We start from the raw sequence: 49,845 nt of genomic DNA on the forward strand, positions 1-49,845 counted from the left end.
AACCGCTAGGTGTAGGCGCAGCGAAAGCGAGTCTGAACAGGGCGTTCAGTTCGTCGCATTAGACCCGAAACCGAGTGATCTAGCCATGAGCAGGTTGAAGGTAAGGTAACACTTACTGGAGGACCGAACCCATAACTGTTGCAATAGTTCGGGATGACTTGTGGCTAGGGGTGAAAGGCCAATCAAACTCGGAAATAGCTGGTTCTCCGCGAAATCTATTTAGGTAGAGCGTCGACCGAATACCCCAGGGGGTAGAGCACTGGATGGGCTAGGGGTCCTCACCGGATTACCAAACCTAACCAAACTCCGAATACCTGGGAGTACTAGTCGGCAGACACACGGCGGGTGCTAACGTCCGTCGTGAAAAGGGAAACAACCCTGACCTACAGCTAAGGTCCCCAAGTTATGGCTAAGTGGGAAAGGATGTGAGGATCCCAAAACAACCAGGATGTTGGCTTAGAAGCAGCCATCATTTAAAGAAAGCGTAACAGCTCACTGGTCTAAATAAGGGTCTTTGCGCCGAAAATGTAACGGGGCTAAAGCCATACACCGAAGCTTAGGGTTTGGTCCGCAAGGGCCAAGCGGTAGCGGAGCGTTCTGTAAGCTGACGAAGCCATACCCGTGAGGGGTGGTGGAGGTATCAGAAGTGCGAATGCTGACATGAGTAACGTAAGGGGAGTGAGAGACTCCCCCGCCGAAAGACCAAGGGTTCCTGCTTAAAGCTAATCTGAGCAGGGTTAGCCGGCCCCTAAGACGAGGCGGAAACGCGTAGTCGATGGGAACCACGTTAATATTCGTGGGCTTGGAGGTAGTGACGGATCGCACAAGTTGTCCAATCTTATCGGATTGAACGGGCAGCGGAGCGGTTCCAGGAAATAGCTCCTCCTTATAAACCGTACCCGAAACCGACACTGGTGGTCAGGTAGAGTATACCAAGGCGCTTGAGAGAACTATGCTGAAGGAACTCGGCAAATTGCACGCGTAACTTCGGAAGAAGCGTGACCCTTTTCTACGCAAGTAGAGGAGGGTGGCACAGACCAGGGGGTAGCGACTGTTTATCAAAAACACAGGGCTCTGCGAAGTCGCAAGACGACGTATAGGGTCTGACGCCTGCCCGGTGCTGGAAGGTTAAGAGGAGGGGTGCAAGCTCTGAATCGAAGCCCCAGTAAACGGCGGCCGTAACTATAACGGTCCTAAGGTAGCGAAATTCCTTGTCGGGTAAGTTCCGACCTGCACGAATGGCGTAACGACTTCCCCGCTGTCTCCAGCATAGACTCAGTGAAATTGAATTCCCCGTGAAGATGCGGGGTTCCTGCGGTTAGACGGAAAGACCCCGTGCACCTTTACTATAGCTTTACATTGGCATTCGTAGTGGCATGTGTAGGATAGGTGGTAGGCTTTGAAACCTGGGCGCCAGCTCAGGTGGAGCCACCCTTGAAATACCACCCTTATTACTATGGATGTCTAACCGCGGCCCGTTATCCGGGTCCGGGACAATGTATGGTGGGTAGTTTGACTGGGGCGGTCGCCTCCTAAAGAGTAACGGAGGCGCGCGATGGTGGGCTCAGAACGGTCGGAAATCGTTCGCTGAGTGCAATGGCATAAGCCTGCCTGACTGCGAGACTGACAAGTCGAGCAGAGACGAAAGTCGGTCATAGTGATCCGGTGGTCCCGCGTGGAAGGGCCATCGCTCAACGGATAAAAGGTACGCCGGGGATAACAGGCTGATGACCCCCAAGAGTCCATATCGACGGGGTTGTTTGGCACCTCGATGTCGACTCATCGCATCCTGGGGCTGGAGCAGGTCCCAAGGGTATGGCTGTTCGCCATTTAAAGCGGTACGTGAGTTGGGTTCAGAACGTCGTGAGACAGTTCGGTCCCTATCTGCCGTGGGTGTAGGAATATTGAAAGGATCTGTCCCTAGTACGAGAGGACCGGGATGGACGGATCTCTGGTGGACCTGTTGTGGCGCCAGCCGCATAGCAGGGTAGCTATATCCGGACGGGATAACCGCTGAAGGCATCTAAGCGGGAAACCCACCTTAAAACGAGTATTCCCTGAGAACCGTGGAAGACGACCACGTTGATAGGCCGGGTGTGGAAGAGCGGCAACGCTTGAAGCTTACCGGTACTAATAGTTCGATCGGCTTGATCGTTCTCATTCCTTATGCTCATCGTGAAACACGATGATCTGACCAGCGCTCACGCATGAGCGGCCCTTACAGGGCCTATGCTCCGCGAGGGCGCCGGAAAACCGGCGACGCGCAGTCGCGCTTGCGGGCTTACGCCCGTAAGCAAAACACAAACGTCGCCTTGGCACGAAAAAACAGCTTCTCGATATAACGTGCGTTTTGCCGACCTGGTGGTTATGGCGGAGCGGCTGCACCCGATCCCATTCCGAACTCGGCCGTGAAACGCTCCAGCGCTGATGGTACTTCGTCTCAAGACGCGGGAGAGTAGGTCGCTGCCAGGTCTGCAAAACGCACGTTGAACTCTCATCCGCAAACCGGATGAAACTGAAATCTTCTCTCTACGAAAAGGCCCGCCAAGGGATCACGGGCCGCGCAAGCGGCCCTTTCATTTGGTCAGCCATATACCTATGTGTAAGCCATCCTGTTCATAGGCCCAGGCTTACGTCCAGATAAGCAAGCAAACGCTTGCTTCAGATCCGGAGCAGGCAAGAGCTTGCCCTGGAGAGTCCGGAGCAAGCAAGAGCTTGCCCTGGAGGTGACGCGGGGTGGAGCAGCCCGGTAGCTCGTCAGGCTCATAACCTGAAGGTCACAGGTTCAAATCCTGTCCCCGCAACCAACAAAAAAAGCCCGCTTCACGCGGGCTTTTTGCGTTCGGACCGTGATCGATGGCCGCGACCGGCTATTCAACGATCGAGGAGGGCAGCAAGGCTGGCGTGCTCGACTTTATTGACAGGTCCGCGAACCGGGGGGTGATGCCGCCTCGGCGCATTTCGGCGAGAGCTACACGTCGAGCATTGGGAGTTCGCCAGCCCGTCATGGCAAGCGATCTGCACGACAACAGCATGATTCGAGCGGCGGAGAGATCGTCGTACGAAGGCGCGAACCGTTGATTTAAACAACCCGCGCCTTGCCGAAGCTTTTCGTCGCGGGCCGCGTCAGCCAGCTCGCCGCAATGACGCCTGGAAGACCAGCGAGGTCCAGCTGTTGCTCGAGGCGAGATGGCAATAGAGCAGCGCAAGCGCGCCGGATTTCCTGAGATCGAGAAACGCCTCGTCGCTCAATTTGTTGAAGGCCGGCTCGTCGATCACCTGAAAGTCGGTGAGGTTGAGGGTCTCGCCGCCCTCCAGCGTCACCTTGCTCTGCCGCGGCGCGAACAGGCCGTGCGCGTCGATCTTGTCGATCATGGCGCGAGTCGCATTGAAGTCGGTCTGGAACTGGCTGCAGAAGGCGAGCGCCTGCTTCGAGGCCTCGGCCGGCTCGTTGCCGTCGAAGAAGGGCGTGATCTCGTCGCTGTCCTTGGACGAAGGCATCTGCTCGACGACGCGTTCGCTGGCACGGTCGATGCACAACGTCAGGCGGCCGGTCGTTTTCGATTCATCGGCGAGGATGAAGGGGTAACGGCGGACATAGGCGGGAATGTAATGCGGCTCCGCCCATTTGCCGTCGGCGCCTACGAACAGGTTCTGGTCCTGGCGCAGACCGGTGATGATGACAGGCGCCTTGGCGTCGCCAATGAAAACGATCGGATAGGAGCGCATCGCCGCCGGCATTTCCGATGCGACGACGGAGATGGCGTGCGCGGTGCGGGCAAAGGAGAAATCGGCCCGCGCCGTAAGGCCGAGTGAGCCGTGCCGCAGCGGATTGAGCGCCTCGGGTTTTTTGTAGAACAGCGGCAGCGCGTTGGTCGCGGTGCTTCCGGCCGGGGCCGTGTCTGTTTTCGCGTCAGTCATCCCTAGTGTTCTCCTCTTATACCATTCCGGTTTAGGCCAGTGGCTGCCGGTGCGCAACGCGTTGACGGCTGCTTCACCCTACGTGGCCAAGATAAATCTATCTGTTTGTTTGATCGTGCTCTTTTGTACTTCTGGAGATCGAGCTCTATAGACAGCACGCCATGAAGCGGCGAGATTGGCTGACGGGATAGACATCTCAAGAGAGCCGTCTGAAAGACAGACGAACCAGGGCAGGCGCATGGCATCGCTTTCGGATTTCGAGCAGGGGCAGAGCTTTTCCGTCGAAGCCGGCGGTCAGACGCTCACGATGGAACTGAGCGCGGTGCAGCCCATTGCCAACAGCCCGCGCGACGGCGGTGGCTTCACGCTGCTGTTCAGGGGGCCGCGCGACGCGGCGCTGCCGCAGGCTATCTATCGGTTCAACGGCAAAAGCGGCGCCCATGAGATCTTCATCGTGCCGATCGCTGCCGATGAGGCAGGGCGGCTTTACGAGGCGGTATTCAACTGATTTTTTTCGGCCGGATCGGACCACGGGGACGCTCCGGCCATCAGGGCGATTTGGCAGCGCGGCGGCTCGACATATGATCGACTATATCGAGATTGCGGACGTATTTGACGGAGCGGCGTGTAGCGCACTGTGCGCGGAAATTCGGGCGGCCCTGGGCCGTCCGGCCGGCCTGCTGGGGCGTGCCGACCAGAAGATGGCATGGCCGGAGATCCGAAAGACCGTGCGCGCCGATGTTTCGCAGGCCACTGAAGAACGAGTGAGTGCCCTGTTGGCGCAGCAGAAGGCGGCTCTGGAGCGGCATTTCGGGCTGCTGCTCGGCCAGGTCGAGAAACCTCAGTTCCTTCACTATCGGCAAGGCGATTTCTTTGTGCCGCACCAGGATGGCAACACGCCGCTCATTCACGACGAGTCGCGGTTCCGAAAGATCTCGGTGGTGATCTTTCTCAACCGTCCATCGGACAACCCTTCGCCAGAAAGCTATGCAGGCGGCTCGCTGGTCCTGCATGGGCCTTACAGCGGCCCGGACCTGCGCATTGCCATGCCGGCATTGCCGGGCTCTCTCGTCGCCTTTCGCTCGGAAACGACGCATGAAGTCACCCCGGTCACGTGCAACGAACGTTTCACCATCGTCTCCTGGTATCGCGGCACGTGACGACCGGCACGGCCCTTACGGCGAACGGATCATCAGGTCGTAGACGCCCTTGTCCTCGGCAACGGTGAAGCCGAGGCGTTTGTAGAGCCGCCGCGCTGGATTGTTCTTCTCGACATGGATCGAGACCGACTTGCCGACGGCGGCGGCCTCATCGATGAGATCGGCGAGCAACGCACCGCCAGACCCCTTGCCGCGATGCGCCGGCAGGAAGGCGATATCTATGATGCAATGCTCGCTCGCCGAGCGCTCGATATACAGGCGACCGATATCTTGCCTTGCCTGCTCGATCACCAGCCAGTCGGCGTTGGGATAGTATTTCTGGTAATGCGCGTGCTGCGCTTGAAACTGCATGTCGAGGAACGCCGTTTTCTGCGCGTCGCTCCACGGCGTGACGGCAAGTTCTTCGGCGCGGGTCGAGGCGTAGAGCGCCGACAGGAACGGCAGATCGGCGTCCGCCATCGGGCGGAACGTCAGATCAATCCGCGCCGCGCGCACCCAGCAAAATATAACAGGCCCGTTGTCCACAATCGGAAGCTGGATCATGGAGTGGCGCTTACGGACGCGCCGGATAAACGCCTTGCATGGCAATGATGAACGTCATCGCCAGATAGGGAGGCAGGTTGTTGTGAGGCAACGTACTGCCCGTTATGCTCAGTGCCTGGGGGTCCATCTGGACCAGATTTTGCGAAGTGTTGTTCTGATAAAGCGTTCCGCCCCCCGACTTCCCCAGAACAACCGCATCGGTAAGAGTTCCCTGGGCGCCACTCTCGGTGGATATCGCGACAAAATGATTATGTTGCGGCATTTCCGTTTGCAGAAGGGTGACGGACGTTTCGCCACCCGTCTCGCCGAGAAACCGCTCCGACAAGCCATTGCCCTGTCCTTGCCCCATGGGCGCGGAGCCAGCCATATTCGGCAACGCGAAGGTCGACTTGCCGTCGCCGCCGTAAACTGTGCCCAGCAGCGAAAACAGCGCCGTATTCTGCGAGATTGGCAGGAGCTGGCCATCGCAGGTCGCCCACCCCGTCGGGGCGAAATCTCCGGCAAAAATTCGAATTTCGGCGACGAACGGATTGGTCATGGCAAGTCTCTAGCTTTGCTGGGGGAAGATGCCAAATAGCGAGATGATGAAACTGACGGCGAGGAACGGCACCATATTGTCGTGAGGCTGGCTGCCGCCGGCCGGCGAAATGGCTCCGGCGGCCATGTTGCCATCAGGTGCGATACCCACATAGGGCGTCAGCAGGCTCGATGTCGCCAGGACACCGCCGGACGGACCCGGATTCTTGGCGATATTCGACGAACCGGTCCAGGTATGGGAATGGTTCGGCATTTGTTGGGTTGAAACAGTGACGGATTCGACCCCGCCCAGTTCTCCGATGATATAGGTCTGGCTGACCAGCGGGCCCTTGCCAGCATGGACGGGGATGCGGGATGCGAGGTTGGGCAGGGCGAATGTTTCCTCCCCGTCGCCGCCATAAGTCGTACCGATCAGATTGAACAAGGTTTCGTTCTCGGAGATCGGCATCAACTGGCCTTGGCAGAACGCCCAGCCATTCGGAGGGAAATTGCCACCGAACATCCTGATCTCGCCGACAAAAGGTTGGCTCATCGAAGCGTCCTCTTAATTTCGCGACGGGAATATGCCTTGCAGGGCAATGATGAAATTCAAGACGAGATAGGGCGATCTGTTCTCATGCGGCTGGCCGCCACCGACGAAAGTGATGTTTTCCTTCGCCATAGCCACCGCGCTGCCAGGCGGCTGATAGATCGGGCTGGCGTTCGCCCCCAACAGCGCGCCGGATGGATTGTTGACGTTGCCGGCAGTGTTCGATGCGTTGACGAAATGGTTGTGTGTCGGCATTTCGCCGAGCGTGAGCGTGTGAAACTCTTCGCCGCCCTGGCCGCCGACAATTGCACCGATAGGGCCGCCCGTATGAACCGGCGCACGTCCCCTCATATCCGGAAGGGCAAAATTTGTCTGGCCGTTGCCGCCGTACCTGGTGCCAAGAAGTGAGAACAATGGCTGGTTCTGGTTAAGCGGCAACAACTGGCCGTTACAAAATGCCCAGCCGCGCGGTGCATAGTTCCAGGAAATGATCTTGACTTCACCTAAATAAGGCTCACTCATCCCCGTCCCCTCCGTTGGCCGCTTACTGTCTGAATTCTTGTATTATGCCTAAGTAAGACAACAAGTCGATATCAGATTCATAAAATATATTTCCTAGGACGAATCCAAGGTTGCTGACTACGGTGTCGCGGCAGGCAGCAGTGGCAGCGGCTGGTTGAAGAACGTCCGGGTGTCCGTCAGCGCCGTTGCCCCGCCATTGATGGTTTCGATACCGGCCTCGCTCGCCTGCGGTACGTTGATCGTGCCGTCGGCGCCGCCGAGGCCGTCCGCGAGGAAGCGGATGGCATTGGCGTTGTTGACGTTGGTGATGGTGTTGGCATGAACGTCGGCATTGATGATAGCGCCGGCAAATGTGGCGGTGACCGTGATGCCGCGGCTGTCGGCATTGTCGCGAATGGTGTTGTTGGTGACCGTCGCGTGCACGGTGCCCGGCTGCACGAGCTGCGTGATCGAGACGCTGTCGCCACCGCTTATGCCGTTGACGCCGATGCTCTGGATAATGTTGTTGTCGATCAGCACCTTGGCGACGCCGAGGCTTTCATGCCCAACCCTGATGCCGTTGCCGGTTCGCGATCCCGAGGTTGCTACGCCTTGCGTACCGATGACGTTGTTGGCGATTGTGCCGTCAAGCGTCCGTGCGAGGTCGCCGCTGCTGAACACGTTGATGGCCGTCGAGTCGCTGTTGGTGACGGTGTTGTTCCGGACGGTGAAATTCAGATTGCCGCCCGTGCCGGCGCCGGAATTGCTGCTCTGGGTAAGGTTGATGCCGTTGTTCAGATTGTTGAATAGATTTCCCGTGGTCTCGCCGATGTGAGCGTTGACGGTGCCGTCATTGGCAATGACGAACAGACCGGTTCCAGGGATGACTCCCGGTCCGGGATAGGCGTTGTTGCCGGTGAAGGTTGCGCCGTCGACGGTCAGCGTCATCGTCGGCGCGCCGGCGACACCGGCGCCGTCCGCCTCGAAGATGAAGTCGCTGCCGGCATTGTTTGAGGCGCCGTTGTTCGAGAACGTGCCGCCGCTCACCACCAGGTTCGCCAACGTGCCGCCGGAATTGATGACCTGCACGTTATGGGTGAATGAGTTGGAGACCGTGAGGTTGGTGAACGTGGTGACGTGCGAGGCGTTGCCGGTAAGTTCGTTGAACAGGATTCCGGACTCGGTGTTGGCATCGGCATTGCTGTTCAGGGTCAGACCGTTGAGCACCACACCGTTGACGCGCAGGCCCTTTATGCCGTTGCCCGCATTGTCGCTGATAATCATGTTGCTCAGGCTGACATCCTGAGTGTCGGTCAGGCTGACGCCATCGCCGGTCGAGTTCTGGATCGTGCCGCCGCTGCCCCCCGTCGCGCCGGTGCCGGTCACCACCAGATTGCCGCTGGTGCCGGTGTTGTTGAGCACGATGCCGTTGGCTGCACCATTGGACGCAATGCTCCTGAACGTCACGTCGCCGGCGCCGATCGTCGTGTTGGCGACATTAAGGGCCGTGCCCGTGCCGGACACGATGGTGTTGCCGGTGCCCTGCACCGTCATCGTGCCGCCGGTGGTGGCTGCCGGACCGGGGCCGGTGGCGCTGAAACCGGCGCCGCTGGTCGTGGCGATGACCAGCCCGCCATTGGTGAAGTTGATCGTCGCGCCGGCATTGTCGCTCAGGCTGACGCCAGCCGCCGTGGTCGAGGTGATCGATTTCGACGCGCCGGAGAAGGTGATGATGCCGGCGACATTGTCGTCCAGCAGGATGCCGATCTGGCCCGCCGCATTATGCGTGATGTTGCCCGACAGGGTGATGTTGCCGGCGGTCAGGGCGCGATCCTGGATGTTGACCGCCTGGCCGGTGCTGCCGCTGGTGATCGCGCCGGCATAGGTGAACGCCGCCGTGCCGCCGCTGTTGGCAGTCCCGGCGCCGTCGCCGATGCGGATCACGGCACTGGTGCCGCCGACCAGCGCGCCGGTGCCGAGATCGATCGCTCCGGCACCGGTGACGGTGTCGAGGATGACGGCGCTGGTGCCGCCGGCGCCTTTGTTCGTGGAAGCGAAGGTCACGCCGCCCGCACCGATAGCGACGGTGTCCATGTTGACGGCGACGCCGCTGCCGGTCGAAATCGTGTTGCCCGAGCCGACAACGGTCACGGTACCAGTGCCGTTGCTCGTGGCGTTAAAGCCGGTGCCGGAGGTGGTGGTAATGGCCAGGCCGCCGCCGGTGAAGTTGACCGCCGTGTTGGTGTTCGCCGTCAGGTCGACGGCATTGTTGGCGCCGGTGGTCAGTATCTTGCTGGCGCCGGAGAAGTTGATCGTGCCGCCGGTGTTGGCGTTGACGAGGATCCCGTTGGCCACGCCGCTGGTGGCGCTGAGAGTGCCCGACAATGTCGTGGTGCCGGCGGTACGGGTGGAGATGCTGACGACGTTTCCGGCCGTGGTCTTGGTGACCGAGCCGGCATAGCTGACATTGGCCGAGCCGCCGGTGACCAGGAAGGCCGCGCCGGTCGCGCCGCCGAGCGCACCGGAGCCGAGGCTGACAGTGCCGGCGCCGGTGACATTGGTCAGCGACACGTTGTTGGTTCCGCCGGTCGAATTGGTCGAGGTGAAATTGATGCCGGTGGTGGCGATGCCGTTGAGTTTGACCGCCTGCGCGGAAGTGGAGCTCACCGTGCCGGTCGTGACATTGACCGTGCCGCCATTGCTGGCGCTGAATCCGGTGGTGCCGCTTGTGACGATGTCGAGGTTTGCGAAGCTGACGGTCGAGGCCGTGGCGCCGTTGTTGATTGCGACTGCGGTGCCGGTCATCGGCGTCGTGGTGCCGAGATCGACCGTACCGGTGAAGCTCACCGTATTGGCCGCCGTCGCGCCGGAAATGCTGATGCCGCTCGCAGCGCCGTTGGCGATCACCGAGCCGGCGAAGGTGAAGCTGCCGCCAGCGCGGGTCGAGATCGTGGCCGCCGCGCCCGACGTGCTGATGATGGAGCTGGCGCCGTCGAAGCTGATCACCGCGTTGCCGCCGGTCACCGAAAGGCCGCTGCCGCCCGATATATCGACATTGATACCGGCAATCGTGCCGCCAGCGCCCGACGCGCCGCCGAAGGCGATGCCGGTGCCGGTCGCTGCGGTGGTGATGTTGACGTTGGTCAGCGTCGTCGTGCCGGCGGTGTTGTCGAGCCTGAAGGCAATGCCGGTGGCGCCGGTGCTGGTGACGTTGGTGATGGTGGTGTTGGACGCGTTCAGCCACACATCGCTGGCGTTGCCGGAGAAAGTAACGTTGTTGATCGTCGTGCTGTTCGACGGGGTAATCTCGATACCCTGCGTGGCGAAATTGCTGATGGTCATGTTGCTGATGACGGTATTCGCAGCACCCGCGCCATTGTCCTTGACGCCACGCGCGGCACCCGCCGGGCTGCCATTCAGGATGAAGCCGTCGATGATGTTGCCGCTGGCGCCGAGCGTGATGACATTGTTGCCGGCGCTCGTCGTCAGCGTCGCGGCGCCATTGGGCGTCTGGTCGATGATCGAGATGCTGTTGCTGGCGAGCTGGATGGTGGAGGGTACCGTCAGCGCCAGATTGATGTTGCCGTTGCCGAAGCCGCGCACCTGCTCGACGGTGGCGAGAGCCAGCGTGTCGTTGCCATTGCTGCCTGCCGCGGTGATGGTGCCGCCATCGTTGACGAGAACCAGGATGTCCGTCGCCACGGCTGCTGCTTCGGCGGTGGCCAGCGTCGCGAGATTGTTCTGGTCGCGACCGCTGCCGTCACCGGTCGCGGACGCGCCGACGAAATAGACCTTGCCGACTCCGAAGCCCAGGCCGGGAGCCGACTGGAAGTTCACATCCTGGAAATTGTAGGTGCCGGCAACCGGCGCACTGGATGCGTCGATGCCTACATTGGCGCCGATGGTCGAGAGCTGGTCGGTCACCGATTCGCCGTCGCCATAGGTGAAAGCGAGGTTGGTGGCGCTGTTGAGGAACACGCCGGTGTTGACGCCGGCAATGCTGGAGCTGGCGCCGCCGACAACGGCATCGCCGAGGCGTACCGTCTGGCCGCCAGTGGTGCCACGCAGGTCGACGCCTATCGAGGTGCCGGCGGCGGCGGCATTGGTGACATCGAAGTCATTGGCCGTCACCGCCGCATTGATGGTGGCACCGTTGAGGTCGAAGGCCACGCCCGTGGTGCTGTTCAGGCCGATGTCGAGATCGTTGAAGGACAGCGCCGCGCCAAGCGCGCCGGAAACATCGACACCACGCGTGGTGATGCCTTGCAGGTTGACCGTGCCGAGAATGATGGCGCCGCCGCCCGACGAGGCGATATTGGTCAGCGAGATGCCGGTTGCGGCGGCAGTGGCCGAAACACTGTCGAAATTCATGCCCTCAGCGCCAATCGTAACGCCATTGAGGTTCAACGCGGTGCCGCCGGCCGTCGTGGTGATGCTGTTGTCGCTGAGGAGCGCGCCGACGCTGACCGTGCCACCGCCGCTGGCGTTGAAGCCCGTGCCGGAGGTGGTGGTAATCACCAGGCCACCCGTATCGAAGTTGATCGTCGCGCCGGTGTTGGTCGTCAAGTCGACCGCCGTATTGGCGCCAGTGGTCAGCGTCTTCGTGCCACCGCTGAGAGTGATGGTCCCGCCGGAGTTGCCGTGGACATAAATACCATTGTCGAAACCGCCGGTGGCGCTAAGCGCGCCGGACAGTGTGACCGTGCCGCCGGTGACGCCGGAGATGTCGACGATCTTGCCGGCGGTGGTCTTGGTGACCGTGCCGCCATAGCTGACGGTCGCAGCACCGCCGGTGAGCTGGAATGCGACGCCCGAAGCGCCGCTCAATGCGCCGGATCCGAGGCTGACTGTTCCGGTGACATTGGCCAGGCCAACATTGTTGGTGCCGCCGCCCGACGAGGTCGAGTCGAGCGCAATGCTGGCGGCGACGTTGATGAGGTTGATCGCCTGGCCGCTGGTCGAATTTACCGTCTGGGCTGCAGCGGAAGCGGTGATGCCCATAACGCCACCGGTCCCGACAATGCCGGTGCCGCTGGTGGTATCGATGGTCAGGCCGTTGAGGAAGTTCACCGTGCCGGCGCTTTGCGAGAAGCCGACGCCGCTGCTCGTGTCGATGTTGGCGAGGCCGGCGATGTTGAGGTTGCCGCTGACCCAGTTTATGCCGCCGCCGGTCGTCGCGACGTTGTTCACCGTCACCGTGTTGAAGTTGAAAGTGCCGGGATTGGTGTTGATCGCACTGATGCCGAAGCCTGTGGTGCCGGTGATGGTGGTGGCGCCGCTGACCGTGACGGTGGCGTCAACGCCATTGAAGGCGATGCCGTTGACGCCACCGTAGACGGTGATGCTGTCGAACTGGATATCGCCGGATACACCGGACAGCGTCAGGCCATAACCGCCGACGCCATTGCTGCTTGTGCCGGCGACGAAGGCGCCGCCGTCGACCTGGTCGATGCCGACGGTCGCTGGAACGGCATCGAAGGTGACACCGCTCACCCCAAAGCCGCCGGTTTCGCCATTGTTGCCCAGAAGCGTGATGTCGGAGAAGGCGCTGACCTTCATCAGCCCGGCGCCGACCGTGCCGTCAACCTTGGCAATGTCGCCGCCGGTTGCCGACAGGATCAGGTTCGACAGTGCGATCTGGCTGGCAGCGGCGCCGTCGGTAAGCGACAGGGCGCCACCGGTGCCGCCGGCGATCGTGGCGCGGCGCAGGATAAGATCGGTGATGTTGGTGCCGGAGATGCCAAGGCCCGCACCGGTGTTCTGCACGATGACGTTTTCGATGCCGGCCTTGCCGGAGAAATCGATAGTGTTGCCGCTCGCGGTCGTCAGCGTCGCCAGCACGCTGTCGACATTGGACCCTGCCGTGATGACGGTCGACGCATTGATGCCGCTGAAGCTGAAATTGCCGCCGAGGCCGCCGCCGACGGCGCCCAGCGGCGCGGTATCGATGGAATCGCCGGCCTTGAGGCCGATCAGGATCTGGCCGTCGGCAAGGTTGAGCGTGTTGTTGCCGCCGCCATTCTGCTGAGCCTGCATCATGTCGATGAGGTTGCTGGTGCCGTTCTGCGACGTGTCGACAAGGATGACAACCGAGGCGCCCGACGCTTCCGCGCCGGCAATCGAGCCCGGATTGGCGGCGGTGCCGTCGCCGTCGCCGTCCTGGTCGACATAATAGGTGGTCGGTCCCTGGGCCTCGGAGAGGTCGCCGATGAAGCCGCCATTGGCGCCGTCGACATCCTGGAAATTATAGGTGCCGCCGACCGGGAAAACGCCGGTGGAATTGAGGATGTCGATTGCCTTGACCGTCGACAGCTTGTCGACCGCGCTTTCGCCGTCGCCATAGATCAAGTTGATCGCCGTCGTCGGGGTGAACTGGAAGCCGATGCCGGGTCCGGCGCCGGCGCCGCCGATGGTGGAGGATGCGCCGGCCGTGTTCGGATCGCCGAGCTGGATGGTGCCGGTGCCGGTGGTGTTGGACAGGTTGACGGCGGTGGTGCCGGTCGAGGAAGCACTGGTGAGCGTGAAACCGCCAGTCGTGAAGATGCTGTTGACGACTGCATCGGCGAAGGTGATGCCGGTCGAATTGTCGCCGGGCATGGCGATGGTCAGGCTGGCGAAGTTTACCGTCGAGCCGAGCGTGCCGGAAATGTCGACGCCGGTCGAGGTGATGCCTTGCAGGTTCACCGTGCCGAGATTGAGCGTGCCGCCGCTGACATTGTTGAGCGAAACGCCGGTCGCCGCTCCATTGACCGAGATGGAGCTGAAATTGATGCCGCCGGCGCCGACCGTCGCGTTGTCGAGGTTGAGCGCGGTGCCTGCCGTCGTGGTTATCGAGTTGCCCGTGCCGCTGACGCTGACCGTGCCGGCGCCGAAAGTGCTGGCGGTGAAGCCGGCGCCGCTCGAGGTGGTGATGACCAGGCCGCCATTGGTGAAGTTGAGCGTGCCCATGCCCTGGGTCGGGCTGATGCTGGGCAACTTGACGATCGCGTCGTTGGTGCCGCTGCTGGTGTTGAAGATCTTCGACGCACCGGAGAAGGTGGCCGTCCCGTTAGACGATCCGTCAAACCGCACGCCGATGCCCGTGCCGGTATGATCGATCGTGCTTGAAATATTGTAGACGCCGTTGGCGTTGCCGGTGAAGACGAAGGCCGCCGTACCAATGCCAGTTGCTGCCGTAGTCGAAACGACCGAACCGCTCATGTTGAGCTCGCTCCAGTCGGCCACGGCCTGCACGACCATGCCGGTGTCGACCTTGATCGAGCCGTTGTAGTTCAGCGTGCCGTGAATGAGGTCGTTACCGCCGCTGACGGCGATAGCCGCACCGGTGGTGCTTGTCGTCGCGCCGATGCTGGCGACGCCGCCATTGCCGCCAACGTTGATGATTCCTGCCTGGAGGCCGTTCGTGACAATGCCGGCTTCCCCACCGTCGATGGTCAGGGTGGAGCCGGCGACGTTGGCGATGTTTATGGTGCCCACTTGCGGGCCGCCGATATCGAACCCTCGGTAGCTGACGTCGAGATCGGTCGTGCCGGTGAAATTCACCGCACCGGTGCCGAGCAGGGCGTTCAGCGAGGCGCCCATGTAGCCGGTATCTTTCAGGCCGCCAATGTTGACGTCGCCCGCCAGATTGGACCCTGTCAGCAAGACGCCGGCAGCGTCCGATGTCGATACGGCCGAGACGCTGTCGAAGGTGACGCCGGCGGCGCCGACGTCGGCGAAGACAATGAACAGACCAATTCCGCCGGCGGCGATCTTGTTGGCGGTGCCCGAGACGCTGACGGTGCCGCCGAAGGCGGCGCCGAAGCCTTCTCCGGTCGTTGTCGTTATATCCAGGCCGCCATTGGTGAAGTTGATCGTGCCGTCCGTGTTGTCATACGGGACGATGGCGGAGAGGGGGCCCGTGTAGCCGATCTGTACAGCTGTCGTCGCGCCAGAGCTTATCTTCTTGCTGCTTCCTGAGAAGGTGACGGTCGCCGCCGTGCCGTTGGCGATGCCACCGATGAAGATCTGGCCGCCATCGGCTGCGTTGCCGTCGGTCAGATTGCCCGACAGCGTCACCGAGCCGCCGGTCAGTTCCTGGATCGAGACGGCGGCCCCGGTGCCGTTGCTGGCGATGGTGCCAGCATAGGAGATGATTGCATTGCCGCCGCTCTGATCGGCCGCCGAGCCGACATTGAAGGCTGTACCCGAACCGGTGTTGGTCAGCGTGCCGGTGCCGAGCGCGACCGTACCGGTCAGATGCTGCAGGTCGACGCCGCTGCCGGAACTGAAGCTGGCGCTTGTCGAGGCGAAATTGATGTTGGCCGCAATGCCGTCGAGCGCCACCGCTCCCGCATTGGTGGCATTGATCGTTCCGGTCGTGACGTTGACCGAGCCGCCTCCGGTTGCAGTGAACGCCGTTGCGGCGTCCGTGGTGATGTCGACATCGGCGAAGGTGATTGTGGCGCCGGTGTTGTTGGTCAGCGATACGCCGCTGCCGCCGATCGTCGCCTTGTCCGTGAAGTTGACCAAGCCGCCGGTGCGGTTGGCGATTGCGATGCCGCCACCGGTCAGCGTGCCGGGCGTCGCGCTGTTGGGCAAGGTGCCGCGGGTGACCGTAATGTTGCCGTTGCCGCCGTCGACATCGAGCAGCGTGCCGGCAACGTTGATATTGTTGTTGATAATCGACAGGTTGCCGGTGAGGCCGTCGACGTTGAACGCCGTCTGGCCGGCAGCGACATTGCTGACGGTGACGCCTTCGATAACGATGCCGCCGGAATTGTTGAAGCCACCCACGCTCTGGTCGATGACGAACACCGAGCCGCTGCCGCCGCTGTAGTCGAAGGCGGTGTTGCGCACCTGATTGCTGCCGAGCAGATGAAGGGTGTCGCCCGTGCTCTTGACCACGCCCTCATCGCCGGTGACATTGCCGCCGGTGGCGCCGAGATTGCCCTGCACATTGACCGGCTGGAACGTACCGGAGGTGAGGATGGAATTGCCGTTGCCGAAACCGGTGATCGACTGTCCCGAATCGAGCGTGAACGGCGTCGCGCTGAGGTCGACGATGCCGACAAAGGCGAAGGTCTGCGTGCCAACCATGGCATCGGCCTGGGCGGCCGTCACGGTGGTGACATCGGCGCTCAGCCCGTTCGTGCCCGCGTGAATAGTGCCGCCTGTCTGTGAGATCATGACGACCCCGCCGACAGTTACCGCCAGTTGGGCATCGCCGGTGAAGACGACATCGTCGAAGTCGTAGTTGCCGAGCGCCGGATCCAGCCCGATCGTATTGACAGTGTAGCCGCCGGTTGCGGCGGTGATGAAGGATTCCAGCCCATCGGCGGAATTGCCGTCGCCGAAGGCGAAGTTGGCGTTGGCCGACGTGGCCGTGGTGCCGCCTGACGACAATTCGACACCGACGCCGACATTGTCGATCTTGGAGCCCTGCAGGAAGGTGATCGTCTTGTTGCCGGTCGTCGACGACAGGTCGATGCCGCGCGAGGTCAGGTCGCCGGTGCCGGTAATGCTGGTCAGCCCGAAATCGGCTGTCGTTGACGAGCCGCTGAAGTCAATGCCCGTCTGGTTCAGCCCTTCGCCGAGCAACACCGTCGTCGTACCGAAACTGACGTCGTTGTTTGTGCCGCTGAAGTTGATGCCCGCGCTGCCATCGGCAGAACCGATGACAACGATGGTGGGGCCAGAGAATGTGACTAACCCGGTATTGCCCCCAATATCGATGCCGTTGAGGCCGGCCTGGCTGATTTCCGCATAGCCGAAGCTGACTGCCCCGGTATTGCCGCTTAGCGCAATGCCATTGCCGAGCACCTGGCCGATGAAAACGTCGCCGCTGAAGCCAACCGTTGCCGTGCTGCCGCTGATCGAGATGCCGTCGCCGGTGGTGCTGCCGATCGTCGTCGGGCCGGTAACGCTGACGCTGCCGCTGACGCCCGAAAGGCTGACGCCGGTTGTGCCGCCGACGTGGCCGATGTTGGAGAGCGTGACACCGAGCCCGATATTCGACGCCGTAAAGGCGGATGTGGTGTTGTTGTTGACGGTACCGCCGTCGATCGAAAGCGAGCCGGTGCCAGTTGACGTGGCCTGGACGCCGCTGCCGCCATTGCTGGTCGCGTTGAGCGTCTGGAAGCTGGTGATGGCATTGCTGTTGATCAGCAAGCCGTCGCCGGCATTATCCGACACCGTCGTCGTGCCGGTGAAATTGTAGGTGCCGTCGCCCTGGATCGACAGCCCAGCGCCGCCATTACCGGTCGAGCTCAGATTGCTGCCGGAAACGTCGTTGGCGCCATCGAACAGCACGCCATTGAGGGCGGCCCCCGACACGGTCATGCCGGTCAGCACGACGCCGGTAACGCCGCTGCCATGGATGCCGTTGGCGGTACCGCCGGAGATGTTGAAGTCCTGGAGCGAGGTATTGTTGGCCAGCGTGACGACGTCGCCGCCGCCCGAAGCGGTCAGCGTTGCGGCACCGGCCGCATCCGAGATGGTGCTGCCGTGATCGACGTTGTCGCCGGTCACATTGATCGGCAGGCCGCCGAGCGAGAAGGTGCGGCCGTTGCCGAAAGAGGCCAGGGTCTGCCCCGCTTCGAGCGTAAAGCCGTCGGTGTCGTCGATGACACCGCGATTGACCAGCACGAAAATCGCGGTGCCGTCGGTATTGTTGTCGGCGTCGGTGATCGAAGCCAGGTCCGAAAGCGAGGTACCGTCGCCTGTGCCGCCTGCGGCGACAAAGATCAGCTGCGTCTGGTCGAACAGTTGCGGCCCGTTGAACGTCGTCGTGCCGAATGCGTATTGGCCCGAACCGGAATTGAGGCCGCGTGCGTCGAGCGAGGCGAGGTTGCCGCCGATCGAGCCGCCACCGAAGGTGAATTGGGCGTTGGCGGTGTCGGCCGGCGAGCCGGCAATGCCGAGCCGCACGCCGGTGCCGACATTGGCGATGGTGCCGCCATTGGTGATGATGATCGTGCCGCCGTTGGTCTGGACAAGGTCGATGCCGATGGACGTCGTGCCGCCGGTGCCGTTTATGTTCAGCGACTGCGCCGTGAAATTGGTCTGGCTGCCGGAGAAGTCGAGGCCGATGCTGGAGCCGAGCCCCGAGATGATGATGTTGCCGGCGATGACGGACGCATTGACGCCGGTAAACACCATGCCGTCGGTGCCGGGATCGGTGATGTTGATGTCGCCGAAGCGGATCGCGGCCGGCGAATCCGTGATCGCGATGCCCGGTCCGGTCGTGTTCGAGATCGTCGTCGCGCCGTTGACGGTGAAGCTGCCCGAAAGATTCTCGAGCACGACGCCCGATGCGCCGCCGGTCTGGGTGATCGAATCCAGCACGATATGGGCGGTGATCGGATCGATGAAGACACCGACGCCGTCGTCGCCGAGCGCCTTGTTGGCCGACACCTGGCCGCCGCTGATGTCGATCGAGCCGGCGACCCCGGTGCCCTTCACGGTAATGCCGGCATCGTTGTTGTCGAGCGAGTTGAGGGTGGCGAAAGTGTAGGTGCCGTGGCCGGTTATATCCAGGCCGTCGTCGCCATTGCCCTGCAGCAGCGTCGTGCCGGTGAGGTTATAGGTGCCGTCGCCTTCGATGTGCAGTCCGTCGAGGCCGTTGCCGGTCGCGGTGAAGTTCGAGCCATTGACGCCGGTCGATGTACCGGTGAAGTCGGCGCCGTGGCCGCCGGTGCCGGTGACCGTGACGTTGGTCAACGTGGCGCCGGTGATGTTGTTGCCGAGGATGCCGTCCTTGCCGCCTGTGATGATGATGCCGCTCAGCGTGTTGCCGTTGGCGAGCGTCAGGACGTTGTTGGCGGGGTTGGTGCCCTGGAGGGTGCCGTTGGATCCGCCAAAATTGTAGGTGCCGATGCTGCCGTCGACGAGCCGCGCCTGGACGCCCCCGCCACCGCCGATGACGGTCTGGCCGTTGGCGAGCGTCACACCGGCTGTCGTAATGTTGCCCTTGCCGCCGAGCGCGACGACGACGCCGTTCGCGCCGGCGCCGGCGACCGCATTGTCGAGCGTGGTCGGGTCGCCGATCGTGCCGAGGCCGAGCGCGTCGTTGTCACCATCGGCAAAGAAGAACTGGCCGAATGCCGTGTTGGTGGCGGCATTGATCGCCACCCGCGTCGACGTGCCGGTAACTTTGTCCTGGCTCTCGATGCGAACGCCGATGTCGCCACGCACGCGCTCGTTGACGCGTTTGCGCAGGCCGGGGCTGACCGGATAGACCGGCTCGGCGCCGTCATCGGCCGAAGACGAGCCCTTGTCGAAAGCGTTGAGCGGCACCGTCAGCCGGATGCTGCCGGCGAACTGGGTGTCATCGCGGTTGTCGTTGCGCACCTCGCCGGTGAAGGTCAGCGACGTGCCTTTGCCGATGACGTCGCCGATCGAATATTCCAGGCCGGCCTTGGCGCCGGTGATGCTGCCGTCGTCGCCGTCGGGATCGCCGAAATGGTAGGCGCCGACATCGAAACGCAGTGAATGGTTCTCGGGCAGGTTGAGCGGCACCTGAACGCCGACCTCGCCCTCGATGCCCCAGGCCGCGTAATCGCGGTGGGCGATGGCCGATATCTGCTCGATCAGCTGATGACCGACCAGCGACAGGCTCGACTCTTGCCCGGCCGTGCTGCGGTCGCCGCTGATCGGCAGATAGACGTTTACGTGCGCATCGTATTTTGAGGTGATGGCCTCGAGGCCGAGCGTCGAGGCGACGAACTGGTGACTGTCGTGGTTCTGGATGTTGAGATAGGCGTAGCCGCCGATCATCAGATCCGGATTCACGATGCGGCGAACGCCGAGGCCGACGTCCTGGCCGAAGCCGTCGTCGAAATCGTATTTCGAGCGCACATCGAGAAAGAGAACGGATTCGAGGTTCTGCTTCAGCGGCAGGAAACCCTCGATCGCCGTGTTGCCGCCATTGTTGTTGGCGCCGATGATGGCGCGGACCTGCGGCTGCCACAGTCCGGTGTCGCCGGCATGGGCGGCTATGCCGGTAAGGGCAAGTGCCAGAGTGGACAGCGCAGTCGTCTTCCAGAGATGCCTGGAAAAACCTGACCGGCGATACTTGCTATTCGCCCGGAAGCTTCTTCCGTGCGTCGCCATGTCATTGATCTGCCGAGTTTTCTCGGTCGTCTCCATCCCTTGCGAACCCCGACGAGTACACGCTCCGTCGCTAATACTATCCGAATCCCAGTGTATAGCGAGCATGATTGTTTGCTTTACACGTACAAGATTTCAAAGTTGTTTATTGTGGTAATCCAGCAACAGTAATTTAGCCGGCGCTCATGTAGCGTATTGGCTTCCCCGCCAGGCTCGGCTGTTGTATCAACGCGCTGGGCGAAACCCTGACACGACGAGGATCGGGTGGCTTCATTGCTGAGAACCGTTTGTGGGCGGGCCGCCTGGGTCGGCGCGCTATGGCTGGTCGTGTCGGCAGGGTCGGCGCTTGCCGAAGAGCCGAAGTCAACCAAATCTGCCGAGACAAAGCCTGCAGAAGGCAATCCATGGTCGCTAAACTGCGCTAGCGGATCGGCCGGCACCGAGCTTCAATGCCAGGTCTCCCAAAACCTTACCGAGGCCAAGACGGGGCAGCGCGTTCTTACCGTTACGGTTCGCCGCGGCAACGGCAATGGCAACCTCGCGATGCTGCTGGCCTTGCCGCACGGGCTGTTCCTGCCTTCCGGCGCCTCGTACCAGATCGACCAGGGGCAGAAGACGACCATCGCCATCCAGACCAGTGACCAGAACGGCGCCTATGCGGCGACCCCTTTGTCGGCGGACCTCCTCAAGGCGATGAAATCGGGAACCAACCTGAACATCGGCATCGAGTCGGTGACGCGCAAGCCGGTGACCATTCCGGTCTCGCTTGCCGGATTCACTGCCGCGATCGACAAGCTTCAAGCGTTGAAATAGCCGGCCTATCTCGGCAGATGCGTAAGCATCAGCTTACGTTATGGACTAGCCGGGCTCACACGTGCTTGCGGCCGCCTGTCTCGCGGAACCAGCTGTCGGGGTAGGGGTACCACCAGTCCTTGATCGCCGGTCTGTGGTCGATGATGACCATCTTGGAGCGTCGGAAGGCGTCGAGTCCCTGGCGTCCCAGCTCGCGGCCAAGGCCTGATGCCTTCCAGCCGCCGAAGGGCAGGGCGTCATTGTCGATCAGCGGGTTGTTGACCCAGACCATGCCGGCCTCGAGCCGCTCGGCCGCTTCATGCGCCTCGGCGAGGTCGGTGGTGAAGACCGAGGCGCCGAGCCCGAACGGGCTGTCATTGGCAAGCCGGATCGCTTCGTCGAAATCCTTTACGCGGCAGATCGCTGCGACCGGCCCGAAACACTCTTCGCGCACGATCGCCATATCGGGTGTAACCCCGGTCAGGATCGTTGGCTCGTAGAACCAGCCATTGTTGTGCGCCGGCGGAATGCGCCCGCCGGCAACGGCTATAGCGCCGTTGCTGATAGCATCATCGACCAGCCGCATCACTTTCGCCCGGGCGGCTTCGCTGACCAGCGGGCCGATCTCGGTCTTGTCCATGCCATTGCCGATGCGCAGCGCCCGCGTCTTCTCGGCGAACAGCTCGACGAAGCGATCGTGAACCGAGTCGACGACAAAGAAGCGTTCGGCCGAGGTGCAGACCTGGCCGGTCAGGTGGAAGGCGGCGGTGACGCTGCCGGCTGCCGCCACGTCGAGCGGCGCGTGCTCGCTGATGATCAGCGGATCGCTGCCGCCGGCTTCGATGACGCAAGGCTTCATGCGCTCGGCGCAGGCGACTGCCACGGCTTTGCCGGCGGCGACCGAGCCGGTGAAGGCGACAGCGTGGGTGCGCTCGGAGGCGATCAGCGCCTGCGCGGTGGCGGCCGTGCCAGGCAGGCAGGCGACCAGCCCTTCCGGCAGTGAACGGAACACCGTCATGTAGCCCAGCGTCGACAGCGTCGTTGCTTCGGCCGGCTTGATGACGCAGCCATTGCCGGCGGCAAGCGAGGCCGCAACGGTCCAGCACATCAGCAGGATCGGGAAGTTGTAAGGCATGATGTGCACGGAGACGCCATACGGCTCGTAGCGCGCATACTGGAACGACCCGGCCTGCGTCGTACCGGCGATCTTGCCGGCGTCGTCGCGCGCCATCTCGGCATAGTAGCGGAAGATCGGCGCGCAATTGGCGATCTCGCCGATTGCTTCGGGATAAGGCTTGCCCATCTCGCGCACCATCAGCTCTGCGCAGCGGGTGAAGTCCGCCGCCTCGATGGCGTTGGCGACCGCATGCAGATGCTTTGCCCGGCTCTTGGCATCGAGCTTCTTCCAGGCGGCTTGTGCCGTGGTTGCGGCACACAGCACCGCATCGACCTCACCGTCCGTTGCGGCGGAGATCGAGCCGACGGTCTCCAGCGTCGCCGGATCGATCACCGGTTTTGCCGTGCCGGTCATCGGCCGGTAGTCCGGATTGACGAAGAAAGCCGGCCGTTCAGCGGAGAATTGCATGGTCGTCCTTTCAGGTCCGCTCAGCGGATCATGTAGACCTTCTTGATGGTCTCATGGACGGTGCAGACGCCTTTCCAATTCTGAGGAAAGAACGCCGCCGTGTCCGGCTCGATCTGGATGACCTCGCCCGATTCGTGCACATAGGTGCAGCGGCCCTCGAGGAAGTGGCAGAACTCGTCGCGGGTGACATGGCAGTGCCATTTGCCGGGGGTGCAGACCCACAGGCCGCATTCCGAACGGCCCTCCGGCCCCTTGTAGAGCAGCTTGCCCGAGGTGTGGGACACGCCCTCGATCATGGTCGGGATGACGCCCCAGTCGACGAGGTCGGTGATGGCAAGCGGGGATTGCATGATGGGCGTGGTCATGGCGATTTCCTTTAAAAAAGTGCTCAGCGGCACATGAAGGCCTTGGTCAGTGTTTGCGTGATGGTGGAGGTGCCGGCCCAGCCGGCGGGGAAGAACACCAGCATGCCGGCCTCGACCGGGATCTCTTCGCCATTCTCGCGGACATAGGTCCCGCGGCCCGACAGGAAATGGCAGAACTCGTCGGCGGCAAAGGTAACCTTGCGGCTGCCTGGCGTGCACGACCACAGGCCGCATTCGCTTGAGCCGTCCGGGTTCTGCGAGAGGATCCTGCCCGAGGCGCGCGGCGAGCCGGCAAGCGTGTTGCTGCCCCCGCCCCAGTCCTCCAGTTTCACGGTCGAGGCCTTTGGCCAGTGCGGTGTCGGCATATTGGGAAGCTCCGTTGCTGTTCAAGCCAGCATGTAGACGTTGCGCATGGTCTCATGCACGGTGCATTCGCCTGTCCAGCCGGCAGGGAACATGACCACGGTCCCGGCTGCGACTTCTACCACCTCCCCGGCATCCGACCGGTACGTCGCGCGGCCGGCGACGAAATGGCACAATTCGTCGCGCGGAATCGAGAGCCGCCAGCGGCCGGGCGTGCAGACCCAGATGCCGGATTCCGGCTGGTTGTTGGGTCCTTTGTGGACAAGCCTGCCGGTCGAGTGCGACGCGCCGTCGAGCGCGTCGGACTGGGCGCCCCAGTCGACGAGGTCGGTGCGGGTGGAGGCTTGGTAAAGGTGCGGGGCGGAGGAGGTCACAGCAACTTCTCCAGCAACCCTGCGGCCTTTTCCGGTCCGTTCTGTGCCCGCATCTGCGACGAGGTCTTCGCCAGCTTGGCCTTCATCTTGGGGTCGGTCAGGCAAGCCTCGATCCTGCTGACCAACTGGGCGTCGCTCCAGTCGTAGCGCGGCATGCCGAAGCCGTGGCCGGTTTCCTGGACGCGGGTGGCGTTGTCGTGGCCGTCCCAGACATAGGGCATGATGATGGCCGGCTTGCCGAAATAGAGGCACTCCGTGAACGAGTTGTTGCCGCCATGGTGGATGACGGCATCGACCTGCGGGATGACTGAAGGCTGCGGAAACCAGCTCTCGACGATGACGTTGTCCGGCACATCCGTGTACAGGTCCTTGTAGCCGCCGACATTGACCAGCGCGCGGTAACGGGTCTTGCCCAGTGTTGTGATGATGCGCTTCAACAAATCGACATCGCCAGCGCCGAGGCTGCCGAAGGAGACATAGAGCAGCGGCCCGTCATTGTTCTCGGCGAAGGTCGGCACGGCGTATGGCTTTTCCTGCCGCACGCAGCCTTCGAGATACTGGAATTTCGTCGTATCAAGCGGATGGCGGCGTTTGAACTTTGCCGCTTCGGGATAGAGCAGCAGATTGAGATAGGGCGAGGCCTCGAAGAACTGACCGACCGGGTATGGCGCTTCATTGTTTGCGGTGAGGAAGGCGTTGAAGTCGTCGTGGATGGGCTTGATCACCGCATTGAAATGATCGCGGTAGCGCTGGTGGCCGACATGGTCGTTCTCGCCGCAACCGGAGAGATGCGGCGGGATGTCCTCATCCTCGATCTCGTTTTCCGAGCAGGAGATGACGCGCACCCAAGGCTTGCCGAACTGTTTGATGGCCGGAAACAGGATGACATTGTCGACGCAAATGACATCAGGCTTGATGGCGGCCAGGACTCGCGGCAAATCCTTCTGCGCCCATTTGGCGCTGTCGACAATCGCGGTCCAGCAATCCTTCACGTAATTGTCGACCTGATCGTAGGGCGATTTGCGGAAGTTCGGGATGTGGCCGTTGATGAAGTCTTCCCAGAATTTCGCCATCTGCTCGGGCGGCATCGGCTCCGACAGGTTCACCGGATGCGCTTCGAAGCCGTAACCCTTGTAGACATCGACAAAGCCGGGGTCGGACAGGAACACTGCCTTATGGCCGCGCGCCTCGACGGCTTGCGCGATGCCGACCGAATTGAGCGCCGGGCCGTAGGCCGCTTCGGGAAAAAACGCGATCGTCTTCTGCGCCATCAAGCTCTCCTATTCCTGAAAAATTCTGACATCGGCGGCGTCCCAGCCGAGTTCGACCTGATCGCCCGACGAGACCGGCCGGCGGTCGGCGGCATCGGCGGTGACGCGCACCAGAAATGGTTTTGGCGACAGAGGCGTGCGGACATGCAGCTGCAGGTCGAGCCCGTGATAGGCCAGCGCCTCAACCGTGCCGGCGATGCGGTTGGCGGTCTCGGCTGACGGGAACAGCCGGATGCGCTCGGGTCGCACCGAAGCGACAGCGGAAGCGCCGGGTGTGAGCTTGGCGGGAACCTTGCCGGTGATGCGCGCGCCGTTCGCGGCGATCACGCCATCCGCAGACATCTTGCCCGGTACGAAATTCATCACGCCGATGAAGTCGGCGACGAAACGGTCGGTGGGATGCTCGTAGATCACGTGCGGCGTGTCGCATTGCAGCAGCTGGCCGTCCTTGAGCACCGCCATGCGGTCGGCCATGACGAGTGACTCTTCCTGGTCGTGGGTGACGATGACGAAGGTGATGCCGACTTCGTGCTGCAGGCGCTTCAGCTCCATCTGCATGGCGCCGCGCAGTTTCTTGTCCAGCGCGCCCAGCGGTTCGTCGAGCAGCAGCAACCGAGGCCGTTTGACCAGCGCGCGGGCGAGCGCGACGCGCTGCTTCTGGCCACCCGACAATTGCTCAGGCTTACGGTCGGCGAAGGGGACAAGCTCGGTGGTGGCCAGAATGGCCTCGACGCGGGAACGGATTTCAGCTTTCGGCAAGCGCTCCATCTCCAGCCCGTAGGAGACATTGGCGCGCACGCTCATATGCGGGAACAGCGCGTAGGACTGGAACATCAGATTGACCGGCCGCTTGTTGGGCGGGGTCCGGGCGATGTCTTTGCCATCGAGCAGTATGCGGCCGTCGGTTGGCGTCTCGAAGCCGGCCAGCATGCGCAGCAGCGTGGTCTTGCCGCAGCCGGAGGGTCCAAGCAGCGCGAAGAACTCGTTTTCGCGGATGTCGAGCGAGATGCCGTCGACGGCGGTGACCCGGCCGAACTTCTTCGAAACGTTATCAATGGCCAGCAGCGTGCGCGGTTCGCTCATTGGCCGATGATCCCACGGTTGAGCCGCTGCGACAGGGTCAGCGCGGTGATGGATACCGCCATGACGATGGTCGCCAGCGCGTTGATCTCCGGCGTGATGCCGAAGCGGATCATGGCGTAGATCTGCATAGGCAGCGTCGTCGAGGCGCGGCCGGCACCGGCGGTGAAGAAGGCGATGATGAACTCGTCGACCGAGAGCGTGAAGGCAAGCAGAGCGCCGGCAATCACTGCCGGCGCGATGACCGGCAATGTCACACGCCGGAAGGTGGTCAGAGCCGAGGCGCCGAGGTCGGCGGAGGCCTCGACGATCGACCAGTCGAAACTCTTTAGCCTTGCGCGCACCACCGAGCAGACGAAGGCGAGGTTGAAGACGACATGGGCGAGGATGATGGTGTGCAGGCCCATGGTCAGGTTTAGCATGGAGAAGAACGACAGCAGAGCGATCGCCAGGACGATGTCGGGGATGATCATCGGTGCGAAGATCAGCGCCTCGAGACCCCTGCCGTATTGCCGGCGCATCTCGATGCCGATGGCCAGCAGCGTGCCGAGCAGCGTGGCGATGGCCGTGGAGACCAACGCCACGATCAGCGTGTTGAGCGCAGCGGAAAGGATGGCGGAATTGCCGGCCAGCGAGGCATACCATTTCAGCGAAAAGCCCGACCATGCCGTCGGCAATCCGCCTTCGTTGAAGGACAGCGCCACCAGCACGGCGATGGGGATGTAGAGGAAGGCGAAGACGAGGGTGAGGATCGTCCGCATGCCGAGCGTACGGGTGAAGGAATGGGTCATCGCCGGCCTCCGACAATTGGAAGGCAAGCGAACGACCAGAGTCCTTCTCCCTGTTCACGGGTAGAAGATACCGGCAGGCAGATGAGGGGCAGCGCTGAGCGTCGCAAAGGTTGACGCCGCCCCTCATCCGCCCCTTCGGGGCACCTTCTCCCGGTGAACGGGGAGAAGGCAATAATTGCGCAGCGCTCAGCCATCGGCGTCACCCTTTGCCTCAGCCGCACGCCCCGCGGCGCGGTCGGCGGCGAGCGCCTGCGCCATCAGCACCAGAAGCATGATGGCGATCAGCGCCATGGCGAGCGCTGCGCCGAACGGCCAGTCATTGGCAGTCAGGAACTGGTCGTAAACGAGGTTGCCGATCATCTGGAAGCGGCCGCCACCGAGCAGCGCCGGGGTGACGAAATTGCCGATCGACAGCACGAAGACGAAGACAGCACCCGCAGCGATGCCGGGCACGGTCAGCGGCAGGATGACACGTCGGAAAGTGGTGGCAGCGGAGGCGCCGAGATCGCGCGATGCCTCGGCCAGTTCCGGGTTGAGGCGCGACAGCGGCGCGTAGCAGGCGAGGATGACGAAGGGCAGATAGTTGTAGACGAGGCCCGCGATGACCGAGCCTTCGGTATAGAGCATCGAGGGCGGTTCGCCGGTGTAGCCGAACCAGCGCAGCAACTGGGTGATCAGCCCTTCGCGGTTCAGCAGCACGATCCAGGCATAGGTGCGGATCAGATAGTTGGACCAGAACGGCAGCACGGCGAAGAACAGGAAAATTGGCTGCCACCGGCGCGGTGCGGCCGCGATCGCATAGGCTGCGGCATAGCCAATCACCACCGCAATCAAGGTCGCGGTGCCGGCGATACGTGCTGAGTTGAGGAAGATGCCGGCATAGAGCGGGTCGAAGACCAACCCGAAATTTTCCAGCGTCAAAGTGTAGTCGATGCCGCCATAGACGCCGCGCCGGAAGAAGGCGAGCGCCAGCACCAGGGCGCATGGCACCACCATCAGCGCGGTCAGCCAGACCAGCGCCGGGGCCATCAGCAGAGAGGAACGAAGTCGGGTCTGGGACAATTTCTCGGGTACCGCTCAGGGCCGGCGGCAGAAGTGCTGCCGGCCGTGAAGTCTGCGCCGCTTACTGCGCGGCCTTGATCTCGCTGACGATCTTGGAATAGTCGCGCTGGGCTTCGCCGACGTCACGCAACTGCTCGAACTTGACGAGATCGGCCACCGGCATCGCCATGTTGGGGAATTTGGCCAGGAAGTCGGCCGGCAGGCTTTCCATCGCCGGCTTGTTCGGCACCTTGTAGTCGATGTTCTGCGCCGCCCAGGCGTGGTTCTTGGCGTCGAGCATGAAGTTGATGAACTTGAAGGCGTCGTCCTTGTGCTCGGACGCCTTCATCACCACCATCGTGTCGACCCACAGGTCCGAACCTTCTTTAGGGATGACGTATTTGATCTCCGGCTTGTCGGCGATGCCGTAATTGCACCAGCCGTCCCAGGCCTGCACCATCAGCGCCTCGCCGGAAACCAGCTTGGAATAGAAGGTGGTGTCGTCATAGGCGAGCAGGGTCTTCTTGGCGGAGATCAAGAGGTCCTTGACCTCGGCCATCTTGGCCGGGTCGGTCTCGTTGACCGAATAGCCCTTGTCGAGCTGCCCGGCGGCCAGCAGCCAGCGATCGGTCGCCAGCATGGTGGTCTTGCCCTTCATCTCGTCGGAAGGGGCGAGCAGGTCGCTCCAGCTCGTGGGCGCCGTCTTGACAAGGTCAGAGCGGTAGCAGAGGCCCGTCGTGCCCCAGGTGTAAGGCACGGAGAAAGCGTTGCCGACATCGTGCGGCAGCTTGGTCGCTTCGGGATAGAGGTTGGCGAGGTTGGGGATCTTGGTATGGTCGATCGGCTCGGTCAGGCCAAGCTTGTTTAATACTTCGGCGAAGGGCGAGGAGACGAAGACCACGTCATAGCCCTTGCCGCCGGCGGCAATCAGCTTGCCCATGATCTCTTCATTGGTGGCGTGCACCACCACTTCGCCGGCAACGCCGGTGGCGGTCTTGAAAGCGGCCATGGCGTCGGGTGCCATGTACCCATCCCAGTTCGAAATAACGAGGTCGGCTGCGGCGGCCGGCACCGAGAGCGTCAGGGCGAGACCGAGAGCGATTGAGGATGTATTGAGCGCACGGCGCCGCAGGCTGGTAGCGGTCATGGCAGTCTCCCATTCGGTTTGATCGTCGAAATCATTTGCCGGACCAAGGCCGGCGACGCGCGCGCCTGCCTTGATCCTGTTCCCTCGGTCTTTTCTCGCCGATTGTGCCGACAGTACTATTGCAGAAAAAAGTACGTCAATCCATAATCTGTCAACGACGGAGGAATTTGGCCGATTGTCCCTGTTCCGGCGATCAGCCAGACCAATGCGCCACATTCGCATTCGAGAAAAGTCATGCAAGCCGTAGCCAGACGACCTCGCACCAACCATCTCGATCTGGCGCAGCGCATCCTGGATGTGGCGCGGCAGCGTGGCTTCGAGCCTGGCGCCCGCCTGCCCGAACAGCAGATCGCCTCGCTGTGCAATGTCTCGCGCACGCCCGTACGCGCCGCACTCGGCCTGCTCGCGGAACGGGGCGTGGTGCGCTGGGAGGCGGACAGCGGTTATCATCTGACGGTCGACCTCGCCGCCCAGCCCGCCATTGCCGCCGAACTACCCAGTGCGGAGGAAGACGAGCTCGCCGAAGCCATCCTGCGCGACCGCTCGGCGCGACGGTTGGACCAGACGGTGACCATCGCGGGGCTGATGCGACGCTACGACGCTGATCGCAAGACGGTACTAAAAGCACTTAACAAACTGACCGACGAGAATCTTCTGGATCGTGCGCCTGGGCAATCCTGGTTGTTTCGCCGCGCGCCGGACGATCCGGAGGCGCAAGGCGAAAGCTACGAGTTCCGCCTGGTGCTGGAGCCGGCGGCCATCCTGACGCCAGGCTTTCGGCTGGACGGGGCGCGGGCAGCAATGTTGCGGCAAGGCATGGAAGCGCTTGCAGCGCTGCCGGACGAGACATTCGACACGCGCGAGTTCCAGCGGCTGGACATGGATTTTCATGGCATGATCGCCGAGGGCTGCGCCAACCGTTTTGTGTCGGATGCATTGGCCGATCATCTCCGCCTGCGCCGGCTGCCGGGCATCTATTCCGGCGTCAACGTGTTTCGGCTGCGGCAATCGTTGCGCGAACACTCGGGCATACTCGACTATCTTGAAAGCCGGCAGTATGAGGTGGCTGCCGATCTGCTTCGCATCCACCTGCGGCTCTCCCGCAGCCAGCGACCGCAAGCAGCCAGCCGCGGAGCTCCCGCACTGTTCGGCATGATCAGCCGGCCGGATTGAAGAGGAATAATTGACGCGTAAAGCCAGCCCGACCATCGCGCTGTTTCCCGAAGCCAGTTTCGGCGCCGCGTTGAATTGCGTCGGTATCGCACAGGCATTGCGCGCACGGGGCGCTCGCCCCGTCTTCATCTGCCATGCCGGCTTCTCCGGCGTCTTTACCGACTATGGCTTCCAGGAATACCATCTGCCGACGGATGAGCCGCTGAGCGACAGCGACCGCCAGAGCTATTGGCAGGCCTTCGTGCGCCGGCACCTGCCGCATTTCCGGCTGAGCCCGATCGACCAGCTCGAGACCTATGTCGCGCCGACCTGGCAAGCGATCGTCGACACCGCCGTCAACGCCGAGGCGCCGCTGCGCCAATTGCTGGCGCGGCTGAAGCCGGACGCGGTGGTGCTCGACAACGTCATCATGTTCCCGGCGATCGCCGCCGCCGGCTGCCCGTGGGTGCGCGTCGTCTCCTGTGCCGAGACGGAACTGCCGGATGCCGAGGTGCCGCCCTATCTCTCGGGGATGGGTGCCGACGACCCGCAACGTGCGGCGTTCGAAGCGCGCTATCTCGCGGCCTCCGCACCCGCGCATGAGTGCTTCAACCGTTTTCGCGCGGATGCCGGCCTGGCGCCGTTGCCCAAGGGCCTGTTCCTCGAGACATCACCCGACCTCAATCTGCTGCTGACGCCAGCGATCGTACGGCGTGAGCGGGCCGAGCCGCTCGACCCCAAACGCTTCGTTTATCTCGAAGGCTGCGTGCGCTCGGAAGGGCCGTTCGAGGTGCCGGTGTTTCCGCGCAATGGCGGGCCGCTGGTCTATGTCAGCTTCGGCAGTCTCGGCGCGATGGATGTCGGGCTGATCGAACGCATGCTCGCCGTCTTCGACCGGCTGCCGGCGCGCTTCATCGTCAATGCCGGCGGCCTGCGCGACGCCTACCGCGCGGTGCCGGACAATGTCTATCTCGACGCCTGGTTTCCGCAGCCTTCGGTGGTGGCGAAGTCGGACCTGTTTATTCATCACGGAGGAAACAACAGTTTTTGCGAGGCGCTGCGCTTCGGCGTGCCGTCGCTGATCATGCCCTATTGCTGGGACGGACATGACAATGCGCAACGCGCGGGAGAGACGGGCGTGGGCGACCATATCGGCCGCGACGCCTGGACCGAAGGGGGATTGGAGAGAGCCATTCTCGGCCTGCTGGCCGACGATGCGATGCGCGCCCGCCTCAGGGACAATGCTGCCAAGATGGCGCTGACCCCTGGAACGGATGTGGCCGCGCAAGCCATACTCTCTCTCTCATAGGTACGTGAACCAAAATGCAGGACAAAAATACCAACACCGCTCTCTTCACCGGCAACGATCCCAAGGCCTGGCTCGCCCAGCACGGCATCACGGAGGTCGAGTGCCTGGTGCCCGACATGAATGGCGTGCTGCGCGGCAAGGCGCTGCCGACAGCAAAATTCCTCAAGGCGCTGGAAGACCGCGCACTCTACCTGCCGAGCAGCGCTTTCCTGGTCAGCATCGATGGCCGCTACTCCGGTTCGATCGACGAAGGCTTTGCCTATCAAGACCCGGATATGCGCATGGTGCCTGATATGTCGACGCTGTGCCTGGCGCCGGGCGGTGGCCCTGGCAAAGCCTATGTCTTCGCCGACGCCTTCCACATGGAAGGCAAGCCCTGGATGGCCTCGCCACGACATGTGCTGCGCGCCGTGCTCGATCTCTACCGGAAGCGCGGTTGGCGCGCGGTGGTGGCGCCGGAAGTCGAATTCTATCTGACCGCGCCCAATACGAATCCCGACCAGCCGCTGACGGCACCGGTTGGCGCCAATGGCCGCGCCGAGGGCTCGCAGCATCCCTATGACATGGTGGCGCTGGAAGAATTCGAGCCGGTGATAAGGCGCGTCTATGATTATGCCTCAGCCGCCGGCCTGCCGCTCGACACGCTGATCCATGAATCGGGCACCGCGCAGCTGGAGATCAATCTGCTGCACGGCGACGCGGTGCCACTCGCCGACCAGGTGCTGCTGTTCAAGCGGCTGACCCGCCAAGCGGCGCAGCAGAGCGGCATGCACGCCACCTTCATGGCCAAGCCGATCGCGGCGCAGGCCGGCAGCTCGATGCATCTGCACATGTCTGTCGTCGATGAAACGACAGGCGCCGCGCTGTTTGCCGACAGAGATGATGCAGACACCGAAATGTTCGGCCATTTCATCGGCGGCCTGCAGAGATATGTGCCCGAGATCATGCCGCTGTTCGCACCCAACGTGAACTCGTTCCGCCGCATCCGGCCGAACCACAGCGCACCGGCCAACATCGAATGGTCGCATGACAACCGCTCTTGCGGCCTGCGCGTGCCGGCAGGTGGCCGCGCCGCCCGGCGGGTAGAGAACCGCTTGCCGGGAGCGGATTGCAATCCCTATCTGGCGATCGCCGGTTCGCTGCTTGCCGGCTATCTCGGCGTCGAGCAGAAGCTGGCGCGCTCGGCCGAGGCATCTGGCAATGCCTACAAGATCAAAAGCACGCTGCCGAAAACCATGGAGGAGGCGCTTGATCGTTTCACCGCTTGCGAGCCGGTGCGGGCACTGCTGGGCGAGGATTTCTTCCAGACCTATCTGCGCGTCAAGAGCGTCGAACTCGACCTGTTCCAGAGCGTGGTCACGAGCTGGGAACGCGACCATTTGCTGCTGAAGGTGTGATCATGGCCTCCAGCTCGACGGGTTTCAATTCGGGCCTCGATATCGGCAAATCCTATTATGTCGCCACCGCCAATCCGGCGCCGGACCATCCGGCGCTGGCGGGAGATGTCGACGCCGATTTGGTGGTGGTGGGCGGCGGCTGCACCGGCCTGTCGGCCGCCCTACACGCCGCCGTGCGCGGCCTGAAGGTGGTGCTGCTCGAAGGCGGCAAGATCGGCTGGGGGGCATCGGGCCGCAATGGCGGCCAGATGATCCCCGGCTTGCGCAAGGGCGCCAAGGGGCTGGTCAAGCTCTATGGTCCCGAGCGGGCGAAGGTGCTGTTCGACCTTGCCTTCGAAGCGCGCGGCCTGGTGCTCGACATCATCGAGCGCCACGCCATCGATTGCGATCTGCGGCTGACCGGCCATCTCGTCGGCGCGGTCAACGGCTCTGATCTCAGAGACCTCGAAGAAGAGGCGAAATGCCTCGAAAGCGTGATGAAGTTCCGCGACGTCGAGATCCTGTCGGCAGCGCAGGCGCGCGGCAAGGTGGACACGCCCTATCGTGGGGCGATGTATGAGCCGCTTGGCGGCCACATGCATCCGCTGAACTACACGCTCGGGCTTGCCCGAGCAGCCGTGGCCGCCGGCGTCACCATTCATGAGAATTCGGTGGCGGTGAAGTTGGAGCTGGAACCATCGATCCGGGTCTCGACATCGAAGGGTTCGGTACGGGCCAAGCATGTCGTATTGGCGGGCGATGCGCTGCTCAATGGGCTGGAGCCACGCGTCAACAGCCGTATCATGCCGGTCGGCAACTACATCGTCGCCACCGAGCCGTTGGAGGGTAAACGCAATGTCATCCCGGCCAATGTGGCGGTGTCCGACACACGCTTCGTCGTCAACTACTACCGCATGTCGGCGGACGGACGCCTGCTGTTCGGTGGCGGCGAGCGTTACACGCCGTCGCCGCCGGCCGACATCGCCGGCTTCGTGCGGCCGCATATGGAAGCCACTTTCCCGCAATTGAAGGGCTGCCGTATCGACCATGCCTGGGGCGGGCTGGTGTCGGTGACGACATCGCGGCTGCCGCATGTCGGGCACTATGGCGAGGTCTATTTCGCGCATGGCTATTCCGGCAAGGGCGTCATCCTGTCGACGCTGTCGGGCAAACTGCTCGCCGAAGCGATCACCGGTGATGCCTCACGGCTCGATCTGTTCTCGACGCTGACGCCGATGCCGTTCCCGGGTGGAACCGCGCTACGCGGTCCGCTCTATGTGCTGGGGATGTTGTGGTACGCGATGCGCGACCGCATCAAGCATTGAAGGCTGCGGCCGGCGGGCGCGAAATCATTGGAGGCGATTGCATGCGTGATTTTCAGTTCCCCGGCCGCTCGCCGGTTCGCGCGACAGAAGCGATGGGGGCGACATCGCATCCGCTGGCGACGCTGGCCGCCATCGACATGCTGCGCTCCGGCGGCAATGCCATGGATGCCGCTGTCTGCGCTGCGGCGGTGCAAGGCGTCGTCGAGCCGCAATCGACCGGCATCGGCGGCGACTGTTTTGTGCTCTACAGTCCCAAAGGCGAGGGCGATGTTCTCGCTTTCAACGGCTCGGGGCGTTCGCCCGCTGCGGCAACCGCCGAATGGTATCTGGAGCGGGGGCATAGCGAACTGCCTGCGGCCGGACCGCATGCCGTCACCATACCAGGCGCCATCGATGCATGGTGCCGGCTACTCGAGGACCACGGAAAAAAGGGCATCGACGCCGCGCTGGCGCCAGCCATTCGCTATGCCGAACAAGGCTATGTCGTTTATGATCGCGTCGCCTTCGACTGGGCCGACGAGGTCGCCCTGCTCTCAGCCGATGAACATGCCGCGCGCATATTCCTGCCCGAGGGAAGGGCGCCGCAAGCCGGCGATGTGCATCGGCAGCCGCACTTGGCGGACACCTTGCGCATCATCGCCAACCGAGGCCGTGCAGGGTTTTATGAAGGTGAAGTCGCGGACGATCTGGTGGAACGTCTTCGCGCGCTGGGCGGGCTGCATGCATTGGAGGATTTCGCCGAGACCCAAGGCGACTACGTCACGTCGGTGAATACGTCCTATCGCGGCTACGATATCCATCAGATGCCACCGAACAATCAGGGCATGACGGCGCTGATCATGCTGAATGTGCTTTCGGGCTTCAGCCTTGGTTCGTTGGAGCCGAACAGTGCCCAGCGGCTGCATCTCGAGATCGAAGCCGGCCGGCTTGCCTACCAGGACCGCGATACTTTCATCGGCGACCAGGATTTCGTCCAGGTCCCCGTCGAACAACTGCTGTCGGCAGCTTATGCGGAGCGGCTGCGCGCCGCCATCGATCCGGCCCTCGCCATGACGCATCTGCCGCGGCTTGAGCTGCCGCGCAGCGACACCGTCTATATCTCCGTGGTCGACCGCGACCGCAATGCAGTCAGCTTCATCAACTCGACCTTCGGTTCCTTCGGCAGCGGCGTCGTCGGTCCCAAGACAGGCGTCGTGCTGCAGAATCGCGGCAGCAGTTTTCGCCTCACGGAAGGCCATCCAAATCGTATCGCGCCGGGAAAGCGACCGATGCACACCATCATGCCTGGCATGGCGACGCGAGGGGGTAAGGTGGTGATGCCGTTCGGGGTGATGGGCGGCGGCTACCAGCCGTTCGGCCATGTCCATCTGTTGACCAACATGATCGATTTCGGGATGGACCCGCAGCAGGCACTGGATGCGCCACGGGTGTTCTACAAGGACAATGCCGTGCTGGCCGAGCGCGGGATTCCGGCTGAGGCGATCGCCGGCCTGCGTCAGCGCGGCCATCAGGTTTCGATCGCCGAGGAGCCGCATGGCGGCGGCCAGCTGGTGCTGATCGATTGGGAAAAGGGCACGCTCACCGGTGCCTCCGATCCGCGCAAGGACGGTTGTGCGCTGGGCTACTGATCTGCGTTGCTGGAATGCTGCATTTAGAACCAGATCAGCCAGACAAGCTGCAGGATTACCAGTGCAATGGCGTCCCAGAAGATGAGTTCCCCCATCGAGAACCAGCGCCGCGACCGGTTGAAGCTGTAGAACAGCCGCCAGACAAGTGCCGCGGCGGCGAGCGGCACCAAAGCGAGCAGCGAGCTCACGGCAGCCGCGCTCCCGAAACCGCATCGAACGTGTGCAGCGCCGCCGGCGGAAAGTGTAGATAAAGCGGCTGGCCGGGATCGAAAGCGCGATCGACATTCACTGTCCTGACGATCAGCGCATTCGCCTCGCTCTTGGCGAAGATCAGCACGTCCGGCTCGACCGGTTCGACGACGTCGACGGCAAACTGGATGGCATCGCTTGCGGAGGCGTCGACCAGCTGGATCTGTTCCGGGCGAATGCCGAGCACGATCGGGCCATCAGGCTTTCCCGGAAGCGGGCAAGTGAAACCGCTGGCGTGGAAGACGCCGGCGCGGACGTCACCATCGAACGTGTTCATCGCTGGACGGCCGATGAATTCGGCGATGAAGCGATTGGCAGGCCGCCGATAGATCTCGCGCGGGTCGTCGTACTGGATCAGTGCGCCTTCGCGCAACACCGCGACCCTGGTCGCCAGCGTCATCGCCTCTTCCTGGTCGTGTGTGACGAAGACGAAGGTCTTTTTCAGCTCGCGATGCAGACGCTTCAGCTCGGTGCGCATGTGGAGCCGCAACAAGGCGTCGAGATTGGACAGCGGCTCATCCATCAGACAGAGGCCAGGTTGCCAGACCAGGGCGCGGGCCACAGCGACGCGCTGCGCCTGGCCGCCCGACAATTGCGAAGGGCGGCGGTCGAGGTAACGGGTGATTTCGAGCAGCTCGGCCATGGCGCGGACGCAGCGGTCGAGCTCGGCAGCCGGCATCTTTCGGATGCGCAAGGGATAGGCGATGTTCTCGTAGACGCTCTTATGGCTGTAGAGCGCATAGTTCTGGAACACCATGCCCATGCCGCGCAGGCGCGGCGGCAGGTCGGTGACATCGAGGCCCTCGACCATGATGCGCCCGGCCGTGGGACGTTCAAGGCCGGCAAGCAGCCGGCAGGCTGTCGTCTTGCCGGAACCAGAGGGCCCGAGCAGAACCAGGAATTCGCCGGGCTCGAAAGCAAGGTCGAGCGCCTGCAGCGCCACCGTCCCGTCCGGGAAGGCCTTGGTGACGCCGTCGAAAACAATTGCCATGCAAGGATCCCTTCAACCCTTGACCGCGCCGAAGGTGAGGCCGCGCACGAGCTGTTTCTGGACAAGGAAAGTGAAAAGCACGATCGGCAGCGTCGCCACGATGGCGACCGCCGCGACTTGGCCCCATAGCGTGCCATGCGGCGTCACCAGTCCGGGTATGCCGACGGTCAGCGGCCGCCCGTCGAAAGCGACGAGGATGAAGGCATAGAGGAACTCGTTCCACGACAGGATGAAGCAGAGCACGGCCGTCCCGCCGCTGCCGGGCGCGGCCAGCGGCGCGACGACGAAAAAGAATGCGCCGAGCCGCGAGCGGCCGTCCATCATCGCGGCTTCGTCGATCTCCCTGGGGATTTCGGCGAAGAAGCCGCGCATCATCCAGACGACGAGCGACAGGTTGAAGGAGGTGTGGGCGATCACCACGGCGTAGATGGTGTCGATCAGGCCGAGCGAGGTGAAGAACAGGAACAGCGGCACGGCGATCGAGATCGGCGGTGCCATGCGCGTCGTCAGGAAGAAGAAGAACAGGTCTTCCCTGCCGGGAAAATCCGAGCGGGCAAAGCCATAGGCCGCTGGCGCGCCGATGACGATGCAGAGTATGGTCGACGACACCGAGATCAGCACCGAGTTGATTGCCAGCGGCCAGTATTCCTTGTCGATGAAGACGGCGGGATAGTTGGCAAGCGTCGGCGAAAAAATCCATTTCGGCACAGAAGACAGAAGATCGACGCGGTTCTTGAACGACGCCAGCACCATCCAGACATAAGGCGTCAGCGCCACCACGACGGCGACGAGCAGCACGGCCCAGGCAAAGCTCCTCCAGGCGCGGTTGGTGGATTGATCGATCATCGCAGCGCCCTCAAAACGCCCCCACCTGCTTGCGGCTCGACCAGTAGACGGCCTTGTAGAAGACCGAGCACAGGATCAGCACGACGAGATAGATCATGAAGGCGACCGCGGCGCCGTAGCCGAGGTCCCAGTTACGGAAATTGACGCGGTAGGCGTAGATCGAGACCAGCTCGGTCAGCGTTCCCGGTCCGCCGCCGGTCATCAGGAAAACCTTGTCGAACTCCTTGAAGGCGTCGATGCCGCGCAGCAGCAGCACAAGCGCGATGACCGGCCGCAGCAGCGGCAGCATGACGTCTCGGAAAATCTGGAACGGTTTGGCGCCATCCATCATCGCCGCCTCGAACGGCGCGCGCGGCAGGCCCATCATCCCGGCGAGCATGATCAGGGTGACGAAAGGCGTCCACTGCCAGACATCGATGGCGACGATGGTCGGAAACACCAGGTCGGGTGCCGAAAGCACCGCCGAATTCTGCGCCAGCAGGCCGACCTTGCGCATGTAGAAGGTGAGCATGCCGAAATCGCCCTGCAACAGCAGCCGCCAGATCAGCCCGACGGCGACCGGCGCGATCATCATCGGGATGAGCAGCAGTGTGGTGAGAAGCCGCTGGCTGGCGACGAAGCGGAAGATCAGGAAGGCCAGCGCAAAGCCGAGCAGGAATTCCAGGCCGACGGCGATGATGACGAATTTCAGCGTCAGCAGGAACGATGCCCAGAAGAATGGGTCGTTGCGCATCAGCTTGCGGAAATTGTCGAAACCGACGAAGGCGCCGGCATGGCTGGCGTCGGCGAAGCTGAGGTCGGTCAGCGCGGTGTAGACCATGTAGTAGAACGGGCCGACCAGGAAGACGACGACGAGCAGCGTCGCCGGCAGCATCAAGAGCGGCCCCACCCCACGGTCGAGAAGCGGCATTCCGCGCGGCGATGGAGTGCGGTTCGTCACGGGCGTTTCCTGCGGACAAGAACGGCTACCCGCTTGTGCGGGTAGCCTCTGCGCGACATCTCAAGGCCTATCGTGCCGGATAGGTCATGGGTGCGCAAGAACCGAGCAGTGTCGAGATGTCGGTGGCGGCGGTGTCGAGGGCGGCCTGCGCCTCCTTTTCGCCGGCGAGGTAGGATGACAGTTCGCGCACTAGTATGTCGGTCATCTCGGCCGATTGCGGCAGCGTCGCCTTCGGCACCGCATGCTCGTTGGCCTCCATCGAGGCCTTGGCGTAGGGCAGTTTCTGCACCTCCGCCGAGGCATAGACATCGGGCCGGCCCGAGGCGCCGCCATTGAGATGCTGCTCGAGCTGGCGGTCATAGCCCATCATCCACTGGACGAAGAGGAAGGCGGCCTGTGGGTTCTTCGAATAGATAGGGATGAGATAGGTCCAGCCTTCGACCTGGCCGATCTTGCCGCCTTCGCCTTGCGGCACGAGATCGAAGCCGACCTTGCCGACGACGGTGGAGGCGGTTGTGTCGACCGACACGGCATAGGTGGCGTCGTTCCACATGATCAGCTCGGCGACCTTGGCTTGCTGCATCAGCGCCATGACGTCGTCCCAGAAATAGTTGAGGCTGTCCGGCGGCGAGAATTGCAGCAGGCTCTTGTAATATTCGAGCGAGGCGACGGCCTTGGGGCTGTTGACGATGACCGGGCCGCAGGCCGAGCCGCTCTTCACGTCGAGCACGTCGCCGCCGAAGGAATAAAGGAAATTGAGCCACTCATACCACAGCGCCTCGTGGCGCTTGCCCTGCAGGGCGGTGCCGTAAAAGCCCTGGTCGGGGCGATAGAACCATTCGGCGATATCGCGATACTGCTTCCAGTCCTTGGCGGGAGCGAGGTCGTAGCCATACTTGGCCTTGAAGCCTGCCTGCTCCTTGGGATCGGCGAGCAGGTCCGACCGATACCACATGAACATGTTGAGCACGGTGAAGGGGAAACCGTACTCCTTGCCGTCATACCAGGAGATTTCGTGCCAGGCAGTCTGGTAGAGCTGCTTCTCCGGCTCGAAGCTCGGATCGCGCAAAGCCGGGTCGGCCATCATCTTGGCGATTTCGACCAGATGGTTGTTGGTGGCGAACTTGCCGAGTTCGCGATGCGGCTGGATGATGACGTCGTAGCGGCCGCGGTGCGAGTTGAGATCGAGCTGCACCTTGTTGACGGCTTCCGAGTGCTCGTACATCTCGACTTCGACATGGATGCCGGTCTGTTTTTCAAACTCCGGCGCCATCTTCTTCAGCGCTTCGAGCGGCGGCAGCGCCTCGCCGACCATGCGGATGGTCTGGCCGCTATAGGGTTTCGACGCCTCTTTCAGATCCCACGCGGCCGCTTGTGTCACTTGCCACGTCAGGGGCCACACAAATACGGCTGCGACGAGCAGTCTGGACGCGGTACGTCTCAGCGGCTTGAGCATTCTTCCCTCTCCCTAGACGTCGTGCCTGGCGGGCCGGCGCCCGTTCTGTCATAAAATGTGTGGTACTGCAAATCAAAATGTGGCACCTTGCAACAAATGGTTGAGAGGTGTTAACAGACCGGCAGCAAACCGGCTTTCCCGACCAGGCGAGGGACCTTTCGGATGGACTTCATCTTCATGCTGACGCGCAACGATCGCACGGTCGAGGACTGTCTCGACCTGGTCGATTTGATTGAGCCGGTCGGCCTGAAGCATGTCGGCTTCAAGGATATTGGCGTCGCGCCGGATGTGCTGCGCAAGCTCGCTGTCGCCATTGGCCGGACAGGCGCCACCACTTACATGGAAGTTGTCTCGACGACGGCTGAGGCCTGCCTTAATTCCGCGCGCATCGCCAGGGATCTCGGCATCCAGCGCCTGCTCGGTGGTACCCAGGTCGACGAGATCATGGCGTTGCTGGAGGGGAGCGGCACCGAATACTACCCTTTTCCCGGGCGGCCGGTCGGCCATCCGACCAAGCTCGGCGGTTCGGCCGAGGATGTCGAGGCCGACTGCCGCGCCTTCGCCGAGAAGGGTTGTGCGGGATGCGACATCCTCGCCTATCGCGCCACCGAGGCCGACCCGGCCGAACTGGTGCGCGCAGCCCGGCGCGGGCTTGGTCCGTCGCGGCATCTGATCGTCGCCGGCGCTGTGGCATCAGCCGATCGGATCAAGGCAATCAAGCTGGCCGGCGCCAACGCTTTTACCATTGGCACAGCGGTTTTCGATGGCTCCTATTCGCCGACGAAAGGTTCTATCCTCTCGCAACTGCGGGATGTCCTCGCGGATTGCGAGCGCGTCTAATGCCAGTCATCGGCATCGATCTCGGCACACAAAGCCTGAAGGCGATCGTTGTCGATGACGAATTGCGGCTGCGTGGCGAGGCAGCTGCGCTGTACCAGCCGGCCTTCCCGGCGCCCGGCTGGGCCGAACAGAACCCGGCGCTGTGGCTGGCGGCGCTCAAGCCGGCCATTGCCGGCGCGCTCGACAAGGCTGGGCTTGCGCCGTCCGACATCAAGGGCATTGCCATTGCCGGCCAGCTCGACGGCTGCGTCGCGGTCGATGGCAATGGTGAGGCGCTGGCTCCGTGCATCATCTGGATGGACCGGCGGGCGGCAAGAGAGATCGCCGGCATCGATCCGGACTTCATCCGCGAGCGCACCGGTCTTGTCCTCGATGCCACGCATATGGCGGCGAAAATCCGCTGGGCAGCGCGCAACCTGCCCGAAGCGCGCCGGGTGGCGCTCTGGCATCAACCGGTATCGTTCGTGGTCGCGGCGCTGTGCGGTCGTGCCGTCATCGATCACGCGCTGGCCTCGACAACCATGCTCTATGGACTGAAGGAGCACAACTATGCCGGCGATCTGCTGGCGGCCTTCGACATCGATGCAGATAAATTGCCCGGCATCGACGATGCATCTGAGATCGCCGGCGCCTTGACGCACGCCGGCGCCGAGCTCACCGGTTTGCCTGTGGGCACGCCGCTGGCGGTCGGCACCGGCGATGATTTTTCGGCCGCCATAGGCGCCGGGGTCGTCGTGCCCGGTGTCGTCGCCTGCAATCTCGGCACGGCCGAAGTGGTCGGCGCGGTGTCCGGCACGCTTCGCCTCGACCCCGGCGGCCTGGTCGAGACCCATGGCTTTCTCGGCGACGGCTATTTCATCTCCAACCCCGGATGGCTCTCGGGCGGCGCGGTGACTTGGTTTCTAACAACCTTCGGCGTCGATTCGCCGGCGGCGATGTCGGAACTGGCGGCGACGGTGGTTGCCGGCAGCGACGATTTGCTGTTCCTGCCGGCGTTGTCCGGTGCCATGGCGCCGCGCTGGATCGCCGAAGCGCGTGCCGCTTTCTACGGCCTGACATCCTTCCACGGCAAAGCGGCCTGCGCTCGCGCAGTGCTGGAAGGCTGCGCCTTCGCCATGCGCGACGTTGTCGACCGGCTGGACGATCTCGATATCGCGACGGATCGCATCCGGCTCTCAGGCGGTGGCGCGCGCAGCCGGGTATGGGCGCAAATCCGTGCCGATGTCAGCGGCAGGCCGGTCGAGATCGCGGGTGCGGCCGATGCCTCGCCGATCGGTGCGGCAATCCTTGCCGCCGCAGCCATCGGCCTTACCTCCTCAGTGCAGCAGGCGGCTGAAAGGCTGGCCGGCCACATCGAGACGATCGACCCTGATCCTTCCGCCAAGGCCGCCTACGACAGAAGTTACCGCCGGTATCGCACCTTGTTCGATGCCCTGACCCCGCTTCATGCTGACTGACCGGACTGCATCCTATGTCCAGACAAATGCTCGATCGCCTTATTGCCGGCACGCTGCCTGACCCGGATAGCCAGGGAATGCTGTCGGTGCCGCTGAAGACCATCGTCATAGGGCGCGGTCTCGGCGACGAAGCCGATGCGCTGGTCAAGCCGCTGCCGCTCGGCCGCAAGCTTTCCGTGGTCATGGATCCCGACACAAGGCTGGCGCTGGGTGAGAGGGTGTCGATCGCACTGCGTGGCAGCAGCGATGTCGACAAGATCATCCTGCCGCGCCATCCGCATCCGGACATGGACGCGGTGCGATCGGTGATCGCACGCACGAAAGACGCCAGCGGCCTGGTCGCGGTCGGATCTGGCTCGATCAACGACATCACCAAATATGCTGCCCATCTCACCCAAAAACCTTATGCGGTGTTCGGCACCGCGCCATCGATGAACGGCTACACCTCGGTGTCGGCGGCAATCACCGAGGACGGCCTCAAGAAATCGCTGACGGCCAGCCTGCCGGTCGGCGTCTTCCTCGATCTCGATGTCATGGCGCGGGCGCCGCACCGGCTGATCGCTGCCGGCTTCGGCGATTCGATGGCGCGGCCGACCGCGCAGACCGATTGGCTGATGGCGCATCTGTTGCTCGGCACGCCCTACAGGCAGGCGCCGTTCATGCTTCTGGCCGAGGACGAGAAGGCGCTCATCGCCAAGGCCGGCGAACTCGGGACCGGCGACCTTGAGGCGATGGAAGTGCTGGTGCGCACGCTGGTCATGTCCGGTCTCGGCATGACACTGTGCGGCGGCTCTTATCCGGCCAGCCAGGGCGAACATCTGATCGCCCACTATATCGACATGCGGGGCCAGGGATTGCCTGAGGCGCATCACGGCGAACACATAGCGGTGACGACGTTGACGATGGCGCGGCTGCAGGAGCGCGTGCTGGCACTGCCGGAGCTGCAGCTCGCGCCGTCCGCGGATACGCCAGAACGCTTCATCGAGATCTTCGGCGAAACGCTCGGACGTTCCTGCTGGGCGGCATTCAAGCCCAAGCTGCTGGACCGCGAACTGGCAAACGCCATCAACACCATGCTGGCCAAGCAATGGCGCTCGCATCGTGAAAGGCTGGTGCGGGTGGCACGCCCGGCGCGCGAGATCGCGGCAGCACTGCGCGCCGCCGGCGCCCCAACCACGCCGCAAGAGGTCGCCATACCGGCTGGCTTCTACGACGAGGCGGTCGCCAATGCGCGGCTGATCCGCGACAGGTTCACCATGCTCGACGTCGCTGCTGCCTCGCTCGAAACGGTTGCGGCGGGAGCCTGAGCGGGTGCTGCGTCCGCTCACCGACTTCACCGCGCCGGACCGGCGCAACATCGCTGTCGTGCTGACCGACATAGACGACACCTTGACCGACAAGGGGCGGTTGCCGGCAAAAGCCTATGTGGCGCTCGAGCGGCTGAAGCAGGCCGGCTTCATTGTCGCGCCGGTTACCGGCCGCCCTGCCGGCTGGTGCGACCTGATCGCCCGGCAATGGCCGGTGGACGGCGTGATCGGCGAGAACGGCGCCTTCTATTTCCGCTACGACGACGCCAAAAAGCGGATTGTTCGCCACTACGCCAAGAGCGCTGCCGAACGGCAGGCCGATGCCGCGCGCCTCAAGGAGATCGAGCAAACCGTTCTGCGCGAAGTTCCGGGTGCGGCGGTCGCGGCCGACCAGGCCTATCGAGAGGCCGATCTGGCGATCGATTTTTGCGAGGACGTGGCGCCGCTGCCCAAAACCGAGGTTCTGAAGATCGTCGGCATCTTCCAGCGCTATGGCGCGACGGCGAAAATCTCGTCCATCCACGTCAATGGCTGGTTCGGCAAATACGACAAACTGTCGACAAGCCGGCTATTCTTGCAGGACTGTTTCGGTATAGATATCGACCACGACAAGGACAGCATTGTCTTCGTCGGCGATAGTCCAAACGATGCACCAATGTTCGGCTTCTTCCCCAACAGCGTCGGCGTCGCTAATGTGCTGGACTTCGCCGGCGAGCTTCCGGCGTCTCCCGCCTTCGTCACAAGCGGGCGCGGCGCGAAGGGATTTGCCGAGTTTGGCGACGCGCTGATTGCTGCAAAGGGAATGGAATAGTCATGGACCAAGGCCGACTGACGAAGAAGGAGCGGCACGCGCTTATCCTTTCGGAAGTGCGCCGGTCGGCGTCGATACGCATCTCCAAGCTCGCACGGCGCATCGGCGTCGCCGGCGAGACCATCCGCCGCGATCTCATCGAACTCGGCGATGCCGGGCTGATCAACCGCACCTATGGCGGTGCGACGATCTCGCTGGTGACATCAGAGCCGGTGATTTCGGAGCGCGGCCTGACCCTGGTCGAGGAGCGCGCCCGCATCGGCCGCGGCGCAGCGGGCCTGGTCCAGAAGGGCCAGATCGTGATGATCGATGGCGGTTCGACCACTTATGAGGTGGCGCGCAACCTTTCGCAGCTGAAGCGCGACCTGACCATCATCACCAATTCCACCGGCGTGGCCTCGGTGGCCGGCGCCAATCCGACCTTCCGCGTGCTGCTTTGCCCCGGGACCTATGACAGCCGCGAAGGCAGCGTGCTTGGCGAAGACACGGTCGAGTTCGTGCGCCGCTACAATGCCGACGTCGCCATCATCGGGGCGTCGGGACTAAGTGCCGACGGCCCGAGCGACATGATCTCGGGCTCCGCGGCGGTCAAGCGCGCAATGATATCGCGTTCACTGTCAGCGGTGCTGGTGGTGACCCACGACAAGTTCGGCCGCTCCAGCCTGGAACGCATCTGCGGGCTCGATGACATTGCCGATATCGTCACCGACAGCGAACCGAAGGCCGACCTGCGCACCGCTGCCGAACAGGCGGGTACGGAACTGCATGTGTTTGCCGCCGACTGATCGGCCGTTGCCGCGGCCTACCCGGCAGCATCCCGGTTGGTCAGCGCGATGTGGCAGCATCCCGAGCCGTGACCCGCCGTCCAGGTGACATTGTCGAAGCGCACGCCTGTCGCCTCGAACAGGCCGCGGTCAAAGGCGCCGGCGATGCGGCAGAGCGTGGCAAGTTTTTCGTCACCGACACCGGCCTCGACCCAGGCGTCCTTCAGCGGACAGCGTTTCACCTTGAAAGCGATGTGGTCCGGTCCACGCTCGACATCGGTCGGATACATCAGGCCGCCATCCGGGCTGGCGGCCAGGAACGCTTCGCCGATGGCCGGCGCGTCGTTAGGTCCGAAACAGGCGAAGGCGGCCGCCGCCACTTCCTTGCCGCGCTGTTCGATGGTGCGGGTCATGATCGCCTCGGCTTTTTCCGCGCCGAGTTCGCCGGTCAGCTCGTCGAGAAACAGGCGGTAGAGATCGGCGCGGTTGCGGAAGGCGAAATCGAGTTCGCGCGAGAGTTTTTCGGCTCTGGCTGATTCGGGATCGGTCATGATGTGTCCTTGCCTTTGACCATGATCTTGTCCGCAAACGGGTTTGCACTTTGCGGGATCATGGCCGGATCCTGTTCAATCTTGGCGCGGCCGCCACCAGCGCCTTGCCGACCGCCGATTGCGGCCCGTCGATGATGGTGCGGGCGTCGCCGCTCTCGGCGATCCGCCCGGCGTCGAGAAGGACGACGCGGTGAGCGATCGCACGGACCACGCCGAGATCGTGCGAAATGAAGAGATAGGCGATCCGTTCCCTGGCTTGCAGATCGAGCAGCAGTTCGAGGATCTGTCCGCGCACCGAAACATCGAGCGCCGACACTGCCTCGTCGAGCACGATCAGCGACGGGTTTGTCGCAATGGCGCGGGCAATCGCAACGCGCTGGCGCTGGCCGCCGGAGATTTCGTGGATGGCGCGGGGGGCGAGATCCGCTGCCAGCCCAACGCGCTCCAGCAAGGCAGCGATGCGGGCCGGCCGCTCGGCGCGGGACGCGATGGCATGGATGCGCAAGGGGTCGTCAAGCACGCGCGCCACGGTGGCGCGTGGGTTGAAGGCGGCGAGCGGATCCTGGAACACCATTTGCAGGCGCGCGCGCTTGCTGCGCAAGGCCGCGCCGTTCAAAGCCAGGAAATCGCCACCTTCGAACTGGATGTGTCCAGCATCAGGCTCGATCAGCCTGAGCACTAGGCGCGCGATTGTCGACTTGCCGCTGCCGGAGGGTCCGGCCAGCGCCAGCGTCTCGCCGGGTTCGATAGCGAAGGAGACGCCGTCGACCGCGGCAATGGTCTTGCCGCCGCGGCGGTATTGTTTGGTCAGGCCGGAGACGGCGAGCAAGCTCATGTCGATGCCCGTCGCAGCAGCGGCGTGGCGTCGAGACCGAGATGGGCGTCGAGGAGGGCGCGCGTATAGGCGTGGCGCGGAGCGTTGACGATTTGCGCCGTCGCTCCGATCTCGACCAGTTCGCCATGCCGGAACACGGCGATATGCTCGGCAAGCTCAGTGGCAAGCGCGATGTCGTGGCTGATGAACAGGAGCGTCATGCCATCCTCCGCCACCAGTTGCCGAATGAGGCTGACGATTTCCGCTTGCACAATGGTGTCCAGCGCGCTGGTCGCCTCATCGGCGATCAGCAGTTTCGGACCGGCTGCAATGGCCGCGGCAACAGCAACGCGCTGCTTCTGGCCGCCGGAGAGCTGGTGCGGGAAAGCACGCATGGCGGTTTGTGGGTCGGGCAGCCGGACACGTTGGAGCAGGGTTTTGGCTTTGGCGTAAGCTTGTGGCCAGTCGAGGCCGAGGTGGGTGCGGGCGACTTCGGCGATCTGTTTGCCGACGGCCATGACGGGGTCGAGGCTGGCGGAGGGGTCCTGGAAGACGAAACCAATGTCGCGGCCGGGAAGGGGGAGCGTGCTGGGCTCGGTTAATTTGAGAGGTGGGCGTTCCGTCACACCCCCCTCTGTCCTGCCGGACATCTCCCCCGCAAGGGGGGAGATTGCTCTCTCATCTCCGCCTTCGCCAACCACGAACGTTGCAGAAGGGAAGCCGTCGGCAAAGCTGCTGATCTCCGCCCTTGCGGGGGAGATGTCCGGCAGGACAGAGGGGGGTGGGAAGGATCGCGGCGCCTGAAATTGCCACTTGACATGCCCTTCAATCTTGGCGCTCGCCGGCAGCAGTCCAGCCACCGCCAGCGCCAGCGTGCTCTTGCCCGAACCGCTTTCGCCAATGATCGCCAGCCGCTCGCCGGCAATAACATCCAGGCTGACCCCCTTCAGCGCCGTCACCTCGCTGCCATCTCGCCGATAGCGCACTGACAGATCGCGTATCTCAGCCAGTGCGGTCACGACAGGCTCCTCCGCACCGCCGTCGTCTCCACCACGCCTTCGCCGGCGAGATAGATACCGAGCACGGTCAGTACTAGGGCAATGCCCGGAACGATCGACAGAAAGGGCGCGGTTCGCAGCACAGTGCGGCCCTCGGCAATCATGCCGCCCCAGGTGACGCGATTGGGGTCACCGAGACCGAGGAAGGAAAGCGCTGCCTCGGTGAGGATCGCGGCCGCCACGATCACCGAGGACAAGGCCAGCACCGGCGGCAGAGCGTTGGGAAGCACTTCGCGAAAAGCGATCTCAAGCGGATGCATGCCGATGACGCGGGCGCCGGCGACGTAATCGCGCTCGCGGATCGACAGCACTTCGGCGCGCGCTACACGCGCCGGTCCGGTCCAGGCGCCAAGCGCTATTGCCGTGACGACGACGCCGAGCGACGGCCCGACGACGCTGACGAAGGCCAGCGCCAAGAGAAAACTCGGCACGGTCTGGAAGGCATCGGTGATTCGCATCAGCCCCTCGTCCACAAGGCCGCCGGCAAAGCCGGCCAGCGTGCCGACGACCGCGCCGATGAAGAGTGCCGCCGCTGCCGCCGCCAGGCCGACCGCCAGCGAGGTGCGGGCGCCGTGGAACAGTTCGGCCAGCACGTCACGGCCGAGCCGGTCGGTGCCGAGCGGCAGCGACCAGTCCTGGAAGGGCGGCAGCAGTGCTGGTCCGGCAATGGCCTGCGGGTCGCCGGGGAAGAGCAGCGACGCAAACAGCGCCATGGCGAACAGAAGCGCCAGGATGATCGCGCCGGCGACCGCTTCCGGCCGGCGCAGGAACCGCGGCAGCGCGCTCACGCGCTGGCCTCGCCGGCGCCGACGCGCGGGTCGAGGAAGGCGTAGGCGATGTCGACGGCAAGGTTGACGGCAATGACGAGGACGGCGCTGGTGAGGATGATGCCGAGCAGCAGCGGCGTGTCGCGCGAAGCGACCGCTTCCTGCGCCAGCCGGCCGAGCCCGGGCACGGCAAAGACGCTTTCGATGACGACGCTGCCGCCCAGCATCTGCGCCGATTGCAGGCCGAGCATGGTGACCAGCGGCAAGAGCGCGTTGCGGGCGACATGGGCGAGCACGATGCGGCGGCGTGACAGCCCCCTGGCGCGGGCGGCGAGCACAAAATCCTGCCGCCACGCCTCGGCCATGCCGGCGCGCATCATGCGCAGATAGAGCGCGAGATAGATGAAGCCGAGCGCGGAAACCGGCAGGACGAGGTGGACGGCGATGTCGGTGGCGCGGTCAAAACCGGTCTTGTCCGAGGCCAGGCTCTCGATGCCGCCGATCGGCAGCCAGCGCAGGTCGACGGCAAAGACGACGATCTGCACCAGGCCAAGCCAGAAACCCGGCACGGCATAAAGCGCCAGCGAGCCGATCGACAGGAAGCGGTCGCGAAAGCTGCCGGGTCTGGCGCCGGCGTAGATGCCGAGCGCCGAGCCCAAACCGAAGGAGAGCGCGGTGGCGGTCACCATCAGGAGCAGTGTCGTCGGCAGGCGTTCCAGAATGACATCGCGAATTGGCCGCGAGAAGGTAACGGACTGGCCGAGGTCGAAATGCAGCAGCGCCCAGAGATAGTTCGCGAGCCGTGTCAGCTCGGACTGGTCGAGGCCCCAGCGATGACGCAGCAATTCGATCATGCCGGCGTCGCCGCCGGTCGAGACGATGTAGGCGTCGACCGCGTCACCGGGGGCAGCTTCCAGGAGGAGGAATGTGCCGATGATGACGATCAGCAGCACGAAGATGCTGCCGACGAGGCGACGGCGGATGAGGGTGAGGGCGCGGGTCATGGCTGCCTTACCCTCCCCCTTGTGGGGAGGGTCGATCCGCGAAGCGGAGCGGGGTGGGGGTTCTCGTAGGGCGCTGCCCCCCCCCCCCCCCCGCGGGGGGGGGGGGCGCCG

Annotated in this window: 38 protein-coding genes, 1 tRNA gene and 2 rRNA genes (1 of these 41 only partly in view); 16 read left to right on the forward strand and 25 right to left on the reverse strand. The window is 63.3% G+C overall.

The window, feature by feature from the left end:
* From NKH35_RS15430 to NKH35_RS15440, 3 genes are all read left to right on the forward strand, one after another.
* Positions 1-2,155 (forward strand): 23S ribosomal RNA (locus tag NKH35_RS15430) (it extends 647 nt beyond the left edge of the window).
* Between the two features lie 202 nt (positions 2,156-2,357).
* Positions 2,358-2,472 (forward strand): 5S ribosomal RNA (rrf, locus tag NKH35_RS15435).
* A 258-nt stretch (positions 2,473-2,730) separates the two neighbouring features.
* A tRNA-Met gene (locus tag NKH35_RS15440) sits at positions 2,731-2,807 on the forward strand.
* Between the two features lie 319 nt (positions 2,808-3,126).
* Here NKH35_RS15440 and NKH35_RS15445 read toward each other — a convergent pair.
* The gene (locus NKH35_RS15445) at positions 3,127-3,921 is read right to left on the reverse strand and encodes a SapC family protein (RefSeq protein ID WP_352915206.1); all 795 of its coding nucleotides are present in this window, start codon (positions 3,919-3,921) and stop codon (positions 3,127-3,129) included.
* 238 nt (positions 3,922-4,159) lie between these two features.
* Between NKH35_RS15445 and NKH35_RS15450 the strand changes: the two genes are divergently transcribed.
* Both NKH35_RS15450 and NKH35_RS15455 read left to right on the forward strand, forming a co-directional pair.
* Complete coding sequence (locus tag NKH35_RS15450) at positions 4,160-4,429, forward strand: DUF6916 family protein (RefSeq protein ID WP_023672960.1); 270 nt, start codon at positions 4,160-4,162, stop codon at positions 4,427-4,429.
* Positions 4,430-4,502: 73 nt separating this feature from the next.
* Positions 4,503-5,081, forward strand: a complete 579-nt coding sequence (locus tag NKH35_RS15455; RefSeq protein ID WP_352915208.1) for a 2OG-Fe(II) oxygenase — start codon at positions 4,503-4,505, stop codon at positions 5,079-5,081.
* Between the two features lie 15 nt (positions 5,082-5,096).
* Here the strand turns inward: NKH35_RS15455 and NKH35_RS15460 are convergent, their stop codons facing one another.
* The 5 genes from NKH35_RS15460 to NKH35_RS15480 all read right to left on the reverse strand — a co-directional run bounded on the left by NKH35_RS15460 (position 5,097) and on the right by NKH35_RS15480 (position 20,283).
* Positions 5,097-5,624: a GNAT family N-acetyltransferase gene (locus NKH35_RS15460; RefSeq protein ID WP_023833000.1), complete on the reverse strand. Its 528-nt coding sequence runs from the start codon at positions 5,622-5,624 to the stop codon at positions 5,097-5,099.
* A 10-nt stretch (positions 5,625-5,634) separates the two neighbouring features.
* A complete protein-coding gene (locus NKH35_RS15465; protein ID WP_023686661.1) occupies positions 5,635-6,162 on the reverse strand; it encodes a phage tail protein in 528 nt (175 codons plus the stop codon).
* Positions 6,163-6,171: 9 nt separating this feature from the next.
* On the reverse strand, positions 6,172-6,693 hold the full coding sequence (locus NKH35_RS15470; RefSeq protein ID WP_023672956.1) for a phage tail protein: 522 nt from the start codon (positions 6,691-6,693) through the stop codon (positions 6,172-6,174).
* A gap of 12 nt (positions 6,694-6,705) precedes the next feature.
* The gene (locus tag NKH35_RS15475) at positions 6,706-7,212 is read right to left on the reverse strand and encodes a phage tail protein (protein ID WP_023672955.1); all 507 of its coding nucleotides are present in this window, start codon (positions 7,210-7,212) and stop codon (positions 6,706-6,708) included.
* Between the two features lie 117 nt (positions 7,213-7,329).
* Entirely contained in the window at positions 7,330-20,283 is a 12,954-nt protein-coding gene (locus tag NKH35_RS15480; protein WP_352915211.1) for an inverse autotransporter beta domain-containing protein, read from the reverse strand.
* Between the two features lie 261 nt (positions 20,284-20,544).
* Here NKH35_RS15480 and NKH35_RS15485 point away from each other — a divergent pair, with 261 nt between their 5' ends.
* A complete protein-coding gene (locus NKH35_RS15485; RefSeq protein WP_023733648.1) occupies positions 20,545-21,093 on the forward strand; it encodes an invasion associated locus B family protein in 549 nt (182 codons plus the stop codon).
* A gap of 55 nt (positions 21,094-21,148) precedes the next feature.
* Here NKH35_RS15485 and NKH35_RS15490 read toward each other — a convergent pair whose 3' ends face one another.
* The 9 genes from NKH35_RS15490 to NKH35_RS15530 form a co-directional block, all read right to left on the reverse strand.
* A complete protein-coding gene (locus NKH35_RS15490; RefSeq protein WP_352915213.1) occupies positions 21,149-22,657 on the reverse strand; it encodes an aldehyde dehydrogenase family protein in 1,509 nt (502 codons plus the stop codon).
* A 20-nt stretch (positions 22,658-22,677) separates the two neighbouring features.
* Positions 22,678-23,022, reverse strand: a complete 345-nt coding sequence (locus NKH35_RS15495) for a cupin domain-containing protein (RefSeq protein ID WP_023672951.1) — start codon at positions 23,020-23,022, stop codon at positions 22,678-22,680.
* Between the two features lie 23 nt (positions 23,023-23,045).
* Positions 23,046-23,387, reverse strand: a complete 342-nt coding sequence (locus NKH35_RS15500; protein WP_023672950.1) for a cupin domain-containing protein — start codon at positions 23,385-23,387, stop codon at positions 23,046-23,048.
* A 21-nt stretch (positions 23,388-23,408) separates the two neighbouring features.
* Complete coding sequence (locus tag NKH35_RS15505) at positions 23,409-23,759, reverse strand: cupin domain-containing protein (protein ID WP_023672949.1); 351 nt, start codon at positions 23,757-23,759, stop codon at positions 23,409-23,411.
* The gene (locus NKH35_RS15510) at positions 23,756-25,030 is read right to left on the reverse strand and encodes a glycosyltransferase (protein ID WP_023672948.1); all 1,275 of its coding nucleotides are present in this window, start codon (positions 25,028-25,030) and stop codon (positions 23,756-23,758) included. Before NKH35_RS15510 ends, NKH35_RS15505 begins: the two co-directional genes overlap by 4 nt.
* A gap of 9 nt (positions 25,031-25,039) precedes the next feature.
* Positions 25,040-26,113 (reverse strand): ABC transporter ATP-binding protein, encoded by a 1,074-nt coding sequence (locus tag NKH35_RS15515; protein WP_023692047.1) that lies wholly within the window; start codon positions 26,111-26,113, stop codon positions 25,040-25,042.
* Positions 26,110-26,901, reverse strand: a complete 792-nt coding sequence (locus NKH35_RS15520) for an ABC transporter permease (protein ID WP_023672946.1) — start codon at positions 26,899-26,901, stop codon at positions 26,110-26,112. Before NKH35_RS15520 ends, NKH35_RS15515 begins: the two co-directional genes overlap by 4 nt.
* A 186-nt stretch (positions 26,902-27,087) precedes the next feature.
* Positions 27,088-27,930 (reverse strand): ABC transporter permease, encoded by an 843-nt coding sequence (locus tag NKH35_RS15525; RefSeq protein ID WP_023672945.1) that lies wholly within the window; start codon positions 27,928-27,930, stop codon positions 27,088-27,090.
* A gap of 94 nt (positions 27,931-28,024) precedes the next feature.
* The gene (locus NKH35_RS15530) at positions 28,025-29,089 is read right to left on the reverse strand and encodes a polyamine ABC transporter substrate-binding protein (protein WP_352915217.1); all 1,065 of its coding nucleotides are present in this window, start codon (positions 29,087-29,089) and stop codon (positions 28,025-28,027) included.
* 234 nt (positions 29,090-29,323) lie between these two features.
* Here NKH35_RS15530 and NKH35_RS15535 point away from each other — a divergent pair, with 234 nt between their 5' ends.
* The 5 genes from NKH35_RS15535 to ggt are packed head-to-tail and all read left to right on the forward strand — an operon-like array spanning position 29,324 to position 35,879.
* Entirely contained in the window at positions 29,324-30,262 is a 939-nt protein-coding gene (locus NKH35_RS15535; RefSeq protein WP_023685712.1) for a GntR family transcriptional regulator, read from the forward strand.
* Between the two features lie 10 nt (positions 30,263-30,272).
* Positions 30,273-31,550: a glycosyltransferase gene (locus tag NKH35_RS15540; protein ID WP_023824663.1), complete on the forward strand. Its 1,278-nt coding sequence runs from the start codon at positions 30,273-30,275 to the stop codon at positions 31,548-31,550.
* 14 nt (positions 31,551-31,564) lie between these two features.
* Positions 31,565-32,947 carry a glutamine synthetase family protein gene (locus NKH35_RS15545; RefSeq protein ID WP_023733645.1) on the forward strand — a complete coding sequence of 461 codons (1,383 nt, stop codon included), beginning with the start codon at positions 31,565-31,567 and terminating at the stop codon, positions 32,945-32,947.
* A 2-nt stretch (positions 32,948-32,949) separates the two neighbouring features.
* Entirely contained in the window at positions 32,950-34,251 is a 1,302-nt protein-coding gene (locus tag NKH35_RS15550; protein ID WP_031199555.1) for an NAD(P)/FAD-dependent oxidoreductase, read from the forward strand.
* Positions 34,252-34,292: 41 nt separating this feature from the next.
* A complete protein-coding gene (gene ggt / locus NKH35_RS15555) occupies positions 34,293-35,879 on the forward strand; it encodes a gamma-glutamyltransferase (protein ID WP_023733644.1) in 1,587 nt (528 codons plus the stop codon).
* A 23-nt stretch (positions 35,880-35,902) separates the two neighbouring features.
* Here ggt and NKH35_RS15560 read toward each other — a convergent pair whose 3' ends face one another.
* From NKH35_RS15560 to NKH35_RS15580, 5 genes are all read right to left on the reverse strand, one after another.
* The gene (locus NKH35_RS15560; RefSeq protein ID WP_023726413.1) at positions 35,903-36,067 is read right to left on the reverse strand and encodes a hypothetical protein; all 165 of its coding nucleotides are present in this window, start codon (positions 36,065-36,067) and stop codon (positions 35,903-35,905) included.
* Positions 36,064-37,119 (reverse strand): ABC transporter ATP-binding protein, encoded by a 1,056-nt coding sequence (locus NKH35_RS15565; RefSeq protein ID WP_352915220.1) that lies wholly within the window; start codon positions 37,117-37,119, stop codon positions 36,064-36,066. Before NKH35_RS15565 ends, NKH35_RS15560 begins: the two co-directional genes overlap by 4 nt.
* Positions 37,120-37,131: 12 nt before the next feature.
* Positions 37,132-37,965: a carbohydrate ABC transporter permease gene (locus NKH35_RS15570; protein ID WP_352915222.1), complete on the reverse strand. Its 834-nt coding sequence runs from the start codon at positions 37,963-37,965 to the stop codon at positions 37,132-37,134.
* Between the two features lie 10 nt (positions 37,966-37,975).
* A complete protein-coding gene (locus tag NKH35_RS15575) occupies positions 37,976-38,905 on the reverse strand; it encodes a carbohydrate ABC transporter permease (protein ID WP_352915224.1) in 930 nt (309 codons plus the stop codon).
* Between the two features lie 67 nt (positions 38,906-38,972).
* Positions 38,973-40,286 (reverse strand): ABC transporter substrate-binding protein, encoded by a 1,314-nt coding sequence (locus NKH35_RS15580; protein WP_023733640.1) that lies wholly within the window; start codon positions 40,284-40,286, stop codon positions 38,973-38,975.
* Between the two features lie 237 nt (positions 40,287-40,523).
* Here NKH35_RS15580 and NKH35_RS15585 point away from each other — a divergent pair, with 237 nt between their 5' ends.
* From NKH35_RS15585 to NKH35_RS15605, 5 genes are read left to right on the forward strand one after another with little or no spacing between them, the layout of a single operon-like run.
* Entirely contained in the window at positions 40,524-41,201 is a 678-nt protein-coding gene (locus NKH35_RS15585; protein ID WP_023672934.1) for a beta/alpha barrel domain-containing protein, read from the forward strand.
* Positions 41,201-42,658 carry a xylulokinase gene (locus tag NKH35_RS15590; RefSeq protein WP_352915227.1) on the forward strand — a complete coding sequence of 486 codons (1,458 nt, stop codon included), beginning with the start codon at positions 41,201-41,203 and terminating at the stop codon, positions 42,656-42,658. The genes NKH35_RS15585 and NKH35_RS15590 overlap by 1 nt, the downstream gene beginning before the upstream one ends.
* A 14-nt stretch (positions 42,659-42,672) precedes the next feature.
* Complete coding sequence (locus NKH35_RS15595) at positions 42,673-43,965, forward strand: iron-containing alcohol dehydrogenase (protein ID WP_352915230.1); 1,293 nt, start codon at positions 42,673-42,675, stop codon at positions 43,963-43,965.
* Positions 43,966-43,972: 7 nt separating this feature from the next.
* Positions 43,973-44,776, forward strand: coding sequence for an HAD-IIB family hydrolase (locus NKH35_RS15600; RefSeq protein WP_352915246.1), 804 nt, complete (start codon positions 43,973-43,975; stop codon positions 44,774-44,776).
* A 2-nt stretch (positions 44,777-44,778) separates the two neighbouring features.
* On the forward strand, positions 44,779-45,561 hold the full coding sequence (locus tag NKH35_RS15605; RefSeq protein WP_352915232.1) for a DeoR/GlpR family DNA-binding transcription regulator: 783 nt from the start codon (positions 44,779-44,781) through the stop codon (positions 45,559-45,561).
* A 17-nt stretch (positions 45,562-45,578) separates the two neighbouring features.
* Here NKH35_RS15605 and NKH35_RS15610 read toward each other — a convergent pair whose 3' ends face one another.
* Genes NKH35_RS15610 through NKH35_RS15630 form a run of 5 tightly spaced genes read right to left on the reverse strand, consistent with a single transcriptional unit; the run spans position 45,579 to position 49,734 of the window.
* On the reverse strand, positions 45,579-46,091 hold the full coding sequence (locus tag NKH35_RS15610) for an L-2-amino-thiazoline-4-carboxylic acid hydrolase (RefSeq protein WP_352915235.1): 513 nt from the start codon (positions 46,089-46,091) through the stop codon (positions 45,579-45,581).
* 58 nt (positions 46,092-46,149) lie between these two features.
* Positions 46,150-46,926, reverse strand: coding sequence for an ATP-binding cassette domain-containing protein (locus tag NKH35_RS15615; protein WP_352915237.1), 777 nt, complete (start codon positions 46,924-46,926; stop codon positions 46,150-46,152).
* Complete coding sequence (locus NKH35_RS15620) at positions 46,923-47,924, reverse strand: ABC transporter ATP-binding protein (RefSeq protein ID WP_352915239.1); 1,002 nt, start codon at positions 47,922-47,924, stop codon at positions 46,923-46,925. The genes NKH35_RS15615 and NKH35_RS15620 overlap by 4 nt, the downstream gene beginning before the upstream one ends.
* Positions 47,921-48,751: an ABC transporter permease gene (locus NKH35_RS15625; RefSeq protein ID WP_023728582.1), complete on the reverse strand. Its 831-nt coding sequence runs from the start codon at positions 48,749-48,751 to the stop codon at positions 47,921-47,923. The genes NKH35_RS15620 and NKH35_RS15625 overlap by 4 nt, the downstream gene beginning before the upstream one ends.
* Entirely contained in the window at positions 48,748-49,734 is a 987-nt protein-coding gene (locus NKH35_RS15630; RefSeq protein ID WP_352915242.1) for an ABC transporter permease, read from the reverse strand. Before NKH35_RS15630 ends, NKH35_RS15625 begins: the two co-directional genes overlap by 4 nt.
* Between the last annotated feature and the right edge of the window lie 111 nt (positions 49,735-49,845).

Origin of the sequence: Mesorhizobium sp. M1143 (assembly GCF_040318435.1) — a bacterium.
Lineage (GTDB): Bacteria > Pseudomonadota > Alphaproteobacteria > Rhizobiales > Rhizobiaceae > Mesorhizobium.

Excerpts from the sequence above, each read along its gene's own strand:
- NKH35_RS15610 (WP_352915235.1), bottom strand. The coding sequence starts at position 46,091 with ATGACCGATCCCGAATCAGCCAGAGCCGAAAAACTCTCGCGCGAACTC.
- NKH35_RS15510 (WP_023672948.1), bottom strand. The coding sequence starts at position 25,030 with ATGGCGCAGAAGACGATCGCGTTTTTTCCCGAAGCGGCCTACGGCCCG.
- NKH35_RS15550 (WP_031199555.1), top strand. The coding sequence starts at position 32,950 with ATGGCCTCCAGCTCGACGGGTTTCAATTCGGGCCTCGATATCGGCAAA.
- NKH35_RS15535 (WP_023685712.1), top strand. The coding sequence starts at position 29,324 with ATGCAAGCCGTAGCCAGACGACCTCGCACCAACCATCTCGATCTGGCG.
- NKH35_RS15605 (WP_352915232.1), top strand. The coding sequence starts at position 44,779 with ATGGACCAAGGCCGACTGACGAAGAAGGAGCGGCACGCGCTTATCCTT.
- NKH35_RS15465 (WP_023686661.1), bottom strand. The coding sequence starts at position 6,162 with ATGACCAATCCGTTCGTCGCCGAAATTCGAATTTTTGCCGGAGATTTC.
- NKH35_RS15500 (WP_023672950.1), bottom strand. The coding sequence starts at position 23,387 with ATGCCGACACCGCACTGGCCAAAGGCCTCGACCGTGAAACTGGAGGAC.
- NKH35_RS15455 (WP_352915208.1), top strand. The coding sequence starts at position 4,503 with ATGATCGACTATATCGAGATTGCGGACGTATTTGACGGAGCGGCGTGT.
- NKH35_RS15565 (WP_352915220.1), bottom strand. The coding sequence starts at position 37,119 with ATGGCAATTGTTTTCGACGGCGTCACCAAGGCCTTCCCGGACGGGACG.
- NKH35_RS15515 (WP_023692047.1), bottom strand. The coding sequence starts at position 26,113 with ATGAGCGAACCGCGCACGCTGCTGGCCATTGATAACGTTTCGAAGAAG.
- NKH35_RS15595 (WP_352915230.1), top strand. The coding sequence starts at position 42,673 with ATGTCCAGACAAATGCTCGATCGCCTTATTGCCGGCACGCTGCCTGAC.
- NKH35_RS15470 (WP_023672956.1), bottom strand. The coding sequence starts at position 6,693 with ATGAGCCAACCTTTTGTCGGCGAGATCAGGATGTTCGGTGGCAATTTC.
- NKH35_RS15445 (WP_352915206.1), bottom strand. The coding sequence starts at position 3,921 with ATGACTGACGCGAAAACAGACACGGCCCCGGCCGGAAGCACCGCGACC.
- NKH35_RS15480 (WP_352915211.1), bottom strand. The coding sequence starts at position 20,283 with ATGGCGACGCACGGAAGAAGCTTCCGGGCGAATAGCAAGTATCGCCGG.
- NKH35_RS15630 (WP_352915242.1), bottom strand. The coding sequence starts at position 49,734 with ATGACCCGCGCCCTCACCCTCATCCGCCGTCGCCTCGTCGGCAGCATC.
- NKH35_RS15570 (WP_352915222.1), bottom strand. The coding sequence starts at position 37,965 with ATGATCGATCAATCCACCAACCGCGCCTGGAGGAGCTTTGCCTGGGCC.
- NKH35_RS15495 (WP_023672951.1), bottom strand. The coding sequence starts at position 23,022 with ATGACCACGCCCATCATGCAATCCCCGCTTGCCATCACCGACCTCGTC.
- NKH35_RS15530 (WP_352915217.1), bottom strand. The coding sequence starts at position 29,089 with ATGACCGCTACCAGCCTGCGGCGCCGTGCGCTCAATACATCCTCAATC.
- NKH35_RS15490 (WP_352915213.1), bottom strand. The coding sequence starts at position 22,657 with ATGCAATTCTCCGCTGAACGGCCGGCTTTCTTCGTCAATCCGGACTAC.
- NKH35_RS15475 (WP_023672955.1), bottom strand. The coding sequence starts at position 7,212 with ATGAGTGAGCCTTATTTAGGTGAAGTCAAGATCATTTCCTGGAACTAT.
- NKH35_RS15585 (WP_023672934.1), top strand. The coding sequence starts at position 40,524 with ATGGACTTCATCTTCATGCTGACGCGCAACGATCGCACGGTCGAGGAC.
- NKH35_RS15460 (WP_023833000.1), bottom strand. The coding sequence starts at position 5,624 with ATGATCCAGCTTCCGATTGTGGACAACGGGCCTGTTATATTTTGCTGG.
- NKH35_RS15545 (WP_023733645.1), top strand. The coding sequence starts at position 31,565 with ATGCAGGACAAAAATACCAACACCGCTCTCTTCACCGGCAACGATCCC.
- NKH35_RS15615 (WP_352915237.1), bottom strand. The coding sequence starts at position 46,926 with ATGAGCTTGCTCGCCGTCTCCGGCCTGACCAAACAATACCGCCGCGGC.
- NKH35_RS15520 (WP_023672946.1), bottom strand. The coding sequence starts at position 26,901 with ATGACCCATTCCTTCACCCGTACGCTCGGCATGCGGACGATCCTCACC.
- NKH35_RS15450 (WP_023672960.1), top strand. The coding sequence starts at position 4,160 with ATGGCATCGCTTTCGGATTTCGAGCAGGGGCAGAGCTTTTCCGTCGAA.
- ggt (WP_023733644.1), top strand. The coding sequence starts at position 34,293 with ATGCGTGATTTTCAGTTCCCCGGCCGCTCGCCGGTTCGCGCGACAGAA.
- NKH35_RS15590 (WP_352915227.1), top strand. The coding sequence starts at position 41,201 with ATGCCAGTCATCGGCATCGATCTCGGCACACAAAGCCTGAAGGCGATC.
- NKH35_RS15525 (WP_023672945.1), bottom strand. The coding sequence starts at position 27,930 with ATGGCCCCGGCGCTGGTCTGGCTGACCGCGCTGATGGTGGTGCCATGC.